43 protein-coding genes and 1 pseudogene (2 of these 44 running past the window's edge) are annotated in these 57,671 nt (G+C 75.6%); 23 read left to right on the forward strand and 21 right to left on the reverse strand.

The features are described 5' to 3' along the window. The 3 genes from ACZ6X9_RS30015 to ACZ6X9_RS30025 all read right to left on the reverse strand — a co-directional run. A protein-coding gene (locus ACZ6X9_RS30015) for a helix-turn-helix transcriptional regulator (protein ID WP_469781161.1) crosses the window boundary here: on the reverse strand, positions 1-834 show its 5' end (the start). Its footprint begins 2,034 nt before the window's first position; only the first 834 of its 2,868 coding nucleotides appear in the window; it begins with the start codon at positions 832-834; its stop codon lies off the left edge, out of view. Positions 835-1,110: 276 nt separating this feature from the next. Further along, a complete protein-coding gene (locus tag ACZ6X9_RS30020; RefSeq protein WP_469781162.1) occupies positions 1,111-2,211 on the reverse strand; it encodes a mechanosensitive ion channel family protein in 1,101 nt (366 codons plus the stop codon). A gap of 364 nt (positions 2,212-2,575) precedes the next feature. Beyond that, positions 2,576-3,010 (reverse strand): DUF5997 family protein, encoded by a 435-nt coding sequence (locus ACZ6X9_RS30025; RefSeq protein ID WP_469781163.1) that lies wholly within the window; start codon positions 3,008-3,010, stop codon positions 2,576-2,578. 53 nt (positions 3,011-3,063) lie between these two features. On the opposite strand from ACZ6X9_RS30025, the gene ACZ6X9_RS30030 reads away from it, so the two are divergent. The 3 genes from ACZ6X9_RS30030 (at position 3,064) to ACZ6X9_RS30040 (ending at position 6,181) form a co-directional block, all read left to right on the forward strand. Next, entirely contained in the window at positions 3,064-3,885 is an 822-nt protein-coding gene (locus ACZ6X9_RS30030; RefSeq protein WP_469781164.1) for a LysR family substrate-binding domain-containing protein, read from the forward strand. Between the two features lie 216 nt (positions 3,886-4,101). Continuing rightward, on the forward strand, positions 4,102-5,148 hold the full coding sequence (argF, locus tag ACZ6X9_RS30035) for an ornithine carbamoyltransferase (protein WP_469781165.1): 1,047 nt from the start codon (positions 4,102-4,104) through the stop codon (positions 5,146-5,148). A gap of 64 nt (positions 5,149-5,212) precedes the next feature. Further along, entirely contained in the window at positions 5,213-6,181 is a 969-nt protein-coding gene (locus ACZ6X9_RS30040; RefSeq protein WP_469781166.1) for a zinc-binding dehydrogenase, read from the forward strand. 397 nt (positions 6,182-6,578) lie between these two features. Here the strand turns inward: ACZ6X9_RS30040 and ACZ6X9_RS30045 are convergent, their stop codons facing one another. From ACZ6X9_RS30045 to ACZ6X9_RS30070, 6 genes and pseudogenes are all read right to left on the reverse strand, one after another. Beyond that, positions 6,579-8,528, reverse strand: coding sequence for an anthranilate synthase family protein (locus tag ACZ6X9_RS30045; protein WP_469781167.1), 1,950 nt, complete (start codon positions 8,526-8,528; stop codon positions 6,579-6,581). 543 nt (positions 8,529-9,071) lie between these two features. Further along, entirely contained in the window at positions 9,072-9,842 is a 771-nt protein-coding gene (locus ACZ6X9_RS30050) for a 2,3-dihydro-2,3-dihydroxybenzoate dehydrogenase (protein ID WP_469781210.1), read from the reverse strand. Continuing rightward, positions 9,839-10,090, reverse strand: a complete 252-nt coding sequence (locus ACZ6X9_RS30055; protein ID WP_469781211.1) for a 3-deoxy-7-phosphoheptulonate synthase — start codon at positions 10,088-10,090, stop codon at positions 9,839-9,841. Before ACZ6X9_RS30055 ends, ACZ6X9_RS30050 begins: the two co-directional genes overlap by 4 nt. A 58-nt stretch (positions 10,091-10,148) precedes the next feature. After that, positions 10,149-10,550 (reverse strand): annotated as a pseudogene (locus ACZ6X9_RS30060) (3-deoxy-7-phosphoheptulonate synthase); the annotation flags it as partial. Positions 10,551-10,765: 215 nt separating this feature from the next. Next, the gene (locus ACZ6X9_RS30065) at positions 10,766-11,539 is read right to left on the reverse strand and encodes a VOC family protein (RefSeq protein ID WP_469781168.1); all 774 of its coding nucleotides are present in this window, start codon (positions 11,537-11,539) and stop codon (positions 10,766-10,768) included. A gap of 102 nt (positions 11,540-11,641) precedes the next feature. After that, a complete protein-coding gene (locus ACZ6X9_RS30070; RefSeq protein ID WP_469781169.1) occupies positions 11,642-12,310 on the reverse strand; it encodes a flavodoxin family protein in 669 nt (222 codons plus the stop codon). A gap of 406 nt (positions 12,311-12,716) precedes the next feature. Between ACZ6X9_RS30070 and ACZ6X9_RS30075 the strand changes: the two genes are divergently transcribed. Next, positions 12,717-13,115 carry a YybH family protein gene (locus tag ACZ6X9_RS30075; protein ID WP_469781170.1) on the forward strand — a complete coding sequence of 133 codons (399 nt, stop codon included), beginning with the start codon at positions 12,717-12,719 and terminating at the stop codon, positions 13,113-13,115. A gap of 40 nt (positions 13,116-13,155) precedes the next feature. On the opposite strand, the gene ACZ6X9_RS30080 is transcribed toward ACZ6X9_RS30075, so the two are convergent. After that, positions 13,156-13,956 (reverse strand): arylamine N-acetyltransferase family protein, encoded by an 801-nt coding sequence (locus ACZ6X9_RS30080; protein ID WP_469781171.1) that lies wholly within the window; start codon positions 13,954-13,956, stop codon positions 13,156-13,158. Next, positions 13,946-15,118, reverse strand: coding sequence for an amidohydrolase family protein (locus ACZ6X9_RS30085; RefSeq protein WP_469781172.1), 1,173 nt, complete (start codon positions 15,116-15,118; stop codon positions 13,946-13,948). The genes ACZ6X9_RS30080 and ACZ6X9_RS30085 overlap by 11 nt, the downstream gene beginning before the upstream one ends. 203 nt (positions 15,119-15,321) lie before the next feature. Between ACZ6X9_RS30085 and ACZ6X9_RS30090 the strand changes: the two genes are divergently transcribed. Genes ACZ6X9_RS30090 through ACZ6X9_RS30100 form a run of 3 tightly spaced genes read left to right on the forward strand, consistent with a single transcriptional unit; the run spans position 15,322 to position 18,855 of the window. After that, entirely contained in the window at positions 15,322-15,897 is a 576-nt protein-coding gene (locus ACZ6X9_RS30090; protein ID WP_469781173.1) for an SRPBCC family protein, read from the forward strand. Positions 15,898-15,937: 40 nt separating this feature from the next. Next, a complete protein-coding gene (locus ACZ6X9_RS30095) occupies positions 15,938-17,542 on the forward strand; it encodes a class I adenylate-forming enzyme family protein (RefSeq protein WP_469781174.1) in 1,605 nt (534 codons plus the stop codon). Further along, complete coding sequence (locus tag ACZ6X9_RS30100) at positions 17,539-18,855, forward strand: FAD-dependent monooxygenase (RefSeq protein WP_469781175.1); 1,317 nt, start codon at positions 17,539-17,541, stop codon at positions 18,853-18,855. The genes ACZ6X9_RS30095 and ACZ6X9_RS30100 overlap by 4 nt, the downstream gene beginning before the upstream one ends. Before the next feature lie 68 nt (positions 18,856-18,923). Here the strand turns inward: ACZ6X9_RS30100 and ACZ6X9_RS30105 are convergent, their stop codons facing one another. From ACZ6X9_RS30105 to ACZ6X9_RS30120, 4 genes are all read right to left on the reverse strand, one after another. After that, entirely contained in the window at positions 18,924-19,652 is a 729-nt protein-coding gene (locus tag ACZ6X9_RS30105) for an NAD(P)-dependent oxidoreductase (RefSeq protein ID WP_469781176.1), read from the reverse strand. Between the two features lie 59 nt (positions 19,653-19,711). Then, entirely contained in the window at positions 19,712-20,473 is a 762-nt protein-coding gene (locus ACZ6X9_RS30110; protein WP_469781177.1) for a class I SAM-dependent methyltransferase, read from the reverse strand. Between the two features lie 186 nt (positions 20,474-20,659). Further along, positions 20,660-21,649, reverse strand: a complete 990-nt coding sequence (locus ACZ6X9_RS30115) for an isopenicillin N synthase family dioxygenase (protein ID WP_469781178.1) — start codon at positions 21,647-21,649, stop codon at positions 20,660-20,662. A gap of 30 nt (positions 21,650-21,679) precedes the next feature. Then, positions 21,680-23,152 carry an MFS transporter gene (locus ACZ6X9_RS30120; protein WP_469781179.1) on the reverse strand — a complete coding sequence of 491 codons (1,473 nt, stop codon included), beginning with the start codon at positions 23,150-23,152 and terminating at the stop codon, positions 21,680-21,682. A 328-nt stretch (positions 23,153-23,480) separates the two neighbouring features. Between ACZ6X9_RS30120 and ACZ6X9_RS30125 the strand changes: the two genes are divergently transcribed. The 3 genes from ACZ6X9_RS30125 (at position 23,481) to ACZ6X9_RS30135 (ending at position 27,305) form a co-directional block, all read left to right on the forward strand. Then, a complete protein-coding gene (locus ACZ6X9_RS30125) occupies positions 23,481-24,212 on the forward strand; it encodes a TetR/AcrR family transcriptional regulator (protein ID WP_469781180.1) in 732 nt (243 codons plus the stop codon). Positions 24,213-24,880: 668 nt separating this feature from the next. Continuing rightward, complete coding sequence (locus ACZ6X9_RS30130; RefSeq protein ID WP_469781181.1) at positions 24,881-25,489, forward strand: hypothetical protein; 609 nt, start codon at positions 24,881-24,883, stop codon at positions 25,487-25,489. 562 nt (positions 25,490-26,051) lie between these two features. Then, positions 26,052-27,305, forward strand: a complete 1,254-nt coding sequence (locus ACZ6X9_RS30135) for an IS701 family transposase (RefSeq protein ID WP_469781182.1) — start codon at positions 26,052-26,054, stop codon at positions 27,303-27,305. 90 nt (positions 27,306-27,395) lie between these two features. Here the strand turns inward: ACZ6X9_RS30135 and ACZ6X9_RS30140 are convergent, their stop codons facing one another. Together ACZ6X9_RS30140 and ACZ6X9_RS30145 are read right to left on the reverse strand one after the other, a co-directional pair. Continuing rightward, positions 27,396-27,638, reverse strand: coding sequence for a hypothetical protein (locus ACZ6X9_RS30140; protein WP_469781183.1), 243 nt, complete (start codon positions 27,636-27,638; stop codon positions 27,396-27,398). 199 nt (positions 27,639-27,837) lie between these two features. Beyond that, positions 27,838-28,599 (reverse strand): hypothetical protein, encoded by a 762-nt coding sequence (locus ACZ6X9_RS30145; RefSeq protein WP_469781184.1) that lies wholly within the window; start codon positions 28,597-28,599, stop codon positions 27,838-27,840. Between the two features lie 593 nt (positions 28,600-29,192). Between ACZ6X9_RS30145 and ACZ6X9_RS30150 the strand changes: the two genes are divergently transcribed. Next, complete coding sequence (locus tag ACZ6X9_RS30150; protein WP_469781185.1) at positions 29,193-30,152, forward strand: aromatase/cyclase; 960 nt, start codon at positions 29,193-29,195, stop codon at positions 30,150-30,152. 42 nt (positions 30,153-30,194) lie between these two features. Here ACZ6X9_RS30150 and ACZ6X9_RS30155 read toward each other — a convergent pair whose 3' ends face one another. Then, positions 30,195-33,569, reverse strand: a complete 3,375-nt coding sequence (locus ACZ6X9_RS30155) for an AfsR/SARP family transcriptional regulator (protein WP_469781186.1) — start codon at positions 33,567-33,569, stop codon at positions 30,195-30,197. 641 nt (positions 33,570-34,210) lie between these two features. Here ACZ6X9_RS30155 and ACZ6X9_RS30160 point away from each other — a divergent pair. From ACZ6X9_RS30160 to ACZ6X9_RS30170, 3 genes are all read left to right on the forward strand, one after another. After that, complete coding sequence (locus ACZ6X9_RS30160; protein ID WP_469781187.1) at positions 34,211-35,284, forward strand: glucose-1-phosphate thymidylyltransferase; 1,074 nt, start codon at positions 34,211-34,213, stop codon at positions 35,282-35,284. 259 nt (positions 35,285-35,543) lie between these two features. Then, positions 35,544-36,947, forward strand: a complete 1,404-nt coding sequence (locus ACZ6X9_RS30165; protein ID WP_469781188.1) for a cytochrome P450 family protein — start codon at positions 35,544-35,546, stop codon at positions 36,945-36,947. Positions 36,948-37,054: 107 nt separating this feature from the next. Then, positions 37,055-38,014, forward strand: coding sequence for an L-tyrosine/L-tryptophan isonitrile synthase family protein (locus ACZ6X9_RS30170; RefSeq protein WP_469781189.1), 960 nt, complete (start codon positions 37,055-37,057; stop codon positions 38,012-38,014). A 105-nt stretch (positions 38,015-38,119) separates the two neighbouring features. On the opposite strand, the gene ACZ6X9_RS30175 is transcribed toward ACZ6X9_RS30170, so the two are convergent. Together ACZ6X9_RS30175 and ACZ6X9_RS30180 are read right to left on the reverse strand one after the other, a co-directional pair. Then, the gene (locus ACZ6X9_RS30175) at positions 38,120-39,004 is read right to left on the reverse strand and encodes an ABC transporter permease (RefSeq protein WP_469781190.1); all 885 of its coding nucleotides are present in this window, start codon (positions 39,002-39,004) and stop codon (positions 38,120-38,122) included. Next, the gene (locus ACZ6X9_RS30180) at positions 39,001-40,008 is read right to left on the reverse strand and encodes an ATP-binding cassette domain-containing protein (RefSeq protein ID WP_469781191.1); all 1,008 of its coding nucleotides are present in this window, start codon (positions 40,006-40,008) and stop codon (positions 39,001-39,003) included. The genes ACZ6X9_RS30175 and ACZ6X9_RS30180 overlap by 4 nt, the downstream gene beginning before the upstream one ends. Before the next feature lie 281 nt (positions 40,009-40,289). Here ACZ6X9_RS30180 and ACZ6X9_RS30185 point away from each other — a divergent pair, with 281 nt between their 5' ends. The 3 genes from ACZ6X9_RS30185 (at position 40,290) to ACZ6X9_RS30195 (ending at position 42,860) form a co-directional block, all read left to right on the forward strand. Beyond that, on the forward strand, positions 40,290-40,631 hold the full coding sequence (locus ACZ6X9_RS30185) for a PadR family transcriptional regulator (protein ID WP_469781192.1): 342 nt from the start codon (positions 40,290-40,292) through the stop codon (positions 40,629-40,631). After that, positions 40,628-41,353 carry a permease prefix domain 1-containing protein gene (locus ACZ6X9_RS30190; protein ID WP_469781193.1) on the forward strand — a complete coding sequence of 242 codons (726 nt, stop codon included), beginning with the start codon at positions 40,628-40,630 and terminating at the stop codon, positions 41,351-41,353. The genes ACZ6X9_RS30185 and ACZ6X9_RS30190 overlap by 4 nt, the downstream gene beginning before the upstream one ends. Positions 41,354-41,471: 118 nt before the next feature. Next, a complete protein-coding gene (locus ACZ6X9_RS30195; protein ID WP_469781194.1) occupies positions 41,472-42,860 on the forward strand; it encodes an NAD(P)/FAD-dependent oxidoreductase in 1,389 nt (462 codons plus the stop codon). Between the two features lie 71 nt (positions 42,861-42,931). Here ACZ6X9_RS30195 and ACZ6X9_RS30200 read toward each other — a convergent pair whose 3' ends face one another. Beyond that, positions 42,932-44,101 (reverse strand): questin oxidase family protein, encoded by a 1,170-nt coding sequence (locus tag ACZ6X9_RS30200; RefSeq protein WP_469781195.1) that lies wholly within the window; start codon positions 44,099-44,101, stop codon positions 42,932-42,934. Positions 44,102-44,490: 389 nt separating this feature from the next. On the opposite strand from ACZ6X9_RS30200, the gene ACZ6X9_RS30205 reads away from it, so the two are divergent. The 6 genes from ACZ6X9_RS30205 to ACZ6X9_RS30230 form a co-directional block, all read left to right on the forward strand. Then, positions 44,491-45,750: an MFS transporter gene (locus ACZ6X9_RS30205; RefSeq protein ID WP_469781196.1), complete on the forward strand. Its 1,260-nt coding sequence runs from the start codon at positions 44,491-44,493 to the stop codon at positions 45,748-45,750. Between the two features lie 78 nt (positions 45,751-45,828). Further along, positions 45,829-47,109, forward strand: a complete 1,281-nt coding sequence (locus ACZ6X9_RS30210; RefSeq protein WP_469781197.1) for a condensation domain-containing protein — start codon at positions 45,829-45,831, stop codon at positions 47,107-47,109. A 141-nt stretch (positions 47,110-47,250) separates the two neighbouring features. Then, positions 47,251-50,358: a non-ribosomal peptide synthetase gene (locus tag ACZ6X9_RS30215; RefSeq protein WP_469781198.1), complete on the forward strand. Its 3,108-nt coding sequence runs from the start codon at positions 47,251-47,253 to the stop codon at positions 50,356-50,358. Continuing rightward, on the forward strand, positions 50,355-51,512 hold the full coding sequence (locus ACZ6X9_RS30220) for an acyl-CoA dehydrogenase family protein (protein WP_469781199.1): 1,158 nt from the start codon (positions 50,355-50,357) through the stop codon (positions 51,510-51,512). Before ACZ6X9_RS30215 ends, ACZ6X9_RS30220 begins: the two co-directional genes overlap by 4 nt. Before the next feature lie 64 nt (positions 51,513-51,576). Continuing rightward, a complete protein-coding gene (locus tag ACZ6X9_RS30225; RefSeq protein WP_469781200.1) occupies positions 51,577-55,575 on the forward strand; it encodes an amino acid adenylation domain-containing protein in 3,999 nt (1,332 codons plus the stop codon). Beyond that, on the forward strand, positions 55,572-57,671 hold the 5' portion of the coding sequence (locus ACZ6X9_RS30230) for a condensation domain-containing protein (RefSeq protein ID WP_469781201.1). 528 nt of this gene lie beyond the right edge of the window; the window shows 2,100 of its 2,628 coding nt (coding positions 1-2,100); the start codon lies at positions 55,572-55,574; its stop codon lies off the right edge, out of view. The genes ACZ6X9_RS30225 and ACZ6X9_RS30230 overlap by 4 nt, the downstream gene beginning before the upstream one ends.

Here is a 57,671-nt window from a genome sequence, read left to right on the forward strand (position 1 = left end):
CACGGCGACGGCCCGGGCCAGGGCGAGGGCCGGGCGGCTGAGACCGCCGAGCCAGCGTTCGGCGCCGGGGAGGGCGGACGCGCCGGCGGCGGGGCGCAGTTCGTCGGCGGTGGGCGCGGTGCCCGACCGGCCGGCCAGCAGGGCCAGCAGTAACGCCGGGTTGCCGCCGGTCAGTTCGTGGCAGGTACGGGCGGTCCCCGCGTCGAGCGAGACGCCGCAGCGGGTCTCGGCGAAGCGGGTGACGGCGGCGGCCGGGAGGCCGGCGAGGTCCAGGCACTCGGCGCCGACGGCGAGTTCGGCCTCGGGCGCCGGGCCGGAGGCCGCGGCGAGCCCCCGGGACACCAGCACGATCGCCAGTCGGGCCGGTGGCATGGTCCGGGACAGGGCGAGCAGCCAGCGCAGCGACCCGGGGTCCAGACAGGAGGCGTCGTCGAGGCAGAGGGCCACGGGCGCGTCGGCGGCCAGCAGGCGGACGCGCTCCACGAGTTCGCCCAGTGGCTCCGGGCCGGTCGGGGACGCGGGAGCCCGTGACGCTCCGGTCGGGGGCGCGGGGGCCGGTAACGCTCCGGGCGGGGCCCCGGGGGCGGGCAGCCGGTCGAGCAGGTAGTCGGCGGCGGCGTACGGCCGACCGCACAGGCCGCGCGCGTCCCCCACGGCCACCCGGAACCCCGCGGCGGCGGCGAGGCCGGCACCCGCCTCCAGCACGGCGGACTTGCCCACCCCCGGCTCGCCCCGGATCAGGACGGTGACCGGCCGGCCCGCGTGGGCCTCGTCGAACAGTCCGGCCAGGCGGGCCAGTTCACTCCCCCGACCGGTCACGCCGACCGACGCCATCCGCACCTCCCTGACGGAAGCCGCCGTGCCTCCGGTTCAGGGCGGGGGCACGGCCGCATGGATGTATGACCCGACAGACCCATTGCACGCCGTTTATCACGACGTACGACGAAACGATCAACCCCGTCCCATGACAGTACAGCGTGCGTCGTACTCGCTTCAATGGCCCTTTTCCGACCGATACCGCGCCTTCTCCCCGCGGGCCGTCCCCGCCCGCCGCACCCCGGCGGCGAAGGGCCCCGGCCGCGCGCCACCGCGGCCGGGGGCGACGGGCCGTCAGGACCGGGACGCCCTCCGGGCGCCCACGCCCTCGGCCGGGGTACGCGGGTGCGGGATCAGCGGGTCGCCCTCGCCGCCCTGCAGGGCGACCGTGCGCGCGGGGGCCGGGATGCGGATGCCCTCGGCGCGGTAGCGCTGGTGCAGGCGCTTGATGAACTCGTGCTTGATGCGGTACTTGTCGCTGTACTCGCCGACGCCGAGGATCACGGTGAAACCGATCCGGGAGTCGCCGAAGGTGTGGAAGCGCACGGCCGGCTCGTGGTCGGGCACGGCCCCCTCGACGTCCCGCATCACGCTCGCGACGACCTCGTTGGTGACCTTCTCCACATGCTCCAGGTCGCTGTCGTACCCGACGCCCACCTGCACGGTGACGGTCAGCGGCTGCTCGGGCCGGCTGAAGTTGGTCATGTTCGTCCCGGCCAGTTGGGCGTTCGGGATGATGACCAGGTTGTTGGAGAGCTGCTCGACGACGGTGTTGCGCCAGTTGATGTCGACGACATAGCCCTCCTCGCCGCTGCTGAGCCGGATGTAGTCGCCGGGCTGCACCGTCTTGGAGACCAGGATGTGCACGCCCGCGAAGAGGTTGGCCAGCGTGTCCCGCATGGCCAGGGCGATGGCCAGACCGCCCACGCCGAGGGCGGTGAGCAGCGGTGCTATGGAGATGCCGACGGTCTCCAGGATGACCAGGAAGCCCATCGCCAGGATCGTGATGCGCGTGATGTTGACGAATATCGTGGCCTGGCCGGCCACTCCGGAGCGGGACTGCGTCACCGTCCGGATCAGGCCGCTGATCACCCGTGCAGCGGTGAAGGTGGCGCTGAGCATCACCACCGCCACGAGGATCTGGTTGACGGTGTGGCCCACCTGGCGGTTGAGCGGCAGGGCCGCCGCTCCCGCCGCCACGCCGGCCGCCACCGCCGCGCAGGGGGCGAGGGTGCGCAGGATGTCGACGATGATGTCGTCCCCGATCCAGCGCGTCCGCAGGGCCCGTTCGGCCAGCCACCGCAGGATCACCCGCAGCAGACCGGCCGCCAGCAGGCCCGCGACCACGGCGATCCCCGCGGTGATCCCGTCGTGCAGCGTCAGGTCCCCGGTCATCGGCGCCCTCCGTTCCCGGACCGCGTGCCGGCGACGTCCCGCGTCCCCGGCCGTCCGATACGACCAACCGTCACTTCGTCCTACCTACCTGTCCCAAGCGATCGTCGAAGTGCCAGGACACCAACACGACCCGGCACAAAACGCCATCCTGCACCACACAAGTGCCGCGTTCTGACCGGGCGTCAGGGCATAGCCGTCGACAAGCCATCAAACCGGACGCGCTGATTCGGGCAGATCCGGCCGGCGGATCCGGGCAGGGGGATTCCGGCGGGAGGTCCGGGCCGTGGCCGGAAAAGCGGCAGGCCCGGCCCGGGACGAGTCCGGAGCCGGGCCTGCGGTAGGCCTGCGGAAAGGGGTGTCGGGGTCAGGACCGCCGCGCGGCGGTCCCCGACGGGGAGGAGGAGGCGTCGGAGGCGGCCTCGGCCCGCTGGGCGTTCCGCTCCTTGACGCGCTGCGCCTCCTTGCGGACCTCGGCCTGCGTGGCGCGCTCGCGCTCCAGCCACTCGGGCCGCTCCTGCTTCAGCGCCTCGATCTGCTCGGTGGTCAGCGCCTCGGTGACGCCGCCCCGGGCGAGGCCCGCGATGGAGACGCCGAGCTTCGCGGCGACCACCGGCCGGGGGTGCGGCCCGTCGCGCCGCAGGTCCCGCAGCCACTCCGGCGGGTCGGTCTGGAGCGCGTTCAGCTCCTGGCGGGAGACCACACCCTCCCGGAACGAGGCGGGGGTGGCTTCCAGGTACACCCCGAGCTTCTTCGCCGCGGTCGCGGGCTTCATCGTCTGGGAGGTTTTGTGCGTGGTCATGCGACCAAGGGTACGGGGCGATCGGCACGCTCCGTGACCGGTAACCTGGGCGGGTGACAGGCTCGCAAGACTCCCCCACGTTCCGGCTCGCCTACGTCCCGGGAGTGACACCCGACAAATGGGTGCGTATCTGGAACGACCGCCTGCCCGAGGTGCCGCTGACCCTGCTGTCGGTGCCCCCGCACGAGGCGCCCGGCGCGCTCCGCGCCGGTGATGCCGACGCCGCGCTGCTCCGGCTCCCGGTGGACGGGACGGACCTCAGCGCCATTCCGCTGTACACCGAGACCACCGTGGTGATCGTCCCGAAGGACCACCTCCTCACGGCGGTCGACGAGGCGGCGGTCGCCGACCTCGCCGACGAGATCGTCCTGCACCCTCTGGACGACTCCCTGGGCTGGGAGCGGCTGCCGGGGCGGCCCGCACTGGAGCGCCCCGCCACCACGGCGGACGCCGTCGAACTGGTCGCGGCCGGCATCGGCGTCCTCGTCGTCCCGCAGTCCCTCGCCCGGCTGCACCACCGCAAGGACCTCACGTACCGGCCGCTGACCGACGCCCCTCAGTCCCGGGTCGCCCTGTCCTGGCCCGAGGAGCGGACGACGGATCTCGTCGAGCACTTCATCGGCGTCGTGCGCGGCCGTACCGTCAACAGCACCCGCGGGCCCAAGCCGCCCGCGGCCCCCGAGCGCCGGTCCGCCGGGGCACCCGCCGCCGGGCGGAAGGGCGGCGCCGGCACGCCCCGGAAGACCGGCGGGCAGGGCGGGAAGAAGGCCGTCGGGCACAGCGGCAAGAAGGGTGCCGGGAAGAACACCGCGAAGGGCGCGGGGAAGGGCGGCACCCAGCGCGGCTCCGGCGGCCGGCGGCGCGGAGGCCGCTGACGCCCCTGCCGCCCCCGCCCGGTGGAACCCGCCGGCCGTCCCCGTGACCGGCCGTCCCACGCCGGGAAGGCCCGCGCCGGGAAGGCCGGCGCCAGGCGCACGCGCACGGTTCACCCGCGCGGCCCGGGCGGGGTGCCGGTCCCCCGCCCCCGGGCCAGACTCGGGGCAGAGCCCGTCGGCGGACCCCGTCGGCGGCCCCTGATCCGGAGGCGCGCGATGACCCGACCGTCACCGGCGCCCGACGCCGCCGCCCCCGCCGCGGACGGCAGGGTCCCGGACCACCTGCTGCGGGTCGGCGACCTGGACCCGGTCGTCCTCCGGGCCCTGCTGGACCGGGCGGAGGCGATGAAGCGGGAGCCGCTGGGGTGGGCCGACGGCCTGCGGGGCGGTGCCGTCGGGTGCGTCTTCGAGAAGCCGTCCACGCGGACGCGGGTGTCGCTGGTCGCCGCCGCCCAGCGGCTCGGCATGGCCGCCGTGGTGCTGAACCGGGACGAGCTCCAGCTCGGCCACGGCGAGACCGTCGCCGACACGGCACGGGTCCTCTCGTCGTACCTCGACGCCGTCGCCGTGCGCACCTTCGAGCACCGCGTGGTGGAGCGGATGGCCGAGGTGTCGGCGGTACCGGTCGTCAACGCGCTGAGCAACAGCCACCACCCGTGTCAATCCCTCGCCGACCTGCTCGCCCTGCGGGAGCACTTCGGGACGCTGAAGGGCCTGCGGGCCGCCTTCGTCGGCGACGGCGGGAGCAACACCTGCAACTCCTTCCTCTCCGCCTGCGCCGCCACCGGCATGCACCTGACCATCGCCCGGCCGGCGGCGTACGGGACGGACCCCCGTCTGCTGGACGAGGCCCGCGCGACGATGCGGCGCACGGGCGGGTCCGTCGCCGTGACCGAGGACCCGGAGGACGCCGTCCGGGGCGCGCACGCCGTCTACGCCGAGGTGTGGGTACCCATGGACCGGCGCGACGAGGCCGACGAGCGCCGGCGGCGCCTGGCCCGCTACCGGGTGGACGACCGGCTCCTGGCCCACGCCCCCGGCGACGCCGTGGTGCTGCACTGCCTGCCCGCCGTCCGCGGCGAGGAGATCACCTCGGACGTCCTCGACGGCCCCCGCTGCCTGGCCTGGCACCAGGCCGCCAACCGCCTCCCCACCGCCCAGGCGGTGCTGCACACCCTCATCACCGCGGCCCGCCGGCGGACGGTCCGAACGGAGGGGACGGTCCGAGCGGAGGGCACGGTCCGAGCCGAGGGGACGGTTTGAGGGGCGGGGGAACGATTTGAACGGCAGGGGGACGCGGCCGGGGCGAGGCGGCCAGAATGACCGCATGGATGCCGCGTACATCGAGGAGTTCGGGCCGGCGGAGGCCATCCGCTTCGGGGAACTCCCCGCACCGCGCCCCGGCCCGGGCGAGGTGCCGGTGGAGGTGGAGGCGACGACCGCCAACCATGTGGACACCTTCGTCCGCTCCGGTGCCGTGCGGACACCGGCGCGGTTCCCCTTCGTGGTCGGCCGCGATCTGGTCGGACGGGTGTCGGGCGAGGGCGCCGCCGGGTTCCCGGCGGGCACCCCGGTGTGGTGCAACAGCATGGGCCACGGCGGCCGGCAGGGCGCGGCGGCGGAGGTGGTGGCGGTGCCCGCGGAGCGGCTCTACCCCTTGCCGCCCGGAGTGGACCCGCGGCTCGCGGTGACGCTGGCGCACCCGGTGGCCACCGCCTACCTGGGCCTGGTCACGCACGGCGGGCTCCGGCCGGGGCGGACGGTGGCCGTGGTGGGCGCGGCGGGCAACGTGGGGTCGGCCATGGTGGCGGTGGCCGCCGCGGCAGGGGCGCGGGTCGTGGCGGTCGCCCGGGCCGCCGACGAGGCCCACTGCCGCGCCCTGGGGGCCGAGACGGTGCTGGACCGCCGGGAGGCGGCGGAGGGGGGACTGGCGCGGATCTGCCCGGACGGCGTCGACCTGTACGCCGACGCGGCCGGGGCCAACGACGTGCCCGGCGCGGTGGAGGCGCTGGCGCCGCGCGGCCGGCTGGTGCTGCTGGCCGGGCTGGCCAGCAGGCCGGTCCTGCCCGTCGGGCCGCTGTACACGGGCGACCGCTCGGTGGTGGGCTTCGCCATCACCAATGCCACGGTGCCGGAGCTGGCGGCGGCGGCCGAGTGCGTCAACGCCGTCCTGTCCGCCGGCCGGCTGCGCCCCCGGGAGATCGTCGAACTGCCGTTGAGCGCGACGGCGGAAGCCCACCGGATGCTGGAGTCGGGCGAGCTGCGCGGCCGCCGGGTGGTACTGGCCGCACGGTGACGCGCGGGGGCGAGGTGGGAGCGGAACGCGGACGACGACGCCGGGCCGTGCGGGTCCGGGCGGGCCCGGGGGCGGATGGCGGGGCACGGATACGGGATTCCCGGCTCGGGAGCGGACGCGCGAGGCACGCGCGGACCGGCCGGTTCATGGCCGGACGGTGAAGCGCGGGCGCGGAAGGGCGCGGTCCGGAACCGGTGAGGGAAAGCCGCGGGCGCGGTGAGACCGGTCCAGGTGCCGGCGGCACGATACGGCCCGTCGGGCCCGGCCCGCGGCCGGACGGCGGGGTACGGCGGCGGGACGCAGGCCCCTGCGAGCGGGGCCCACCACCGCCAGGCGGAACCGGGCGCGAGGCGGCGGACACCCGCGGGCGGCGGGACGGGCGCGGGCACAGGTCCCTTCAAGGGCGGGCCGTGATGTGCCGTGCCGCGCCGAGCAGGCCGCCGAGCAGCGGCCGGAGGATGCCGAGGCCGCCCGGGGTGAGGACGGATTCGGCGTGGAACTGCACGCCGGCGAAGTGCGGGCCGCGCAAGGCGTGGACCTCACCGGTGGCGGGGTCCCGGCAGACCTCCACCCGGCCGGTGCCCGGGAGGTCCAGGTGGTCGGTGGTGCTGTGGAGGGCGTAGCTGTTGTAGAAGCCGACCTGTTCGCGGCGGCCGAAGAGGTCGATCTCCTTCCGCACGCCCTGGTGCGGGGTGGGACGGCGGCGGGGGACGAGACCCAGGTGGTGGCCGAGGATCTGGTGGCTGAGGCAGACGGCCAGGAAGGGAAGGCGGCCGGCGAGGAGGCGGCCGGTCACGCGGTGCAGGCGGGCGATCCTGGGATCGGCGAGGTCGAGCGGGTCGCCGGGGCCGGGACCGGTGACGACGAGGTCGTGTTCCGTCGCGCCGGCGGGAGCCGGGAGGGAGACCGGACGGTCGTGGCGGCGGACGGTCACCCGGGCGCCCTCGGCGCGCAGTTGGTGGGCGATCATCGCGATGAAGCCGTCCTCGGCGTCGATCACGAGGACGCTGCGACCCGTCAGCGGGCCTCCGCCGTCCGGTACGCGGCGGCCGGGGCCGTGCAGCCAGAACCGGGCGAGCCCGGCGTTCCGGGCGTCGAGGGCGGACCGGACGGCGGGGTGCCCGGCCAGGGTTGTCGGGCCGGTACCGGGCCGGGGGGCGGCCAGCAGGCCGCGGGCCTTGGCCCGGGTCTCGGCCGCCTCGGCCGCCGGGTCGGAGTCGCGGACGACGGTGGCGCCCACGCCGATGGCCAGCCGGCCGTGGGGTCCGATGTCGGCGGTACGGATGAGGATGGCGGAGTCCAGGGTCCGTCCGCCGTGCCCGTCGCGGCCGACGAGGGCGATCACCCCGCTGTAGTAGCCGCGGCCCCGGGGTTCGCGGCGGGCGATGACGCGGGCCGCGCTCTCCAGCGGGCTGCCGGTGACGGTCGGCGCGAACAGGGTGGCGCGCAGGATGTCGCGGACGTCGCGGCCGGTGCGGCCCTCGATGAAGTACTCGGTGTGGGCGAGACGGGCCATCTCCTTCAGGAAGGGGCCGCGCACCCGGATTCCGTGGTCGCAGACGGACGCCATCATCTTCAGTTCCTCGTCGAGGACCATGTAGAGCTCGTAGGTCTCCTTGGGGTCGGCGAGGAAGTCCAGCACGCCGGCGAGGGTCGGGCCGGTGGCTGGGTGGCGGTAGGTGCCGCTGATGGGGTTCATCACGGCGGTGCCCGCGCGCAGGGTGACATGGCGTTCGGGGCTGGCGCCGACCAGGGTGCGGCCGGGTGTATGGACGAGGAACGTCCAGTGGACACCCGACTCGCGGACCAGCAGGCGGCGGAAGAAGGCGGTGGCGGCGGCGGGCGACCAGTCCGTGACGTCGGCGAGGAAGCGGCGCTTGAGGACGAAGTTGGCGCCGGCGCCGGTGGCGATCTCGTCGTCCACGAGGGCGCGGACCAGTCGCGCGTAGGCGTCATCGTCGAGGTCGAAGTGCCCGCCGGTCAGGCGGAGGGGCGTGTCCGGGACACGGGCGAGGAGGGCGTCCCGCCCGACGGTGGCCTGCTCCCGCACGGTCAGGGCCAGCAGAGGCGTGCCGTCGTCGGGAGCGGCCAGACCGCGTTCGGCCAACTGCCGGTAGGGCAGGACGGCGAGGACGTCGGCGGCGGCCGGGCCGTGCGCGGTGGCGGGCAGCGGCAGGTCGGCCACGCGCCGGGGGGTGGTGAGGTCCCCGGTCAGGACGTCGACGTGGTCGCCGCCGGTGGTGACGGGCCGGTAGAGGAGAGCGAAAGGCGGCGGGTCGGGCCGCAGGACGCGGGCGAGGAGCGCCTCGCCGGCGGCCGGGGCGGGTGGCCGCGGACCGGCGGTCACGCGGGCCGCCCCGGGGCCGGGTGCGGACGGACGGCGGTGGGGGCGGCGGGGGTGCGCGCAAGGACGGCAGGGGTCCGTGAGCAGGCGGCCCTGGGCCCCGCAGAGCTCCGCGAGGAGGAAGCCGTGGAGGTCACGCGGACGCGCGGGGAGACGGCGGAGGGCCCCGCGAGGAACCGTGAGGAAACGTCTGTGAGCCCGGCGGGGACGCGCGAGGAGACAGCCGTAAGCCCGGCAGGGACACACGAGGGAACCGCCGTGAAACCCACGCCGCTCCACCGGGAAACGACCGCGGAACCCCCACCGATGCACGAGGACACAGCGGAGAACCCCGCGAGGACCCGCGAGGAAGCGGTCCCGGGTCCCGCCGGGGTCCGCGGGGAGGCGGCCGCGGACCCCGCGGGCATGTGCGGAGGTGCGGGCGGGGGGTGGCCGGGCATGGCGGGTCCTCTCAGGCGCCGAGCGCGGCGCCGCCGTCGACGGTCAGCTCGTGCAAGGTGATGTGCCCGGCCTCCTCCGAGGGCCGGCCGAGCATGGCGGGTCCTCTCAGGCGCCGAGCGCGGCGCCGCCGTCGACGGTCAGCTCGTGCAGGGTGATGTGCCGGGCATCCTCCGAGAGGAGGAACAGCACGGCGGCGGCCACGTCGTCCGGGCGGGCGAGCCGGCCCAGCGGAATGCCGACGCGGAAGTCCTCGGGGCTGCCGGCGAGGGTGCGGTCGCGCCCGGTCTCGTCCTGCCACATGGACCACAGCATCGGCGTCTCGGTGGAGCCGGGGGCGACCACGTTGCAGCGGATGCCGTACCGGGCGACCTCCAGGCCGAGCGACTTGGTGAACATGGCGGCGGCGGCCTTGGACGCGGCGTAGCCGGCCATCCTGGCGCGCGGGGTGACGCCGGCGTTGGAGGCCACGGTGACCAGGGCGCCGCGCCGGCGGGGCATCATGCGGCCGACGACGGCGCGCGAGACGTGGAAGACCCCGGCGGTGTTGACGGCGAACACCCGCGCCCAGTCCCCCGGGGTCGTCGTGACCACTTCGCCGTAGTGCATCACCCCGGCCGCGTTGACCAGCCGGTCCACCGGCCCCAGGCGCTCCTCGGCGGCCGTGACCGCGGCCTCCACGGCGTCGGGGTCGGTGACGTCGGCGGTGAACGGGGTCACCGGAAGTCCGGCGGTGCGCCAGGCGTCGGCCCGTTCGCTCAGCTTGGCGGGGTCGTGGTCGAGCGCGGCCACCGGGGTGCCCCGGTGGGCGAGGGCGTCGACGACGGCCGAGCCGATGCCGCCGGCGGCGCCGGTGACCAGGGCGACGCTGTCCGTCATGGGGGCAGTCCTTCCGTCGTGGGGTGCTGCGGCGCCGCTCCGGCCGTCCGTCCCGGCGGGACGAACCCGATCGGTTCGGCCCAGGCGACCTCCAGGGCCTGGTCCGGCGTGAGCCGGGGGTCGCAGAAGCTGGTGGATACCTCGCCGGCGCGGTCGGCCTCCCGGGCGTCGAGCACGCACTCGATGACGCGGTCGGGCGTGGTCTCCAGGTGGACGCCGCCGGGGAAGGCGCCGGCCTCGGCCGGCACGGCCCGGAAGGCGCGGATCTCGCGCTGGAGCGTGCGGACGTACCGGGCCGCCGACGCGTTCGGTGGACCGGGAGCGCGGCTTGGCGAACTGGCCGGCGATGCGGCCCACCCGCAGGACCGGGCGGCCTCCGGCGAGCTTCATCGCCCCGGCGAGCACCTCCAGGACGGCGGTCTTGCGGGCCACGTGGGCGGCGGTGCACTCGTCGGGGTCCTCGGCGCGGTCGCCCGCCTGGACCGCTTCGGCCTCGCCTGCGGCGACGCGTGCCAGGTGGGTGTGGAGGGCCCGCACGCCGGCCTCGGTGACCAGCCCCGGCCGGCCGGCCAGGGTCTCGCGGACGCGCCGGACCTGCTCCGGGTCGTCCCACCGCGGCTGCCGGCGGGCGGTCTCCAGGGGCAGGGACAGTGGGTCACCGGTCACCGACGGCTCCGGCGGTCCGGCCTGCCGGTCCGCGGGCGGCATGGCGGGTGGGGTGAGGGAGGCACCCCTCCAGCCTGGCCCCGCGGACGAGGCGCACCCACGAGCGGTGGGGCCGGTTCGTCAGGTCGGCCGGAATCTGTCACCTGCCGGTCCGCGCGCGACCCCGGCGGCGCGGCCCCGGCGGGAAGGACGGAAGGGCCCGCCCAAGTCGGATTCCCGTGATCCGTGCGGCAGTTGGCGAACGCGGCCGATCCCGGTCAGGGGGCGGCCACGCGGATATGGAAGGGGTTGCCCTCCGGGTCGGCGACCAGTGCGGTGCGCCCTCGCGGAGTGGCGGACGGCGGGGCGAGGACCGTCCCGCCCAGCTCGGTGACGCGGGTGAGCGCGGCGTCCAGGTCGGTGACGCCGAATGTGACCGACCAGTGCGCGGGCACCGGCTCGCGCGGCGCGTGTTCGGGCGGGCCGACGTCAGCCACGGGACGGCCGTCGGGGTCGAGCAGGGTGTGGTGGACGCCGTCGCCACCGGGGGCCGCGGGGCGGCCGAAGACCGCGGTGTGGAAGGCGGTGGCGGCGGCCGGGTCGGGGGTCACGCACTGGTGCCACACCGCCGCCCCGGGCACACCGCTGACCCGGGCCCCGAAGTAGTCGCCCTCCTGCCAGATCCCGAAGGCCGCGCCGGTCGGGTCGGCGGCGACGGCGAACCTGCCGTGGGTGCCGATGTCCCGGACCGGCAGCGGCAGGGTGCCGCCGTGCGCGGTGACGCGCCGGGCCACGGCGTCGGCGTCGCGGGCGGCGAGGCAGACCAGCCAGCCGGCGGGGTTGCCCGGCGCGGCGGAGCGGCGGGGGCCGATGTCGGCGACCGGCCGGCCGTCGAGGGCGGCGGTGAGGTAGTGGTCGAACTCGGCCCCCTGGTCGTGGAGTCGCCAGCCGAACAGCCGCCGGTAGAACGCGGCGATTTCGAGGGGGTCGTCGACGCGGATCTCCACCCAGCACGGCGTTCCGTGCGGCCAGGGCGTGTCGCGCGGTGCCATGCCGGCTCCTCGTTCGTGATCCCGGTGCGGTGGCCCCGGTGGTTCGGATGGTCCCGCCCGTCGAGAGCAGGGGCCGTGAGCGGGGCGGAGCGGGGCGTTCGGTCAGATGTCGAGGCCGAAGGTGCGCAGGCGTTCAGGGTCGACCATGGTGATGCGTGGCTCCGGTTCCAGGCCGCGGCGCAGGGCCCCGGCGATCTGGAGGGTGCGCAGGGTCTGGTATTCGATGGCGCCGAGGTTGTCGTCCGTGACGTTGCGCGGTTCGTGACGCGAGATGGTGCCGGTGCCGTACGGGGCGCCGTTGCCGGGGCGGTGGAGGACGGCGGCGGCCGAGCCGTTGGGCACGATGACGGCGCCCCAGTGGCAGATCGCGTTGTGCAGGGCCAGGATGGCCGCCTGCTGGCCGGCGTGGGGCATGGAGCCGGAGGCGAAGGCGGAGACGGCCTTGTCCATCAGCCGGCCGGGGATGGCGACGGGCCCGGTGTGGTCGATGAAGTTCAGGATCTGCGGGGCGGGCAGGCCGTAGTGGACCGGGGTGCCGATCATGATGGCGTCGGCCCACAGGAGATCGTCGAGCGTGGCCTCGGGGACGTCGGCGGTGGCCTCGGCGAGCTCTTGGTAGGCCTGTTTGTCGAGGATCATCGGATCGGGCAGTTCGGCGACTTTGCGGACGCGCACCTCGGCGCCCGCCGAGGCCGCGGTCTGCGCGGCCTTCTCGACGAGTTGGTAGGTGTTCCCGCTGCGGGAGTGGAAGAGGATGGTGATGGTGGTCAAGAGGTTCGCTCCTCGTGGACCGGTGCCGCGACGGCGGTGTCGGGACCGCCCGGCGGACCCCGGTCGGAGCGGGCCACGGGCGGCGCGGAACCCATCGTGCCGCTCCGGCGGACGGCGTGCCCACCGCCCGGCGGCGCGATCTGTCAGGTCCGGTCGGTCCGTTCGGCTCGGGTCCATTCGGCCCGTCCATTCGGCTCGGTCCGTTGGGTCCGGTCGTTTCGGCCCGCTCGCTTCAACCCACGCGCCTCGGCCCGCTCGCCTCGGCCCGGTCCTTTCGAGTCCGCCGCCCGGGGCCGCGCCCGGCGGCCCGGCCTTCCCGGTCGGCGGCCACGGTCCCGGGCGGAGCTGACAGACATCGCCGCGACCGGCTGTCGGTATGCCGCCGGCCGCTGCTGTACTCGTCGGCATGTCCGATCCCCGAGACGACGCCGCCTGTCCGCCCCTCGCGGCGGCCGACCTTCCGCGGGTCTTCGCGGCGGCCTTCAACGCACGCGACACCGCCCTGGTCGACGCGCTCTTCGAGCCGGAGGCCCTGCACGTGCGCCGGCCCGGCGAGGCGGTGGCGGGAGAGCCGCGCCGCGCCGCGCTGCCGGAGGTGGTACGGCGGCGGATCCCGATCAGCGTCACGCTGCGGCAGGTGTACGAGGTCGGCGACACCGCCCTGCTGATCAACGACTACGTGCACGACGGGGTGGGCCAGGACGGCGTCCGGGTCCGCCTCGAGGGCACGGCCACGGACGTGGCGCGGCGGGGGCCGGACGGGCGCTGGCGGTACCTGATCTCCAACCCGTCGGGTACGGACTGACGGCCGCGGGCTCCCGCTCGCCCCCGCGCGGTCCCCCGCCTCAGTCGAACGCCATGGGGGCCGTGGTGGTGGGGGCGGCCTTGACCGGGAGCCGGTCCAGCTTGATGCCGAACCACTTCTCGTAGGTCTCCAGCAGCTCCCGGGGGTCGGTGATCCGCCGCTTCTCCCGCCGGTCCCCGTCGACCAGGGTGAACTGGTCTTCCTTGAGGGTGACCCGGCCGGTCCCGGTCGGCATCGAGCAGAACAGGTTCTGCAGGAACGGCGAGTCGGGCGCGGTGCGGTACCACCACAGCGTCGGGCCGAAGTCGGCGACGGTGCACGGGGTGTCGTACACGCGGTACAGGGCCGTGCCGTCGAGGAGGACGTCGGTGCCGCCGTCGTCGGCCGCCCGGACGTGGAAGCGGCCGTTCGGGTCGGCCTGTTCGGCGTCGGTCTCCAGGGACAGCGGGTGCCGGCTGTTGCGGCCGAACCCCACGTCCACGAGGACGTCGCGGCCCTCGGCGCGCACCTTGAGGGCCAGGTGGCAAAGGGGCGGGGTGAGTTCGCCCCGGATCCAGACGCGGCCCGGCATGAGGGAGACCTCGTAGCCGAGGCTCCGCAGCAGCAGGGCCAGGGCCGGGTTGACCTCGTAACAGCCGCCGCCGCGGCGCCGGCCGACGACCTTGTCGAGGACCCGTTCGTCCATGTGGATGTCCTCGCCCAGGTGGTAGCCGAGGTTCTCGAACGGCACGGAGAGCAGGTGGCGTTCCTGTAACCGGCGCAGCCCGTCCAGGGTGGCGCCGGGCGGGCGCGGGGCGGAGATGCGGTCCAGGTACGCGGTCACCGCGGTGTCATCGAGCACGCTGACGGTCCCCTTTCTGGTCTGCGGTCCGGTCGTCGGGACGGTCATCGGGGCAGCCGTCGGGACGGTCTTCGGAGCGGCCGTCGATTCGGCCGTCGGGACGGTCGCCGTGGCGTTCGCCGGGGTGGCCGTCCGGGCCTTCGCCGCGTCGGTCCCCGGCCCGGTCCGCACCCGCCGCCCCCGCCAGGCGCGGGAACAGGCGGGCCGCGTTGCCGTGTTGGAGCAGTGCGAGGTCCCCGGCGCCGAGGCCGCCGTGTTCCACGATGTGGCGGCCGTTGCCGTCGCCGTACGACGCGGGCATGAACGGGAAGTCGGTGCCGACCAGCATCCGGTCGGGCCGGGCGAAGGCCCGTACCGCCGGGAAGGCGAACCGGTCGCCGACCATGGCGGTGTCGACGTAGAGACTCCGGAGGAGGCCGATCGGGTCGGCGGGCAGCCGCGGTCCGAGGTCGGCGCTGACCAGCGGGCCCAGGGTGAGCCGGGTGGCGTAGTAGGCGAGGCCGCCCCCGCCGTGGGAGAGGATGATCCGCAGGCCCGGGTGGCGTTCCAGGGTGCGGTGGTAGAGGAGCTGGGCGCACAGGCGGACGGTCTCGAACGGGAACTCGCAGAGGGAGAGCGGCAGTCCGAAGGTGGGCTGTCCGCCGGCCGGGGGCGCGGTCGGGTGGACGAACAGGGGGGTGCCGCGCCGGGCGGCCTCGGCGTGGAAGGCGTCCAGGCGGGGGTCGCCGACGTAGGTGCCCGCGTAGTGGGTGACGAGGGACACGCCGTCGAGGCCCAGCACGTCCAGGGCGTAGGCGAGTTCGGCGAGGGCGGCGTCGACGTCGGGCAGCGGCAGGACGGCGAAGGCGCCGAACCGGTCGGGCCGGCCGGCGACGAGATCGGCGAGGTGTTCGTTGACCCGGCGGGCGAGCCGGGCGCCGGTGGCCGTGTCGACGGCGGGGACGCCCGGCCAGACGTTGAGGAGGGCCGCCCTGATGCCCTGCCGGTCCATCGTCTCCAGGGCGGTGCCGACGGTCCAGGCCGGCGCGTCGACGCCGGGCAGGGTGGGGGCGGACCCGAGGTCCGCCAACGCGCGGGCGTACCAGGCGGGGAGGGTGTGGTGGTGGACGTCGACGGCGCCGGACCACGGCGTTCCGGCGGTGCCTGTCGCGCTCGTCCTCATGGAGGATCCTTCGCTTTTCGACGGCTCGGCACGTCGAGGCGACCCTACGGTCCGCCGTTCCGGGCCGTCGACGGCGGCCGGCGCGAGTCTGTCACCTCCCGGCACCTCCCGGCCGCCCCGGAAGGCGGTGCCCGCCGGACACCTGACGAATCCCCGGGCGGGCGCGTTGCCCCGGGCGGCCGGGTGCCCCGACGCTGTCCGGTATGACGGCAGGGAACCGTACGACGGGGAACCACACGGCCGCGGCCACGGCGGCCGGTCCCCTCTTCGAGATCAGTACCGGCGTCCTCGTCGCGGCGCCGCCGGAGACCGTGTACGCGGCGGTCAGCGACCTCCCCGGCTGCCACCGGTGGAGTGAGGAGTGCGTGGGCGGGGAGTGGGAGGGCGGGCCGGCCGGTGCGGTGGGGACGGTGTTCGTCGGCCGCAACCGGCGCCCGGCGGACGTGGTGGCGTGGGCGCCGGTGGTGCGCGGCGAGTGGACGACGCGGGCCGAGGTCGTCGTCGCCGAGCCGGGCCGCCGGTTCGCGTGGGCGATGCTGGACGGCGCCGGCCGGATCCAGGACAGCGTCTGGGGGTACGCCCTCGCGCCCGCCCCGGGCGGTGCCACGCGGCTCACCCACCACTTCCGCATGGGGGCGCCCACGGAAGGGATCCGCGGGATCACCGCCGGTATGGACGAGGCGGAGCGGAGGCGGTTCTTCGTCGAGTGGAACGCCAAGCTGGAGCGGGACATGGCCGCGACGGCGGCACGGCTGAAGGAGGCCCTCGAACCCCGCTGACCGGCACGTCCGCGCACATCACCGGAAGCGAGGCTGACGCATGCTGCTGCAGCGCATAGGGAACCGGGGCATCCGGCTGGGTTCGCTGTTCGAGCGGGCCGCCGCCCGGTACCCGTCGAACGTCCTGCTCCTCGACCACGACCTGGACATCGCCCCGGAACGGGGGCGGACCATGACCCTGCCGGAGGTCGCCGACCTGGTGGACGACTTCGCGGCCCGGCTGTGGCGGGCGGGGGTGCGGCCGGACGGTCATGTGGTGATCCACAAGAGTGACGCCTTCGACATCACCCTGCTGGCCGTCGCCGTGGCGCGGATCGGCGGGGTTCCCGTCCTGCTCTCCCCGCATCTGGACGGTGCGACGGTGACGGCGTTGCTGCGCCGGGTCGAGCGCCCGGTGCTGGTGACGGACGCCGTCACGTTGGCCGGTTCGCTGCCGGACGCGGTGTTCACCCTGGCCTCGCGGGTGCTGCTGGCCGCGGGGCGGGACGCCCGCGCGGTGCCGCTGGCCGGCCTGGCGGGTGCGCCGCGGGTGCCGGAGGTGCCGGTGCCCCCGGACCGTCCCGCCCTGGTCACCCACACCTCGGGCACCACCGGGCTGCCCAAGCTGGCGGTGCACACCGGGCACAGCCTGGAGGCCCGTTACCGGCCGCAGGCGATGGCCACGGCGCTGATGCGGCGCCGGGAGCCGGTGGCGATCCACGTCTCGTTCGTGCACTCGCGGCTGGTCACCGCCTTGGCCCTGGCGTTGCTGCGCGGCTTCCCGGTGGCCGTTCTGGCGGACGCCGATCCGGAGCGGGTGGCGCGCCTCTTCGCCCGACTGCGGCCGGCCGTCCTGGAGGCGCATCCCAACACGTACCTGAGCTGGGAGCGACTGGCCGCCGACCCCCGGGCGCCGTTGGCCAACGTGAAGCTGTTCAGCAGCACCTTCGACGCCCTGCACCCGCGCACGGTACGGACGTTGATCGCGGCGTCCGGCCGGCGGTTCCCGCGCTTCGGCCAGATCTACGGGCAGAGCGAGGTCGGCCCGACCGTCGCCCGCGCCTACGGCCGGCGCCGCTCTCCGGACGCGGACGGGCGCTGTGTGGGGGTGCCCTTTCCGGGGATGACCGGGGTGCGGGTGGTGAGCCGGGACGGGCGGCGGCCCTCGTCCGCCTCCCCCGGCTGGATCGAGGTGAGCAGTGACGGGCGGATCCGCACCTATCTGGGCGAGCCGGAGCGGTTCACGCGGCAGAGCGACGACGGGTGGTGGCGCATGGGCGACCTGGGTTACCGCACCCGCTGGGGGTGTCTGCACCTGACGGACCGCGAGGTGGACGAGATCCCGGGGTTCGGCAGCACGTTGTCGGTGGAGGACCGGCTGCTGTCCCGGCTGCCGGAGCTGGCGGAGGTGGTGATCCTGCCCACGGCCGGGGGGCCGCCGCTGCCGGTGGTGTGCACGCACGGGGACCGGCCGCTGGACGGGGCGGCCTGGCGCGCGGCGGTGGCCGGGCTGCCGGCGATGGCCGATCCGGTGCGCTGGTCGCAGGCGGACCTGCCCAGGACGGCCACCACGAAGGTCAAACGGCTGGAGCTGGCCGCCCGGTTGGCCGGCGGGGCCGATCGGGACGGAGACGCGGGCGCGGGCCGGGACGGGGGCCGGGCATGACGGCCGTGGTGGTGGTCGCGGGCGGCGGCATCGGTGGTCTGGCCGCGGCGCTCGCCGTGGCCCGCCGGGGTCACCGGGTGGTGGTCTGCGAGCGGGAGGCCGGTTTCACCGAGCTCGGCGCGGGCGTCCAGCTCGCCCCCAACGGGCTGCGCGCCCTGGCCGGGCTGGGGCTGTCCGAGGCCGTCGCCCGACTGGCCGTGCCGGTGCCGGAGCTGCGGTTCATGGACGGCGTCACCGGCGAACACGTGGTGAGCATGCCGCTGGACGAGCGCTATCGGGCCCGGTTCGGCGCCCCCTACGTGGTGGTGCACCGCGGGGAGCTGCACGGGGCCCTGCTGACGGCCTGTCGTGCGGAACCCGGGGTGGAGCTGCGGGCCTCGCACCCGGTCGTCGGTTACGAGCACGACGGTGCCGGGGTGCGGGTGCTGCTCCAGGGGGACCGGAGTCTGGTGGCGGACGCCCTGGTGGGCGCCGACGGGCTGCGCTCCGCCGTGCGGGAGCGGATGCTCGGGGACGGCGGCCCACGGAACGCGGGTATCACGGTGTACCGGACGGCCGTCCCCATGGAGCGGGTGCCGGCCGCGTCGCGGCGGCGGGCGGTGACCTGGTGGGCCGGGCCCGGCCGGCACTTCGTGCACTACCCGATCGCCGGCGGCCGGTACCTCAACCTGGCGCCCAGCGCGGAGAACGGGCCGCCCGAGCCGTTCTCCGGCCGGCCCGTCACCTCGGCGTCGGTGCTGCGGGAGTTCGCCGCGCTGTGCGAGCCCGCCCGGCGCCTGCTGGAGCTGGGCACCGGCTGGAAGGCCTGGGTGCTGGTGGACCGGGAGCCGGTGCGGCGGTGGACCGACGGGCGGGTGGCCCTGCTCGGCGACGCGGCCCACCCGATGCTGCACTACGCGGCGCAGGGCGCCTGCCTGGCCCTGGAGGACGCGGTGGCCCTCGGTGCGGCGCTGGATTGTCCCGCCGGGGCGTTCCCGGCGGGGCTGGCCGGCTACGCCGCGGCCCGCCGCGACCGTACGGCGCGGGTGCACCGGCTGGCCCGGGACAGCATCGCCCTGTGGCACGCGGCGGGGGCGGCGGCCACGGCCCGCAACGCCGCCCTGGCCGGGATGTCGGCGTCCGACCTGTACGACTACGTGTCCTGGCTGCACGGCCCGGAGGGCGCCGCCCCGGACGCGGCGCCGCGGGCCGGCGACGACGAGGGGACGTACACCCTGGGCGGTTTCCTGCCGGCCGCGCCGGACGCCGCCGGCCGGGCCTCCGACGGCCCGTCCGGCACGTACACCCTGGCCGGTTACCTGGAACCGCGCTGACGGCCCGGTACGCCGGACGGGCCGTCACATCCCGGGTGCGGCGGCCCGTGCTCCGGCGCGGCCGGCGGTCACCCGCTCTTCCACGAGCCGATGCGCAGGACCTCCTTCAGCAGCACGTCCCGGAAGGTCGGCACGCCCTCGGTGGTGAAGACGCCGATGACCGTGCGGAGATGGGTGTCCTCGGTGCACAGCCGCAGCAGGGCGTGGGCGAGGTCGATGCGCGAGGTGTAGAGGCCGGGTGCCTCGGGGACGGCGAAGTGGTACGCGGTGCGGGTGTCGGTGTCGTACAGCGCCGACGGCCGTACGAGGGTCCAGTCGAGGTCGGTGGCGCGGACCGTGCGCTCCATGCGCATCATGTCGGTGTAGAGCTGGTTGCCGAGGGTGCGCAGGATCGGGTAGACGACCCGGCGGTGGGTGAAGCGCTCCTTGGGGGGCCGCTCCCCCGAGCCGGCCGGCGCGCGGACGGCGAGCAGCCGGGAGGAGCAGCAGACGAGGCGTTTGACGCCGTGGGCGGCCATGGCGTCGGTGATGTGGGTGATGCCCCGGGAGAGGACGGTGACGGGCTCCCGTCCGTAGGGGACGCCGAGGATGGTGACGACCGCGTCCTGTCCGGCGACCGCCGCGTCGACGGCGTCCCGGTCGAACACGTCCACGCCGCGTACGCTCAGCCCCTGGCCGGCCAGGGGGAAGTCGTCGGGCCGCCGTACGGTGGCGGTGACCGTGTGGCCCTCGGCGAGGGCCTGCCGGGTGAGGTGGCGGCCGGTGGTGCTGTTGGCGCCGAATACAGCGATCTTCATGGCCTCTCCGTCTCCAGGGGCCCCGCGGCCCGGGCCGGGCCGCGGGCGCGGTGTGCCGGTCAGGGCCGTTCGGCGGTGTACAGGGCGAACGGCGGGTTCTCGACGAAGTCGGTCCAGTAGCCCTTGGGGTTCTCGCCGTCCACGTGTCCGGGCGCGAGGTTCGGGCGCCGTCGGATGTCGACGAGGCCGGCCTTGGCCATGGCCGTCTCGGTGATGCCGGCGGGCCAGAAGAACCCGTCGAAGGAGACGGGCGGGTCGACGTCCATCCCGATGGTGATCACCTGGAGGTCGCCGTGCTTCTCCTTGGGGGTGATCGAGAGCCCGTAGCGCGGGTAGGCCGCCATCCGCTCCAGGTCGATGTCGGGGTTGGAGCACAGGGCCACCATGGTGCCGCCGGGGGCCAGGTTGCGCGCGCACCGGGTCACCATCTCCTCGTACTCCCCGGCGTCCTTGGCGTGCACGAACGCCCAGACGGGCGCGACGACGTCGAACTCCCCCAGGACGGGCAGCTCGGCGGCGTCGAAGACGTCGTAGGTGATGCCCAGCGGGTCCTCCTCCTCGATCTCGCGGGCGCAGTCGACCATGCTCCGCTCGATGTCGACCCCGACCACGCGCTCGGCGCCCAGGCGCTTGAAGAGGCGGGAGTAGAAGCCGGTCCCGCAGGCGACGTCGAGGACGGACCTGCCGGTGAGGTCGGGGAGGGCCGCGCACAGCGTCTCCCGTTCGGCGAAGGCGTAGGGGAGGTTCTTCACCCGGTCGTAGCGGGTGCTCACGGACTGGTACTGGGCACTGATCCGGTCGTGGTGCGCCGATTTCCGCATCGTCCCTCGTCCTCCTGCCGGTGCGTTCGGTGGATCGGTCGGTGTGCGGTGCGGTCCTGTCGCGGACCGTGGGGCGTTCCGGGGGCGGCGGTGCCCCCGGTCGACGGTAGTGGCGGCCCGCGCGGGGCGACCACGGCGCGTCGGCGGCATCTGTCAACTTCTCGTCGGCCCTGGGCGGGCCGCTCGTCAGCCGGTGGCGGCGAAGAGTTTGCGGAGCTTGCGGGACATCCACGGTCCGGCCGGCACGCTCGCGGGCGGCCCGCCGTCGGGGTCCGGGGCGAGGTGGGCCGGGGGTGTGACGACGGCGTCGTGGTTGGGGAGGTAGAAGAAGGGGACGGACAGGCGGGACGAGGTGTCGCCGGGCGGCGGGTTGACCACCCGGTGCATGGTGGAGACCCAGCGCCCGCCGGTCCACAGGGCCATCAGGTCGCCGAGGTTGACGACGAAGCTCCCGGGGACCGCGGCCACGTCCCGCCACCGGCCGTCCCCGTCGAGCACCTGTAGTCCCCCGCGGTCGTCCTGCTGGTGGAGGACGGTCAGCGCGCCGAAGTCGGTGTGCGGGCCGCGGCGCAGTTGGCCCGGCAAGGGGGGCCGCCGCTGGGGGTGGTAGTGGTTGGCGGCGAGCGAGGAGCCGTCGTGGTCGAACTTGTCGGTGAAGAACTCCTCGTCCAGGCCCAGGGCGAGGGCGGACAGCCGCATCAGGTCGGCGGCCAGGTCACGGACGGCGGCCAGGTAGGCGAGCCACACGTCCCGGAAGCCGGCGGGGCGTTCCGGCCAGACGTTGGCCAGGGTCCAGGTGGCCCACCGGTCGCCGAGCCGGGCGCGTTCCGCGGCGTCCAGGTCGCCCGTGACGTGGACGGCGAACGCCTCGCACAGGTCGGGCGGCGACGGGCGGTCGATGCTGTGGGCGGTCGTGCCGCCGAGGCGGCGGTGGCCGGAGACGCCGGGGCGGTGGGCCACCAGGTCCTTCTCGGCGTCCGGGAGGGCGAAGAAGGCCCGGGTGACGCGGTGCATGCGCCGGATCAGGTCCCGGGGGACGTCGTGGCCGACGACGACGTAGAACCCGGACTCCTCGCAGGCGCGTGCGATCGCCGCGGCGACGGCGGCGCGGCCGTGCGGGGTGTGCCGGTCCGAGAGGTCGATGACGGGGACGAATCCGCCGGGGTCGTGTTCCATGGCCGTGACTCCCTTTTCGTGGCGGGGTGTTCAGGAGACCGGTTCGGCGGCGCGGGCGCCGCTGCCGGCCGCTCGGCCGCGGGAGAGGCCGCCGGCGGCGAGCGCGCCGCAGACGAGGACGGCGAAGGCGATCCAGAGGGCCACGGTGTAGCCGTGCACGGTGCCGGCGTCGACGGCGTCGGTGCCGCGGCCGTGGCGGTCCAGGTAGCCGGCGGTGACGCTGGTGGCGACCGAGTTGAGCAGGGCGGTGCCGAGGGCGGCGCCCAGTTGCTGGACGGCGTTGTAGGCGGCGGAGGCGACTCCGGCGTCGGCCGGGCCCATGCCGGCGGTCACCAGGTTGGTGGCGGTGGCCAGGAGACAGCCGAGGCCGAGGCCGGTGAGGATCTGGGCGGGCAGCAGATAGCCGAGGAAGACGTGGGCGCTGGTGGCGGTGAGTTGGGTGAGGACGAGCATCCCGGCGGCGGCCACGAGCAGACTGCCGATGATCAGCACGTGGGGTGACGTGCGCCGGTGCAGGTATCCCGCGATGCCCATCGATCCGACGATGCCGCCGACGGCGTTGACCAGCAGGACCATGCCCGCCTTGACGGCCGAGTAGCCGAGGATCGTCTGGGTGTAGTAGCTGACGAACAGGAAGAAGCCGAACATCGCGACGAACATCAGGAAGACCGACGAGAACGCCGTGCCGCGGGCGCGGTGCAGCAGGACGCGCGGCGGCAGCAGGGGGTGCGGCGACCTGGTCTCGACGACGGCGAAGAGGGCGAGGAGCAGGACGCCTCCGGTGAGCAGCACGACGACCACGGGGTCGGTCCAGCCCCGGGGTTCGGCCTGGGCGAAGGCGTAGACGAGGGCGACCAGGCCGACGGCGCTGAGCACCGCGCCGGGCACGTCGGGGCGCGGCAGTCCGCGCTCGGGCCGGTCGCGGAGGAGGAACGGGGTGCCGGCCAGGGCGAGAACGGCCATGGGAACGTTGATGTAGAGGCACCAGCGCCAGTCGGCGTACTGGGTGAGCAGTCCGCCGGCGACCACCCCGAGGGCGGCTCCGCCGGCGCCGACACCGGCGAACACGCCGAAGGCGCGCCCCCGTTCACGGGCGTCGGTGAAGGTCAGGGCGAGCAGGGAGAGCGCCGCGGGGGCGAGGAGGGTGGCGCACAGGCCCTGGAGGGCGCGGGCCGCGAACAGGGTGCCGGCGTTGCCGGCGGCCCCGCCGAGGGCGGAGGCCGCGGCGAACCCCACCAGCCCGGCGAGGAAGGCGCGTCGGCGGCCGAGAGCTCCGCAGACCCGGCCGCCGACGAGCAGCAGACCGCCGAAGGCGAGGGCGTACGCCGTGATCACCCAGTGCCGGTCGGTGTCGGACATGCCCAGGTCGTGCTGGGCGGAGGGCAGGGCGATGTTCACGATCGTCGCGTCGAGCACGACCATCAACTGGGCGAGGCTCACCACGGGCAGGGTCCACCAGCGCCTGGGGTCGGCCAGGGGTGCCGGGGCTTCGGACAGAACCATGCGTCACCGTCACTAGTACGTCGGTCCGGTTACTGGAACACTGGTCTGGACGGCGGGGAGCGTACTACACCCCGACTCGACCGGACAAGGTCGAAATCCCCGCCACGCGACGGCAGTTGGGCGCCCGAAAGGGGGTGGCGCACGGGGCGGGACGAAGGGTGTCCGCCCTGGTCGCACCGGGTGCGGCCGCCCGGGCCCGGCCGGGTTCCGCGTCCGTCGCGGGAAGCGTGCCGGCGTCCCGCGCGGGGAGGCGGCGGCCCCGGCCGGGGCCGCGGCGCCGGGTGATACGTTGTGCGCGTTTTTCCGGGGTGATCACGTACATGGGGAGGTGAAGGTCATCACCGACAGCGAGCAGGCGGCGGGGGGCCGGGCCCACCGCGGCGTGGGAAGTGTCTGGCTGCGTCCCGCGCGGGCCGGCCGGAGCGGGGACGCGCCGCTCACGCGGGAGCGGATCGTCGGGGCGGCCGTGGCGCTGCTGGACGAGGAGGGCCTCGACCGGCTGACCATGCGCCGGCTGGCCGAACGGCTCGGGGCGGGGGCGACCACGCTCTACTGGCATGTGACGACCAAGGACGACGTCGTCGACCTGGCCGTCGACGCCATCTTCGGCGAGACGCCCGTCCCCGACCGGCACACCGACCGGCCCCGGGACGACATCGCGCGGCTGCTGCACGACTGGCGGCGGGCCGTGCTGCGCCACCCGTGGTCGGCCGAGCTGCCGTCGCGCCGACGGCCGCTGCTGGGGCCGAACTTCCTCACCTGGATGGAGTTCCTGCAGTCGGCACTGCTCCGCGCCGGGCTGGGCGAGGACCGGCTGAACGCCGCGACGTGGGCGCTGTACAACCACGTGATGGGCGCCACCGCCGCCCAGTCGAGCCTGCGGCTCTCCCCCGAGGAGGCGCGGGCCGGACAGGAGTACCTCGACGGCCGGCGCGAGCGGTACCCGACCGTCGCGACCCACCGCTACATCGCCGACCACGACTGGGACGGCACCTTCGCGCTGGGCCTGGAGTACCTGCTGGACGGCATGGGCGCGCGGAACGGGACGGCGCCGGTGTGACGGCCGTCCGCCCGGTCCGGCGGAAACGCCCCGGAATCGCGCGACGGCGCTTTTCCGCCGGGGCGCCGCCGGACCGGGAACCCGGCGCGCTCGGAAAATGAGGAAACGAGCCGCCCGCGGGCGCCGGACATATTCGGCGTTCGACGTTCATCCGGCCCGATTCCCCGACAAGGGGCGGGGGTTCGGGCACTTCGGAGTTTCCCGGCGGCGGGGCCCATTGCGCCCGGATTCACCGCACGGGTGCCGCGCTCGCGGCCGTGACGGCCACTTGCCTTCAACTGCCATCCGGTGACAGCATATTGGACCCTTGGCGCCGGCATTCGGCATGCGCCGAACGGAATGCGGTTCCCGGGGTGGACCGGCGCCGCGCTTCCGGGAGCCGGGCGACGGGCGGCCGCCCGTCGTCACCGACGAAGGAACCGGCATGCGCTGCGGATCGGCTCGTCGCACCACTCCCCCGCCGGGACGGCGCCGGGTGGTCCCCGGTCCCGCGGCCGACCGCCCTGCCCGTCAGGGCGTCCTTCCGCCGGGGGTGGCGGCGTCGGCCGCCGGCACGGCACGCGCGCGGTGAGCCGCCCGGGCCGGGCCCGGACTCCGCCCGCCGGACAAGGGACGAATGGTGCTCGATGGTGCACGCGGGGGATCTCATGGGGAATCAAGGTACGGCCGTGGCCGGTGCGGACGCAGCGGTGATCGTCGCCCACCACTCGCTGCGGCGGCTGCTGGAAGGGTACGGCGGGAGGACGACGGACCCGTCGCTCCGCTGGCAGTACGCGGACGACGTCGGCGCGGCCGTCCGGGGCCGTGAGGGGGTGTTCGCGGCGCTGCCCGCCTTCACCCCGCAGCACGCCGCGGTGCTGGCCCGGGTCTCCGCGGCGGACCCGGTCGCGGGGATCGTGGGGGTCGTCGCGGACGCGGTGGGGACGCAGACCCACCTGGCGATCCAGAGCGGCGCCAACTGGGTGCTCAACCTCCTGGTGCGGCCCTCCGAGTCGTTCCGGGTCCTGCGCGGGTTGCTGCTCCAGCACGCCGCGGCCGTGGGCGCTCCGGACGCCGCCGGGCCCGCGCCGGGCGGGGCCGCGCCGGTGGGCGCGCTGTCCGACGAGGACCGGGCGCTGGTGCGCATGCTCCGCGAACGCGTCCCGGTCGGCGAGATGGCGCGGTGCTTCCACTGCTCCGAGCGGTCGATGTACCGCCGGATACGGCGGGTGTACGAGGCGCTGGGCGTCGCCAACCGGCGGGAACTGCGCACGCGGCTGCAGTACGGGCTCTCCTGAGCCGGTACGGGCGGGGCCGCCGTGCCGGGCGCGCGCCGCGGCCGGGCGGCGGGTGCCGTGGGCGCGCGTTCCCGCGGGTCCCGCCGTCCTCCCCGGCGTCCCCGCCCGCTCCGGGCGGCCTTCTCCCGCCCTGTGCGCAGGATGCCCGGGCGGGCGGCGGGCGGTTTCCCGCAGGCGCGGAATCGGCAGGCGCTTTCCCGGTCCGCGCCCGGTGGCAGCCGTTTCCGCCACCTTTCCGCCGGTCCGGCCGGTGGCGCGGGACATTCCCTTGTCAGGACCGGCCCCGCCGCCCACCATGAATTCCGTCCGCGGGTGCCGGACCGTCGCGACCGGCCCATTTCCCGGCGGCGCGGCGGGCGTCGGGCGCCGGCCGGCCCGCCGGTTCCCCACCGCGGCCGGTTCTTCCCGCCTCCGCCGCGCGAGGCCGGCCGGCCCGGAACACGCGGCGGGAATCCGGGAAAAAACGCGGAGATCTTTTCTCAGGACGGCACGGCACAGGCACCGCCGCCGGTCGCCGGTTCCCCGAGAGGCGGACCGCGCGGCCCGACAGGGAGGATCGTCGATGACTCTCGTGACCGGTGAGCCGCACTGGACGGATGTACGGAACGCCGTCCGGAACGACCCTTTTCCGGACGCCGCCAGGAAAGTTGCCCTGGACCGCCTCCTGGCCGAACTGTCCTCCGTGGTCTTCGCCTCGCTGCCCCGGGCGGACCAGCGCCGCAAAGGGGTGATGTACCTGCGGGGGCTGCTGGGCGCGCCGGGGAGGAAGTCGGTGCGGAACATCGCGGCGTTCCTCGGGGAACAGGTCAACGACCAGGGGCTGCACCATTTCGTCAACGACTCGACGTGGGCGTGGGAGCCGATGCGCGAGGCCCTGGGCCGGTATCTGGCGCGGCACCTGGCGCCGCAGGCGTGCGTGGTGCAGCCGATGACGATACCGAAGTCCGGCACACACTCCGTCGGGGTGGGCCGGACGTACTCGTGGGAGAGCGGCAAGGCCGTCACCGCGCAGCAGGCGGTGGGAGTGTGGGCGGCGGCGCCGGCCGCGGCCGTGCCGGTGCACTGGCGGCTGCACCTGCCGCCCCGCCGGCCCGGGGAAGGCGGGGCGGGCGGGGCGAGTGAGGCGAGTGCGGAACGGACGGGAGCGGTGGGGCGCGGGGAGGAGCCCGCGCGGGAGACGCCCGAGCACTCGGTGGTCCGGGCGTACCTGGACACCGTGGCGCGCCACCAACTGCCGCGGGGGCCGGTGGTGCTCAACGGAGAGCGGCTCGACGGCGTCGCGGTGGCGGCGAAGCTGCGTGCGGCGGGGGCGGCGCAGATGTCACGGATCCGCCAGGACACCTGGCTGCTGCCGGCCGATCCCGCGCTGCCCGGCTGGGCGGACACTCCGTTACCGGCCCGCCGGATCGCCCGGCTGACGCGCATCGGGCGGCACGGCGTGACCCTGATGACCACCGGCACGGCGGACGTGGCCGAGCTCGTGGCCACCGTGCGGGTGCGGCTGCCCGCGCTGCCCGACGCGTCCGGACGGGCGCGCGGTATCGGGGAGTTCGTCCTGTTCTGCTCCGGCCCCGCCGGCGCGCAGTGGCCGGCCGAACTGTGGCTCACCGACCTGACCGCCGCGGACCAGGCCGTGCTGCTGCGGCTGGCGTGCCTGGGACGCCGGGTGGGGAGCGCGGGCATGCGCCGTGCCGAGCAGGTGGGCATCCGTGACTTCGTCGGCCGGTCGTTCGCCGGCTGGCACCGCCACGCCACCCTCGCGTCGGTCGCGCACGCCGTCACCGAGCTGGCCGAGCGCGCCGTGCCGGGCGCCTGAGGCCGCGCGGCCCGCACCGGCCCGTACCGCCCCGCGCCCTCCCGTCCGGGTGGGCGGGAGGGCGCGGGGCGACGCGGTGACAGCGCGGTGTCAGCGCTTCGGGGGCTTGACCCAGCCCTTCTTGACGAGCTGGTCGCAGTGCCACTTGGCGTACGACTCGCTCTCCCCGTGCTTCTTCGCCGCGCTGAGGCAGTCGGCGTAGGGGAAGGGGGGCTGGTCGGCGGGTACGGCGTGGACGGCCGGTCCGGCCGGCGCGACCGCCGTCCGGGCCTGGGCCACGCCCGGCAGGGACAGGGCTCCGATCACGACGACCGCGGCCGACACGACACTCATCCGGTACACAGACATTGCTCCGCTCTCCGTCTTCCTGAATAGGGGATCCCTGGACAAGGCGCCCCGAAGGGGGGCGACCTGTCACCGCTCAACGAGTCCGGCCGGGCGGGGAAACGCCTCACCCGGCCGTTCCGTTCGAAGAGGGACGGCCATTCGGCGGGTCGCCCGGAGGCGGAAGGCGGACGGGGGCGGCGGGCCGCTACCCGGCCAGGGCCTGCCCGGCCACCCGGTCCCGCATGGTGGCGATGACGTCGTCGCGGTCGTACAGGACGCGCCGCCCTTCCTTGCGGCGGCCCCAGTCGTGGGTGCTGGCCAGCCAGTAGACGGTGCCGGAGGCGAGGCGCCAGCGGACCGATATCTCCTGCGCGGTGAAGCCCGCGCTCGGACCGGGGCGGGCACCGCCGCGCGGTCCGAGGGTGTGCCACGCCTCCGGCGACCAGGTGTGGCCGGAGTCGGCGGAGCAGACGATGGCGGCCTCGCCGGCGGCCGTCCGGTTCCCCAGGCGGGCGGCCAGCCGGCCGGAGCACCCCGGCCGGACGCAGGTGCCGACGACGACGTGCCGGTCGCGGTGGCCGGACAGCGCGGACCAGGCGGCCCGGATCAGCTCGCCGGTCTCGGCCGTGAGGTCGGCGGCGGCCGGATGCGCCGTCAGCCAGTCGGCGTGCCGGGCGAGGAAGGCGGCCAGCGCGGCGGTGTCACGGGCCGGGGCCGTGACACCGCGCTGTTCGCGGACCAGGGCCGCCCAGTGGGTCAGGACCGTCCTGATGTCCGCCCTGGCGTCCAGGACCCGGGTGTCGAGCGGGATGCCGGGCGAGCCGCGCTCGCTGACCTTTTCCACGACTCTGCGGGGGCGGGTGAGGGCGTCGGCCAGCTCGTCGTAGAGCCACCGCAGGACGGCCAGGTCCTTGACCAGACGGCGGCGGGCCGGGGTGGTGCCGGCGGGGGCGGGGGCGTGCGGCATCGGTGCTCCAGGGCTGCGGAGTGAAGGGGTGAGGGAGCGGTCGGCGACCGGGCTCCGAGCCTGCCCGAGCCGGTTCCCGGGCGGGTACCGGTCCGTTCCCGTTCCGTTCCCGCCGTTCCCGGGACGGTTCCCCGGGCCGTTTCCGGCCCTGTCCGCGGGCCGCCCGGTTCCCGACCGTTCCGGCCGGCGGTGTGTTCCCCGGACTCGTCGCCTCCGCGAGGAGGCGGTCTTGACACCGGGCGCGCGGAGCCAAGACGATGCCCACCACACTGGTGCCCCTGCACCCTGCGCCCCGGCACGGGGCCGGAAACGGTGCCTCCCGGCCGCCGCGGCGGGTCACCGCCGGGCGGCATGTCACGCCGCCCGTTCACCGGCCCGGAGACCGGGCCGCGTCCCGTCGGCACACCGGCACGCCCGGCACCGGCTGTTCACCGCTCACGTACCCGCCCGTCCTCCGCGGCGGCCCCCGCGCGCCGACCGTGCCCTCAGCCGTGTCCCGGGCCGCCGGCCGTCGTGCCCGCGCGCCCGCCGGCCGTGTGGGCGGGCTCCCCGGCGGCCGGCGCCCGCCCACAGACTCGAAGGAGACGACAACGATGGCAGGAGAGGACCGGCGCGGAGCCGAGCACACCATGACCGTGCGGGCTCCCGTCGACCGGGTCTACGGGCTGGTGGCCGCGGCGGAGGACTGGCCGCGGGTCTTCCCGCCGCTGGTGCACGTCGACTGCCTCGAACGCACCGGCCGCCGGGACGTGATCCGGGTGTGGGCGGTCGCCGACGGCGAGGCCCAGGGCTCCGTCTCGCGCCGCGTGCTGGCGCCGGAGCGGCGGTGCATCCGGTTCCGGCAGGAGCTGCCGGCACCGCCGGTGGCCTTCCTCGGCGGCCGGTGGGAGTTCGAGCCGGTCTCGGCCCGGGAGTGCCGGGTGCGACTGCGGCACGAGTTCCGGGCCGTCGACGACGACCCGCGGCAGCTCGCCCGGATCGGCCGGACGGTGGTCCGCCGGGCGAGGGACGGGCTGGAGGCGCTGCGCCGCAGCGCCGAACTGGGCGGCCGGGGGCACGATTTGCTGCTGTCCTTCGAGGACAGCGTCCGCATCGCCGGGTCGGCCGACGACGTCTACTCCTTCGTCCGTGAGGCACAGTCGTGGTCGGAGCGGCTGCCGTCGGCGGGCGGGGCGGGCGCGGTGCTGGCCGCGGGGGCGCGGGGGCGGGCGCCGGGCACCTGGGGGCGGGCGGCCGGCGACGGCCCGGAGGCGGATCGGAACGGGACGGTCCGGGTGTGTTTCCCACCGCGTCGGATCGTCTACAAGCGGACGCGGCTGCCCGAACTGCTCAGCCTCCAGATGGGCAGTTGGGTGTTCACGCCGTGCGGGGGGACGGTGACGGCCACCGCCCGGCACACCGTCGCGGTCGATCCGGCGGCCGTCGACGCGGTGCTCGGCGCGGGCGCCGGCCTGGCGCAGGCCAAGGACGTCGTCCGGAACGCACTGGGGGCGGACAGCCGGCTGACGCTGCGGTACGCCAAGGAGTACGCGGAGGCACGCTGTCTCCGCTGACACCCGGCGGTCCCGGACCGCCACCGGGCGGACCGCCGGGGGTCAGTTGGGGTGCACGACGGAGGACGGGGTGAAGGGATCGGTGGCGTGGTCCGGGCGGGGGTCGCGGCAGGCCGGGGCGGACCGGTCCCCGTCCCGGGGCGGGCGGGACTTGGCGATGCCGTCCAGCGCCAGGACCAGCTCGCTGCGCAGCCCGGTGTACCGCGCGAGGCGGCGGGCCTGCTGGTGGTGGCGCCGGGCCAGGTCGAGGTCGCCGCGGGCGCGGTGCACCGCGCCCAGGACGTTGTGCACGGTGGCGGCGAGGGCCGGGCGGCGCACGGTGCGCAGCAGTCCCAGGGCCGCGTGGCCGGCCCGCAGGGCTTCGGTGTGGCGGCCCTGGCGGTGGTAGACGTCGGCGTAGCGGGCGAGGACGACCGCCTGGCCGTGCGGGGTGACGACGCGGCGGGCCAGCGCGGACGCCTCGGCCAGCCGGCGCAGGGCCGTGTCGAAGGCGCCGGCGGCCGCGTGCGAGGCGGCTTCGCCGGTCAGGCCCGTGATCTCGCCGTGCGCGTCGCCTGCCGTCCTGCTGCCGAGCGTGATCAGACGGCTGGTCTGCAGTGCTTCGGCGTGCCGGCCCAGGGCGCTCTGCGCGGTGCCGAGGCAGGCGAGGGCGGTGCCCTCCTCGCCGCCGGCTCCCGTGCCGCTGAGCAGTGCCAGGGAGCGGTGCAGGAAGTCGATGGCCTCCTCGTACCGGCCGAGGGTCGTGTAGAACATGCTGATCCTGCTGAGGCACAGGGCGGTGCCCGGCCCGTCGTCCGACTCCTCGGCCAGGGCCAGGGCCTGGCGGGCGCTCTCCAGCCCCTCCGTGACGCGGCCGAGGTGCCAGCACGAGGTGGCCAGGGCGGTCAGGGCCGTCAGCCGCCGCTCGTCGTCGCCCAGGCGGCGGGCGGCGGCCACGGCGAGGCCGAGCACCCGGCGTTCGTCCTCGGTGTGGCCGCGCAGCCGGAGGCAGGGCGCCAGCGCGAGGGACAGTCGCAGGGTGTGGTGGTCGAAGCCGTGCTCGTCGGCGTGGGCCAGGGCGGCCAGCAGGCCGGGCCGCTCGGCCTGGAACCAGGCCAGGGCGGCGGGTTCGTCGGCGGGCGCGTCGTCGGCCGGAGCGGTGACGGACGCGGCGCCGTCCTCCGCCCGTACGCCGGTGTCGCGGCCGGTCCCGTACGGGGCCGGGGGCACGGTCTCGGGGTACGGGGGGACGCAGGCGTGCGGGCCGGTCCAGGGTTCGCGGGGCACGGGCGGCGGCGTGGGGGCCGGCTGGGCGGGGGCGTCGATCAGCTCGGCGGCCCGGGTCGCGGTGCGCAGGTAGTGGTCGAGGAGCCGGCGCACCGCGCGGTGGGCGGTGGCGGGCGGGGGCGCGGCGGGGTGGTGGCGGGCGAGGAGGCGCACCAGTTCGTGGAAGGCGTAGCGGCCGGGGGTGTGCTGGGTCAGCAGGTGGGCGTCGAGGAGGTCCTCGAGCAGCGCCTCGGCGGCGGGCAGCGGGGAGCCGGTGAGGACGGCGGCGGTCCCGGCGTCGAAGTCGGGGCCGGGGTGGAGGCCGAGCAGGTGGAAGAAGCGCTGGTGGGGAAGGGGCAGGGCGGTGCGGGAGAGGTCGAGGGCGGTGGCGACGGCGCGGTGTTCGGCCACCAGTCCGGCGAGCCGGGTGGGCTCGGCGCGGAGCCGGTCGTTGAGGGCGGCGATCGTCCACTGGGGTCGGTTGCGCAGCCGTCCGGCGGCGACGCGGAGGGCCAGCGGGAGGCGTCCGCACAGGGCCACCAGGTCGGCCGCCGCCTCGGGTTCGGCGCGCAGCCGGTCGCGGCCGAGGACGGCGCCCAGCAGACCCAGGGCGTCGCCGGGCGGGGGCAGCGGCAGGCTGAGGTGGACCGCGCCGTCCAGCGCGGACAGCCGGGGGCGGCTGGTGACCAGCACCAGGCTGCCGGGGGTGCCCGGGATGAGGGGTCGTACCTGTTCGGAGGCGGCGGCGTTGTCGATCAGCAGCAGCAGGCGGCGGCCGGCGCTGAGCGCCCGCCACAGGTGTTCCCGGTCGGTGCGGCCCGGGGGCAGGTGCCGGTCGGGCACGCCGACCGCCCGCAGCAGGACGCCCAGGGCGGTGTGGGCGGTCAGCGGGGTGCGGTCGGCGGTGAAGCCGTGCAGGTCGAGGTGGATCTGTCCGTCGGGGTAGTGGGGGGCGAGGCGGTGGGCGGCGTGGACGGCCAGGGCGGTCTTGCCGATGCCGGGCATGCCGTCGACCGCGAGGACCGGAGTCGGCCGGTCCGGCTCCCGGGTGGCGTGGGAGAGCAGCCAGCGCGTCTCCCCCTCCCGGCCGGTGAAGTCGGGCAGGTCGTGCGGGAGGGAGCGCGGCGGGACCGACGCGGGGTGCGGTGCCGGGGGCGGTACGGGGGCCGTGTTCCCTGCGTACGGGGCGGGGCCGGCCGCGTCGTCGGCGGCCGCGAAGGGCCCCTGGGAACCGAGGGGTTGGCGGGGCACCCCGGGGAGGGCGGAAGCGGAGCTTCCTTGTCCGGCAGTGGGGCGGAGGCCGGCGGACCGCGCGCCGTCCGCCGGCCGCTCGTGAGGTGCGACGGTACCGCGCACGTCGGTCCCCCGTGCGCCGGGATCGGACGCGTCGGCCCGCCGGGGCCGTGCCGTACCGTCGTGCAGGGCGGGCTCGTTGCGGAGGATCTGCTCGTAGCGCAGGGTGGCCTCGGGCCCGGGGTCGATGCCCAACTGCTCGGCGAGCAGCCGGCGCAGGTGGTGGTAGACGCGCAGGGCGTCGGCCTGCCGGCCGGTCCGGCACAGGGCCACCATCAGCAGGGCGGCCAGCGACTCGCGCAGCGGGTGCTCGGCGACCAGGGAACGCAGACCGGCGACCGCCTCCTCGGCGCGGCCCTGCTCCAGGCGCAGCTCCAGCAGCCGTTCGCGCGCGCCGAGCTGACGGTCCTCCAGCATCGTCGCCGCGGCGGCCAGGAGCGGGCTGCGGCCCTCGGGCAGCGCCCGGCCCCGGTAGAGGGCGAGGGCGTCCTCCAGGGCGGCCGCCTCCTCGTCGGTGTCCGTCGCGGCGCGGGCCCGGGCGAGGGCCTGCTCGAAGCGCAGCAGGTCCAGCCGGTCCCGCTCGACGACCAGCCGGTAGCCCGGCCCGTCGGTGAGCAGCAGCCGCCGGCCGCCCGGGATCCGGGCCCGGAGCTCCGCCACGATCTTCCGTACCTGGTGTCCGGCCGTCGCGGGAGGGGCGTCCTCCCACACGGCGTCCACGAGCCGGGATAAGGACACGACCCGGTTGGCCTCCAGCAGCAGCGCCGCCAGCACGGCACGCGCGCGCGGACCACCCACCCGCAGGCGGTCGTCACCGTTCCATACCTCAAGCGTGCCCAGTACAGCGAACCGGACAGCACTCCCCCGTGAGGCCATCATGGCTGATCACTGTACGGGATGAACGTCGCGGTCAGGAGAGAATTTCGGACAGACAATCGACCGCGCCGCGCCACCGCCGAATGACTCCACCCGGGGGGCGGGGCACCGCGAGCGGCGGCCGGGGGGAGGTCCCGCGCGAAGGCGGGGGGGCGGCGACCGCTCCATGGCGACCCGTCAACCACAGGATGCCCGCGGCAAGTTCCTTGACAGCCTCACCACTCGCCAAGAATACTTTCTCATCATCGGTTCTTTGCGCCCTGCGGCAGGTACGCCATGGCGAGGGCGCGACGCGGACGGCCCTCGGGCCCGCGAACCGATCCCCCACGACCTTGCCCGGACCGGTCCCGCCCGGCGCGCACGGCGCCCGGCGCGTCCGGGCGGCCGCCCCTGACGTTCCGCCGGCTGTTCTTGCCCGGCCGCCACCCGTGCCCCACCCGGCGATGTCAACGTCCGGGCGCGGCCGGGCACTCGTGGCCTTCCGGCCGGGGGGGAGGAAGGCGGCGTGCGGCGGAGGCCCGGCGGAGAAAGGGCCGCGCGCCGTCCTCCGTCGGCGTTCCGCCGTCCCGTTCCACCGACGTCCTTTCGGCGATCCACTGGCGGTTCCCGTCCGCGTGGCGGGAACGGTTGCGAGGAGAGGCTCTATGAAGGCACTGGTGCTCTCGGGCGGGTCGGGAACCCGTCTGAGGCCGTTCAGTCACTCGATGCCCAAGCAGCTCATGCCCATCGCGAACAAGCCCGTGCTCGAATACGTCCTGGAGAACATCCGCGCGACCGGCGTGCACGAGGTCGGGATCGTCACCGGCGACCGGGGGGACCAGATCGCCACCGCCCTCCAGGACGGCTCCCGGCTCGGAATGCGGATCACCTACCTGCCCCAGGACGCCCCCAGGGGGCTGGCGCACGCGGTGGTCACCGCGCGCGCGTTCCTCGCCGAGGACGACTTCGTCATGTACCTCGGCGACAACATGCTGCCGGCCGGGATCACCGATGCCGCCGCCGGATTCCGGGCGGGCCGCCCGGACGCCCAGGTCCTCGTGCACAAGGTGTCCGACCCACGGGCCTTCGGCGTCGCGGAGACCGCGTCCGACGGACGGGTGCTGCGGCTGGTGGAGAAGCCCCGGGAGCCGCGCAGCGACCTGGCGCTGATCGGCGTCTACTTCTTCACCCCGGCCGTCCACGACGCCATCGCCGCCATCGGGCCCAGCGCGCGGGGGGAGTTGGAGATCACCGATGCCATCCAGGAACTGGTCACCCGCGGCGCGCCGGTCCGGGCCGTCGAGTACGACGGCTACTGGAAGGACACCGGAGAGGTGGCGGACGTCCTGGACTGCAACCGTGCCGTCCTCGACCGACTGCCGCCCGCGCGGCATCCGGGGGCGTTCGTGGACGCGGCGAGCGAGGTGGCCGGTCCGGTCGGCCTCGGTCCCGGGGTGCGGCTGATCCGCTCCCGCGTGCAGGGTCCGGCGGTCATCGGTGCCGGCACGGTCCTGGAGGACAGCCACGTCACGCCGTACACCTCCATCGGCGGTGGGTGCGCCCTGCGCCGCACCCACCTGGGGAACAGCATCGTGCTGGACGGCGCGACGGTCACCGGGATGCGCGGCATCGAGGGTTCGGTGATCGGCCGGGGGGCGACCGTCCGCGCCGCGGGCCGCGGCGACCGGCACCACCGGCTGGTCATCGGCGACCACGCGGGGGTGGAGGTCGCGGCGTGACGGCCGGGCCACCGCGGCGCCCGGTCTCCGGGCGTGCGGGGGACGCGCCGGCCGGTCCCCGGCCCGCGTCCACCGGCACCACCGGGCGGAGGGTCCCGGTCCGCCCGGCGGCGGTGAACCGCCGGTGCCCGGCCCCTCGTCCCGGAAGCCGAACGCCCGTCCACCGGGCGCCGGCACGGCGGCGTCCCCGCCCGCTCCCCGGACCGCCACCGGTCCATCGCCACCCCGGCCTCCGGTTCCACCCCGAAAGGAAAGTTCCATGGCACAGCCCGACGCACCCCGCAGCACGTCGCTCCCGGCCGGCCTCACCAGCCCCTCCGGGGATCACCCGAAGCCGGGGCGGAGCCCGCTGCCCGACCCCGTGCCGCTCTACGGCGAGGAGTACAAGACCGACCCCTATCCGCTGTACACGCGCCTCCGCGAAGAGGGCCCCCTGCACCGGGTGCACTTCCCCAGCGGCGTCCACGCCTGGCTGGTCACCGGCTACGACGCGGCCCAACAGGCGCTCACGGACGACCGGTTCGGGAAGAACCACGACCTGGGGAACGACGCCTGGCGGGCCAAGGCCGCCATCATGCCGGAGCCGCAGCACTCCCAGCTCCAGGTGCACCTCCTGCACCAGGACCCGCCGAAGCACACCCATATGCGCCGGATGGTCACCGACGCGTTCGCGCCCCGCGCCGTCGAGCGCCTCCGCCCCCGCATCCAGGAGATGGCCGACGAGCTTCTCGACGCCGGTCTCGCCGCCGGGGCCGGCGAGGGCTCCGGGGCGGCCGGCGGACGGGCCTTCTTCGACGCCGTCGAGGGCTTCGCCGCGCACTTCCCCTTCCGTGTCCTGGCCGAGGTCATCGGCCTGCCCGCCGAGCTGGCCCGGGACTTCGACCGCGACTGGGGCAAGGTCGTCCAGCCCGTCGGTCCGAGCGACCCGCAGCGCCCGCGGTACGAGGGCCGGCTGCGCGCCCTGCAGACGTACATCGCCCGGGTGACGGACGCCAAGCGCCGCGAGCCGGGCGACGACCTCCTCAGCACACTCGTCGCCGCGCACGACGAGGGGTCGCTGACCACCGAGGAGACCGACTCGATCATCTTCCAGTTGCTGGTCGCCGGGCAGGAACCCGTCACCAACCAGATCACCACCGCCCTGGTGGCCCTGCTCCGCCACCCGGAGCAACTGGACCGGCTCCGCGGGTCCCTCGCCGAGGAGGGCGGCGACCCGGCCCTGCTCGCCCGCGCGGTCGAGGAACTGCTGCGCTACGACAGCTCCTTCGAGCTGACCACCTGGCGCTTCTTCGCCGAGGACACCGAGTTCCACGGCCGCACGGTGCCCGCCGGGGACTCCGTCATCGTCTCCCTCAGCGCGGCCAACCGGGACCCGCGGCGGTTCCCGGACCCGGACACCCTCGACCTCGACCGCAAGCCCAACCCGCACCTCGCGTTCGGCCACGGCATCCACTTCTGCCCCGGCGCGGCCCTGGCCCGCATCGAACTCCAGACCGCGCTGCGGACGCTGCTCACCCGGCTCCCCGATCTCCGACTGGAGGCGGCGCCCGGCGAACTGCCCTGGGTGCACGCCGTTCTCGCCCGCGGGGTGAACCGGCTGCCGCTCAGCTACACCCCGGACGCCGGTCCCGACGCGGCGCCGCGCTGCCCCGTCCGGCACTGACCGCCACCCGGACCACCGCACCGACCACCCGTACCGCCCGACCCACCCACGGCCCGTGCCGGCGATCCCGCCCCGGGCCGCTTTGTCACCAGGAAGCGAGACCACCCATGCCCGCCACCACACCGTCGGCCACCGAGACCCTCACCGACACCGCCCACGCCGTCCTCTCCCTGCTCCTGCCCCACCGCCGGACCACCGAGCCGGACCCGGAGAACGACAGCACGCACGACTTCCCCCATCAGATCCGCCAGATATCCCACCACCTGGAACGTCGCGAGCCCATCCTCTTCTCGCTGCCCGGCTTCCCCTGCAAGTCGCCGAACACGGCCAAGGTGATCAGCCACCTGCCGGACGAGGGCGAGCGGCTCGCCCTGCACTTCCTGCAGGACCTCTGCACCCGTATCGAGAAGGTCTACTCGCCCGGCGCCCGGGTCCTCATCTGCTCGGACGGCCACATCTTCGGTGACGTCATCGGCGTTCCGGACGAGCACATCGACGCCTACGGCGACGCCCTGCGCGGGATGATCGAGGAGGAGGGGCTGCACCACCTGAGCACCTTCGACCTCCGTGACGTCTACGGTCCCGACCTCGACTACGACGAGAAGCGCCTGCGGACCGCCGAGCGGTACGCGCCCACCGTCGAGCAGCTCCGCGCGGAGGTGAAGACCGACGAGTCGACCCTGCGCATGTACCGGGGCATCACCCGGTTCCTCGTGGAGGACACGCCCGACTGGACGGGCAGCAAGGCGGCCCTGCAGCGTCAGTCCCGCCAGCGCGCCTACCACGTCATCGCCCGCAGCCGGGCCTGGGCCAGCCTGATCGCGGACTACCACCAGGACACCGTCCGGCTGTCCATCCACCCGCAGAACCGTCACGAGGCCAAGTACGGCATCAAGTTCCTCGACACCAACAACCCCTGGACCACCCCCTGGCACGCCACCCTGCTGGAGCACCCCGACGGGTTCCAGCTCCTCCCCCACACCCAGGCCGCCGAACTGGGCGAGCCCGTGCGGGCCAAGGGGCGGATCACCCACTACCGGACCGCCGCGCCCATGCCGCGGGGGTAGCCCGGGTCGGGTCCGGTGGCGCCCCGGCGGGGGCGGGGCGCCACCGGGCGCGTCCCGCCCCGGCGGCCGGGGCGGGCATGGAGGGCGTGGAGGGCGTGGAGGCCGTCACTTGCGGGCGTAGAGCCGCATCGTGACCGGGCCGAAGACCAGGACGAACAGGGCCGACCAGCCCAGCGTCCAGGCGATGTGCGCCGACGGGGTGGCACCCTCCGTCAGTCCGCGCACCGCGCTGCACAGGTGCGTCAACGGACTGTTGTTGACGAACGCCTGGAGCCAGCCCGGCATGGTGCGGGGTTCGACGAAGACGTTGCTCAGGAACGTGAGCGGGAAGATGACCGCCATCGACACGGCGATCACCGCCTTCTCGGTGCGGAGCAGCAGACCGAACATCGTCCACAGCCAGGAGAAGCAGAAGCTGAACAGGAGCAGCAGCGCCACGCCGGCGACCACCCCGCCCGCACCGCCGTGCGGGCGGTAGCCCATCACCAGGCCGATGGCCAGCATCATCACCGAGGCGAGTACGTACCGGAGCATGTCGCCGAGCAGGTAGCCCACCATGACCGAGGGGCGCCACACCGGCAGACTGCGGAAGCGGTCCAGGACGCCCTTGGCGATGTCGGTGTTGACGGCCATCCCCGTGTACATGGTGATCATCACGACGGACGTCACCATGATGCCGGGCAGCAGGTACTGGAGGTACGCGCTGGTGGAGCCGGCCAGCGCGCCGCCGAAGAGGTACGTGTACATCAGCACCAGCATCACGGGGAACGCCGTGACGTCGAAGAGCTGCTCGGGCACGTGTTTGATCCGCAGCACAGCCCGCCAGCCGAACGCCAGCGACGCCGACAACGCGCTGGGCGGCGGCGGGCGTTCGCCCGCGACCAGCGCGCCGATCAGGGCGTTCGCTCCCGGGCCGGGTGCGGCGGCCTCGCCCGGTCCGGCGCCCGCGCCGGATTCCGACCCCGTCCCGGGGCCCGTCATCGTGGTCATACCCCCACCTTCCCCGCCGTCCGGCCGGCGCCGGAGCCGTCGTCCGTCAACGCCAGGAACACCTCGTCCAGGCTGGGCCGGCCGAGGGAGAAGGACTCCACGCCGATGCCCGCCCGGGCCAGTTCGGCGAGGGCCCGGGCGGCCTGTCCGGCCGTGGCCGCGCCGGCGCCGCCGAGCCGTACGGTGAGGGCCTCGGGGTCGTCCTCCCGCTGCGTCGTACCGGCGAGGCAGGCGTCCAGCACGCCGGCGGCCCGTTCCCGGCTTCCGGCGTCCTCCAGGCGGACGTGGACCGATCCCGCGCCCACGGACGCCTTCAGCTCCGCCTTCGTCCCCTCGGCGATCACCCGGCCGCGGTCGAAGACCGCGATGCGGGAGGCCAGCCGGTCGGCCTCGTCCAGGTACTGGGTGGTCAGCAGGACGGTCGTGCCGTGCGTCACGACGGCGCGCACCATCTCCCACACCTGGTTGCGGCTCCGGGGGTCGAGGCCGGTGGTGGGTTCGTCGAGGAAGAGCAGGTCCGGCCGGCTCACCAGGGAGGCGGCGATGTCGAGCCGGCGCCGCATCCCGCCCGAGTAGCCCTTGACCTGCCGGCCGCCGGCCTCGGCCAGGCCGAAGCCCTCCAGCAGTGCCGCGGCCCGCTGCCGTGCGCCCCGGGCCCCGTAGCCCAGCAGCTTCCCCAGCAGCACCAGGTTCTCGGTGCCGGTCAGGTCGTCGTCGAGGGACGCGAACTGGCCGGTCAGCGACACCCGGGCGCGCACCCCCTCGGCGCCCCGCACCACGTCGCGGCCGAACACCCGGACCCGGCCGCCGTCCGGCCGGAGCAGAGTCGCCAGGATGCGCACGAAGGTGGTCTTGCCGGCCCCGTTGGGCCCCAGCACCCCGTAGACCCCACCGGTGGGCACCACGAGGTCGACGCCGTCCACGGCCCGCACCCCGCCCCCGAACTCCTTGACGAGCCCCGCCACTTCGACCGCCGCACCACTGTTCGGCGCCACCGCGGCCACCCCCTTCCGTATGGTGAAACCTTCCGGATCCCGCGCTCGCCGCGCCGCCGCCCCTCGTCACCCCCTCCTTCCGGCCGGGCCGGCCGGCCGAGGACCGGTCCGGCCCAACCTGCCCCGCCCCGGCCGCCAAATCAAGTGTTCGAGCCGACGCCCAACATCCCTTTTTCCATGGGCGGTTCACCGGGCGACGGCGCCGCCCGCACCCTACACCCCCACTCTGTCAATATGTTGGCTGGAAATACATAGCACACCGACAATTGCCCTGAGTAGCCTGTCTACTTATGAGGCAGAACGCTGTTCGGGGACATCTCGACGGGCTGCTGCTCGCCGTGCTGGAGACCGGCCCGCTCCACGGGTACGCGATCATCACGGCGGTCCAGCAGCGCAGCAACGGCATGCTGGAGCTCCGCACCGGCACCATCTATCCGGCGCTCAACCGCCTGGAGCGGCTGGGGTTCCTGCGGAGCACCTGGGAAGCGGAGGGCGAGCGGCGACGGCGGCGCTACGCGCTCACGGACGCCGGCCGGCAGACGCTGGCCGCCGAGCGGACCGCCTGGCGCGAGTTCACCACGGCGATCGGCTCCGTCCTCAACCCGGCCGCGCGCCCCGGTCTCGCCTCGTGATCCCCGGCGACGCGCGGGCCTCCGCCGGCGGCCGGGCGCCGGCCGCCGTCAGTGCGCCCCGCGACCCCGTCGAGGACCATCTCGCCGCCCTCGGCGCGGCGCTGCACGGTCCGCACGCCGCCAAGGCGCGCCTGCTGGAGGAGTTGCGCGGTGGTCTGCAGGACGCCGTGGCCGCGCACGTCCACGCGGGCGTGGACCGGGGCCGGGCGGCGGAGCTCGCCGTCCGCGAGTGCGGTGCGGTGGAGGAGCTGCTCCCCGCCTGCCAGCACGAGCTCACCATCGCGCAGGTGCGGCAGACGGCCCGTGCCACCGCCGCCGCCACCCCGCTCCTCCTCGCCGCCTGGTATCTCCTCCACACCACCGCCCCTTCCGGCGGGTGGCACCTCACCCAGACCGCGCATCTGCTGGCCACCCGGCTCACCACGTTCACCGCGCTCGCCGCGCTCCTCGCCTTCGCCGTGATCGCCCTGACCGGCACGCTGGCCCGCTGGATACCGACCCCGTCGCGGCTCCCCCGCACGGTGGCCTGGACGAGCACGGCGGTCACCGCGTCGATGGCGCTGTGCACGCTGGTCCTCGCCTCCACCACGCCCCTCACCGGCCACTGGCCGCTGACCACCCTGGCGACGCTGCTCACCGCCGCGTCCCACGCCGTCACCGCGGGCCCCGCCCGGGCCAGCCGGCTCTGCGCGCGGCTGCCGGTCCCGGCCCTCCGCCCCTGACGGTGGCGGGCTTCGCCCGGATCCCCCGCGGCGCGAAACAGTCCCCTGTACTCCCGAATCAGCCCATGGCGAGCCTGAATCAGCACTGAATCGCCGCCGAGCGAGCAGACGTCAGTCCATGACGACGCATACGACCACCACGGAGGCGGCCCGCGCGGCGGGCCGCCCGCGGATCCTGATCGTCGGCGGCGGGTTCGCCGGAGTGGAGTGCGCCCGGCGGCTCGAACGGCGGCTCAAACCCCATGAAGCGCTGATCACTCTGGTCACGCCCTTCGACTACCAGCTCTACCTGCCCCTCCTGCCCCAAGTGGCCTCGGGCGTCCTCACCCCGCAGTCGGTGGCGGTCTCCCTCCGCCGCGGGCTGCGCCGGACGCGGGTGCTGCCGGGCGGTGCCATCGGGGTGGACGCGGCGGCCAAGGTCTGCGTCGTACGGAAGATCACCGACGAGGTGGTGAACGAGCCGTACGACATCATCGTGCTGGCCCCGGGCAGCATCACCCGGACGTTCGACATCCCCGGCCTGACCGAACACGCCCGCGGTATGAAGACCCTGGCCGAGGCCGCCTATCTGCGCGACCACGTCATCGCCCAACTGGACCTGGCCGACGCCGCCACCGACGCCGCCGAACGCGAGGCGCGGCTGCGCTTCGTCGTGGTCGGCGGCGGCTACGCCGGGACGGAGACGGCGGCGTGCCTGCAACGGATCACCACGGCGGCCTGCCGGCGATATCCGCGGCTGGACCCGCGCGACGTCCACTGGCACATCGTGGACAAGGCGCCCAAGCTGATGCCGGAGCTCGGCGACAAGCTGGGCGCCGAGGCGGCGCGCACCCTGGAGCGGCGGGGCATCGAGGTCGCGCTGGGCGTCTCGGTGGCCAAGGCCGAGGAGGACCGGGTGACGCTGACGGACGGCCGTGAGCTGCCGTGCCGGACGCTGATCTGGACGGCGGGGGTGGCGGCCAGCCCGCTGGTCGGCACGCTGGGCGCCGAGACCGTGAAGGGCCGGCTGGCGGTCACCGACCGGATGACGCTGCCGGGCTTCGACGGTGTCTTCGCCCTCGGCGACGCGGCGGCCGTTCCGGACCGGGCCAAGGGCGACGGGGCGGTCTGCCCGCCCACGGCCCAGCACGCCCAGCGCCAGGGCCGGGTGGTGGCCGACAACGTGGCGGCGCACCTGCGCGGCGAGCCGCTGCGCCCGTACGTGCACAAGGATCTGGGCCTGGTCGTGGACCTCGGCGGGAAGGACGCCGTGTCCAAGCCGCTCGGGGTGCGGTTGACGGGGCTCCCGGCGCAGGCGGTGGCGCGTGGGTACCATCTGCTCGCCCTGCGCACCAATGTCGCCAAGGTCCGGACGGTGACCAACTGGCTGCTGAACGCGGCGGCCGGCGACGACTACGTCCGTACCGGCTTCCAGAGCCGGCGCCCGGCCACGCTGCGGGACTTCGAGTACACGGACGTCTATCTGACGCCCGAGGAGGTCCGCGCCTACACGGCGTCCGCCGTGTAGGGCCGGCGCCGCCGGGGGCCGCGCGGCCGGGGCTCGTCACCCGGCTCCGCGGCCCCCGGCGGCGGGGCAGGTCAGGTGCCGGGCCGCACCGTGCTCGCGCCGCCGCCCGCGTCCAGGCGGGGGATGCGCCGCTGGGCCGCCGCGGCGGCGGCGAGGTACCGGAGGTCGGGCCGCAGGGCGTACTCGCGCAGGCAGGCCTCGGTCAGCTTGATGACGTGTTCGTCGCCGTGTTCGGCGGCCCGGGCGGCCAGTTCGCCGGTGTGCGGCAGGTCCGGCACCTCCTCCCGCCACGCGGTCGTGCCCTCGCCGCGCCGGTCGGTGGTCAGCCCCAGCAGGAAGGCGGAGTGCACCTGCCAGAGCCGGGCCAGTGTCGGCCCGTGCAGCGCGTGCGGGAGGTGCGGCAGCACGAGGCGGGCGGCGGCGGGGGCGGTGACGCCGTGCACGAGCGGCACCGGGTACACCTCGGGGTGACCGAGGTAGACGTCCGCGAACTGCACGGTCATCTCGGTGAGCAGGTGGGACGCCTCCTCCGGGGCCAGCCACTCCAGTGCCTCGCCGTAGGCGGGGAGGTCGCCGAGGGCCGCGAACCGGCCTCCGACGCTCTTGGCGTCGAGCGGGCGGTCGGCGGGCGTACGCGGCAGTGCGGCGACGGCGGCGGGGACGGTGTACGTCCCGCCGAGGCGCGGTGCGCCGGGGAGTTCGGTGTAGCGGGCCGCCCAGTAGGCGAGACCGCGGGCGAGTTCGCGGTGCTGGTAGGCCGTGGGCCGGTCGCCCGCGGCGTACAGGCCGCGCACGGCGTGCGCGGTGCGGATCAGGCCGTGGGTCAGGCCGGCGAACAGCCCGGGGAGCAGCCGGGGCCACCAGCGGGCGAGGACGTCCCGCCAGTGCGCCTCGGCCAGTTCGCGGGTGAACAGGCCCTCCCAGTCGCCGGCCCGGTGGAAGGCGCCGAGCGCGGGGCGCCAGGAGCTCTCGTCGGTGTCCAGGGGGAAGCGTTCGGCCGGTGGTTCGTGATGCTCCATCACCCGCCGGTAGCGGACGACCCAGCGGGCCACCTCGTCCTCGTGGCCGAGCAGGGCGAGCGCCTCTGCGCCCATCGGCCCGTGGTTGGCGAGGTCCATGCCCTGCCCTCGTTCGTAGCCGAGGTCGTCGAGCCGTTCGAGAGCGTCGTTGAGGGCGTCGTGATAAGTGACCGGCGACACGTGGGACACCAACCCTTCGGGTTTTCCGCGCGGTTTGTGCATCCGGGACTCTCCGTTCCGCAGTATGCCGCACGCGGGATCACGCTCCGCACCCGCCCCCTCACCTGACGAAGCGTCAACCGCCCGGGCCATGACCCCCGGGGCCCCCGGGCCGCCGTCACGGCTCCTTCCCGACGGAGTCCGAGCCGCCGTCCGTCACCCCCGAACACTGAAATCCGGCCATCCGTACGACCCGTCCCCTTTTGGGCCGCGCACCCCCTCCGTCACGCAGCGCACCGGCCGTCACGTCACGTGTCGTTCACCTGACGGACCGGAGTCCTTCACCGAACAGGCCCTCATCACTGTCCGCAATCCGAACACAACTGACCGGAAATAGTCGCAGTTTTTGACTGAAGCAGTCGACGTAGCCAAATCTCTGTCAAATGTTGTCAATGACGTCCGAGAGCCGTGACGGCCTCTTACGCGGCAGGGATTTCCGGGACTTCCGGATGCTGCTGGCCGGCGCGACGGCGGGCCAGTTGGGCGCGCAGGTGACGCTGGTCGCCCTGCCGCTGGTCGCCGTGGTGGAACTCGACGCCTCGCCGCTGCAGACGGGGATCCTCACCGCCGCCGAGACCGCCGCGTTCCTGCTGGTGGGACTGCCGGCGGGAGCGTGGGTGGACCGGATGCGCCGGCTCCCGGTGCTGATCCGCGCCGACGTCGTCCGCGCCCTGGCGATGGCGGCCCTGCCGCTCGCCGCCTGGTTCGACGTCCTGACGATGGTCCAGCTCTACGTGGTCGCCCTGATCACCGGCGTCGCCACGGTCTTCTTCGACATCGCGCACCAGAGCTACCTGCCGTCCCTCCTCCCCCGCGAGAAGCTGGTCGCGGGCAACGGCGCCCTGGAGACGGTCCGTTCCTCCGCCCAGATGGCGGGGCCCGGGGTGGGCGGCGTGCTGGTGCAGGCCGTCGGCGCGCCCCTCACCCTGCTGGCCGACGCCGTCGGCTACCTCCTCTCCGCCCTCTTCCTGCGCGGCATCCGCGCCACCGAGCCCCCGCCCGCCCCCGCCGGCGGCGAACCCCTGCGGGCGCAGATCCTCGAAGGGCTCGCCTTCGTCTTCCGCGATCCCGCCCTGCGCATGATCGCCTGCTCGACGGCGGTCGCGAACTTCTTCGCCGCCATGCTCACGGCCGTGCAGACGGTCTTCCTGGTCAGGACGCTGGACCTGTCGCCGGGCCTCGTCGGGCTGATGCTGTCGGCGGCCGCCGTCGGCGGGCTGGCCGGGGCGCTGAGCGCGGACGTCCTGGGGCGGGCCGTCGGCAGAGCCCGCGTCATCTGGCTCGCCCCGCTCGTCACCGGGCCCTTCGCCCTGCTCTGGCCGCTGGCCGGGCGCGGCGCGGCGGCGGCCTGGTTCGCCGTCGGCGAGGCCGTGGTCTTCTTCGGCGCGGTCGTCTACAACGTCGCCCAGGTCAGCTTCCGCCAACTGCTGTGCCCCGACGCCCTCCTGGGCCGCATGAACGCCACCCTGCGCTTCGTCGTGTGGGGCACGATGCCCTTCGGCGCCCTCGTCGGCGGAGCCGTCGCCGGGGCGTACGGCGCCCGTACCGCCGTCTGGCTGTGTGCTGCGGGCTTCCTGCTGGTGCCGCTGCCCCTCCTGCTCTCGCCCCTGCGGCGGCTGCGCGACCTGCCGGCCGTCCCCGCCACGGGCTGAGTCCTTCTCTCCGGTCCCCCGCTCCTCCTTCTGGTCCTTCGAAGCCGCCGCGCCGATCCGGGCGCGCGGGAGGTCACCGTGCAGTCCCCCAGCATCACGTCCGCCTATCTGGACCGCTACCGCCGGCTCACCGGCTCCGAGGGCGCCGGCGCCGCGCTGCCCGTCACCGGGGCCCAGCGGAGGTTCCTCCTCGCCCGCCGGCTGGACCCGGCCGGGCGGCCCGCGCTCGTCCCCCTGTTCTTCGCCTTCCCCTCCGGGGCGGTCGACCTCGCACGGCTGCGGGCCGCCGCCGGCCACCTGGCCGCGCTGCACCCGGCGCTGCGGGTACGCCCGGAGGTCCGCCGGGGTGTGCCCGTCCAGCGGGTCGGCGAGCCCGAGGGGTGGGCCCGGGAGGTCCCGGTCCCGTCCGGGGCGACGGCGGCGGAGGTGCTGCCGCGGGCCCTGGCCGACTGGCCGTCCGACGGGCCGCCGCTGCGGTTCTTCCTCACCAGGGGCGCCGGGTCCGCGGAAAACGCCGAGGACGTCCTGGCCCTCGTCCTCGACCACGCCGTCTGCGACGAACAGTCGCTGGGCGGCATCACCGACGGCCTCACCCGCGCCTACGCCGAGGGGCTCGGCCCCGACGACGTCCCGGCGGACCGGATGACGGAGGCGGCGGCCGCCTACCGGGAGGCCGTGGAGCTCCAACTCGCCGCGGAGGAACGGGCGTCCGCGCCCGCCGCCCGCGCCTACTGGGCCCGCCGGCTGGCCGGCCTGCGCCCGCCGCCCCCGCTCCCGGACCGCCCGGAAGCGGCCGGCACCGGGAGCGCCCGACTGCGTCTGCCGCTGCCGGCCGGCGACGGGCGGGCGGCGGCCTTCCCCGCCGCGCTCGACGCCTGCGCCCGCGCCGCCCACGTGCTGTACGGCCCGGAGCACGTCCCGGCCCTCGGCTACCCGTGGGGCGGCAGGCCCGCCGCCGCCGAGCCGGTGCTGGGCTGCTTCCTCAACACCGTCGCCCACCCGGCCGGCGCCGAGGACCCGGAGGCGCGCACCGCCGCCTGGTGGGACGACCTGGACCACGCCGACGCGCCCTTCGACGAGGTGGTGCACGCGGCGCGGGGCGCCGGCGTCCCCTGGTCCGGGCGGTTCGACGGGCTGCTGACCTTCGAGGACCTCGGCCGCCGGCCCCCGCTGCGGCTCGGCGGCGCGACCGGCCGCGAGACGCACCTCGACGACCGGCCGCTCCAGGCACCGTTCGCGGTGTCCGTCTCCTACGGCGACGACCTGCTCGTCCGCATGGCGTGGCGGCGTTCGGACCTCCCGGACGACCGGGCGGAGGACGCCTTCGCGGCGCTCGTCTCCGCCCTCGCCACCGCCTGACCTCACCCCCGCTTCCCCCACCGGCGCGCGCCCCGGCCCACCGGCCGGCCGCCGCCCCGGCGCTTCCCCGTCCCACCCGACGGACCGCGCCGACACCCTTCCCGTCCCGCCTCATCCCCCACCCCTACGGAAAGGCAGACCGTGTTCCCGCTCTCCACCTCGCAGGAGATCGTGTGGCTGCACGAGCAGATGCTCCCCGGCAGCCGCGCCTACAACTTCACCGCCTCCCTCGACCTCCGCGGCGACCTCGACGAAGACGCCCTGCGGGCCGGCCTCGCCGCCGTCCTGGACCGGCACCCGGGGCTGCGCCTGGAACTCGTGGAGACGTCCGCGGGCCTGCCCGGGCAGCGGATCAGGGAGAGTTGTCCGCCACGCCTGCGGACCGTCGATCTGAGCGGCGAGGAGGATCCCGAGGCCGCGTTCGCCCGGCTGCTGCGCACCGAGGCGGAGACGCCGCTGGACGTGCACGAGGCGCCGCTGCTGCGCTGGACCCTGGCCCGGCTCGGCGACGGCCGCCACCGGCTCGTCCACGTCGAGCACCATCTCGTGCACGACGGGCACTCGTTCGCGATCCTGCTGCGCGACCTGTTCACCGTCTACCGGGCGCGGGTGCTCGGTGAGCCCGTCGTCCTGCCCGAGGCCCCGTCGTACGCCGAGCACGTGGCGGCGACCACCGGGCCGGGCCGCGACGAGCGGCGGGCGGCCGGGCTGGCGCACTGGCGGCGGGAGCTGGACGGCGCCACCTTCGACCTGCCGCTGCCCGGTCTCGCCCGGCCGGGCGTCCGGCGCCGGCACGCGGGGGCGCAGTTGCGGCAGACGGTCGAGCCGGAGCTGGCCGAGCGGCTGCGGCAGCACAGCCGGGCCCAGGGCCACACCCCGTTCTCGACGCTGCTGGGCCTCTTCGCGGAGCTGCTGCGGCGGTACAGCGGGCGGACGGACCTGGTGGTCGGCACGGCGGTCGGCAACCGTCCGGCGGGCTTCGAGCAGACCGTCGGCATGTTCGTGAACACCATCCCGCTGCGCCTCCGACTGGACCCGGAAGCGAGCGCCGGCGAGCTGGTGGACGAGGTCACCGACGGGCTGATCCGGGCGCTGCCGCACCAGGACATGCCGGTGCAGGTGCTGACGCGCGAGCTGGGGCTGCACACGTCGGGCGCGGACAACCCGCTGTTCGACGTGATGTTCAGCGCGCACGACGCGGTGCTGCCGGAGACCGAGGTACCGGGTCTGGACGTGTCGCTGTTCGAGGGCTTCAACACCGGGACGACCCGCTTCGACCTGGACCTGGTGCTGATCCCGGACGACCGGCGCGTGGTCGGCCCGCAGTCGGGGGCCGGCGGGATGACGCTGGTGTGGGACTACGACCGGGACCTGTTCGACGAGGAGACCGCCCGGCTCCTCGCCGACCGCTTCCTGAGCCTGGTCCGCGCCTACCTGGACGCGCCGACGGCACCGGCCGCCGCGCTCGACCCGGAGCCGGCGCCCGGGACCGCGGCCGTCCCGGCGGGCGACGCCGGGGACGTGCTGGACCCGCTCGCCCGGCACGGCGCCGGCCGCGTCGCCCTGCTCAGCGGCGCCCGCAAGCTCACCTACGGTGAACTGCACAGCATGACCGACGAGTTGGCGGGGCGGCTGACGGCCGCCGGGGTGCGCCGCGGGCAGCCGGTGGCGGCGGTCCTGCCGCGCGGCGTGCACAGCGTGGTGACGCTGCTGGCCTGCCTCCGGACGGGCGCGGTGTACTGCCCGCTCTCCCCCAACGACCCGGCGGACCGGCTGGAGACGCTGCTGCGCCGGCTGCGTCCGGCACTCGTGCTGACCGACCGGGAGAGCGCCCTGTCGCTCCCCGCCGAGGGGCTGCCGCTGGCCCTGCTGGACGGCCCGGACTTCCCGGCGGCCGAGCCCGCCGAGCCGCTGGCGGACGCGGCGTACGTCATCCACACCTCGGGCTCCACGGGCCTGCCGAAGGCCGTGGTGGTCGGCCGGGCCGCGCTGGCCCACCACGCGCGGGTGACGGCGGAGCGGTACGCCTTGTCGCCGGAGGACCGGGTGCTGGTCTTCGCCCAGCCGTCGTTCGACGTGGCGCTGGAGGAGGTGCTGCCGTCGCTGCTGGCCGGCTGCTGCCTGGTGCTGCCGCAGCGCGAGGTGCCGACGGCGGCGGAGCTGGTCGCCGTCCTCGCCTCGCGGCGGGTGACGGTGGCGAACCTGCCGACGAGCTATCTCCTGGCCACCCGCGCCGAGTTGACGGAGGCGCTGCGGGACGGCATGTGGGAGCCGCGGCTGCTGGTGGCGGGCGGCGAGCGGCTGCCCGCCGCGGCGCTGAGCGAGCTGCTGGCCGCGACGGACGCGCCGCTGCTCAACGCGTACGGGGTGACCGAGGCGACGATCACGTCCACCGTGCACGAGGTGTCCCGCGACGGCCTGGCGGAGACCGTGGAGGTGCCGCTGGGCACCGCCCTGCCGGGCGTCGGCGTGCACGTGCTGGGCGCGGGCCTGCGCCCGCTGCCCGCCGGGGCGGTCGGCCAACTGGCGGTGTCCGGGGCGGCGCTGGCCGAGGGCTACCTGGGGAACAAGGAGGCGACCGAGGCCCGGTTCGTCCACGTGCCCGCGCTCGGCGGCGAGCGCGTCTACCTCACCGGCGACCTGGGCTTCACCGGCCGGGACGGGCTGGTGCGGTTCCTCGGCCGGCACGACAACCAGATCAAGCTGCGCGGCTACCGCATCGAGCTGGAGGAGATCGAGGCCGCCGCGTCGGCCGAGCTCGGCGGCCGGTCCTGCGCGGTGGTGCTGGGCCGCTCGGCGGCCGGTCCCTGCCTGGTCGGGTTCCTCGACGGCGGCGCGGAGCCGGACCAGGTGGCACTGCACCGGGCGCTGTCCGGGCGGCTGCCGGCCGCGCTGGTCCCGTCCCGCTGGATCCGACTGGAGTCGATGCCGCTGCTGTCCGGGGGCAAGCCGGACCGGGCGGCACTGGCCCGGCTCGCCGAGACCGCCGAGGAGACCGCCCCGGAGGAGCCGGAGAGCCCGGCCGACCCGGCCGTCGCGCTGCTGGCCGAGGGCTGGCGGGAGGTGCTGGGGCACGACCGGTTCACCCCGTCGTCCCACTTCTTCCAGGTCGGCGGCCATTCCCTGCTCGCGGCACAGCTCGCGGCGTGGCTGGAGCCCCGGCTGGGCGGCCGTCCGCCGCTGCGGGTCCTGTTCCAGAACCCGGTCCTGTCCGAGCAGGCGCACGCGGTGACGGAGGCCGTCCGATGAGCACCTCCCCGTCGTCGGTCCTGGAGGCCGGCCACCGCGAGATCGTCGATTCGTTCGCCTCGTTCGTCCGCCGGGAACTGGTGCCGCTGGCGGCCGAGCTGCCGGAGAGCGGTGACCTGCCCCCGGCCGAGATGCGGGCGTACGTCCGGCGGCGGTCGGCGAAGCTGGGCTTCTACGCCGCCGACCACCCGGAGGAACTGGGCGGTGCCGACATGCCGTTCACCGCCGTGGTGCAGTTGCACCACGCGGCGGGGAGCAGCGGCTGCCCGCTGGCGCCGTACGCGCTGGCCGGCTCCGACGGGCCCAGTCCGCTGCTGCGGCAGGGCACGCCCGAGCAGATCGAGCGGTATCTGAAGCCGCTGGTGCGCGGGGAGGCGACGCGCTGCCTGGCGCTGACCGAGCCCAACGCCGGGTCCGACGCCTTCCGGCTGACGAGCACGGCCACCCGGCGGGACGACGGCGGCTGGGCGCTGTCCGGCCGCAAGACGTTCGTCAGCAACGCCGGGCACGCGGACTTCGCGATCGTGGTGGCCCAGGCCGAGGCCGGGCCGACGGCGTTCATCGTCCCGATGGACCACCCGCGGCTCCGGATCGGCCAGCGCTACGCCGGCATGTCGGGCGAGGAACTGTACGAACTGATTCTCGACGACGCGGAGTTGCCGGCCGACGCGGTCGTCGGCGGCGAGCCGGGGATCGGCGCGGCGCTGGGCCACGGCATCGACAGCCTGTCCCGGGGCCGGCTGGTGGTGGCCGCGATGTGCAACGGCATCGCCGAGTACGCGCTGCGGCTCGGCGTCGAGTACGCCCGCGAGCGGCGGGCGTTCGGCGAGCGCATCGGCGCCTACCAGCACGTCCAGGAGCACCTGGTGACCAGCCGTGCCGAGGTCGAGGCGGCCAAGCTGCTGACGCTGGCCTGCGCCCGGCTGGTGGACGACGGCGTGGAGGCGCCGGAGAACGCCGCGCTGGCGAAACTCACCGCCTCCGAGACGGCCGTCCGCGTGGTGGACCGCGCGCTGCGCGTGCACGGCGCCACGGGCTGGGTGCGCGGGCATCCGCTGGAGTTCCTGTACCGGTACGTCCGGATGATGACGATCATCGAGGGCACCTCGGAGATCCAGAAGGTGATCGTCGCCCGGGCCATGGGGCTGGGCTGACCCTGCGGTCCGGCCTCCCCATCGAACACTTCGTGCCGAACTCTTCGTGCCAACCGAGGACATCATGACCACTGCATCTGTCGCGTACGGCGCCGAGCGCGCCGAGCGCGGGCCGGACGACGTCCTGGCCCGCTTCGCGGACCGGGTCCTGCGCGACCCGTCCGCCCCCGCCGTCGAGGACGGCGACCTGACCTGGACCTACGCCGAACTGGACGCCCTGGCCGACCGGACCGCCGACGCGCTGCGCGACCGGGTGCGGCCGGGGGACCTGGTCGGCGTCTGCCTGGACCGCTCCGCCGCTCTGGTCGCGACGGCCGTCGCGCTGGCCAGGCTGGGCGCCGTCTACCTGCCGCTGGGGCCGCGCCCCGGCGAGCGGCGGCTGGCGGCCGTCTGGGACGTGCTCCGGGTGACCTGCCTGGTCGGCACCGCCGACGCGCTGCCGGAGGCCGCCCGCGCGGCCGGCACGCTCCCGCTGCCGCTCCCCGCCGGCGGCGCCAACGTCTCCGGGGAGCCCGTAGCGGCGTTCCCCGCCTCCCCCGCCGGAACCCGGCGCGGCGCACCCGAGGGCACCCTGTACGCGGTCCTCACCTCGGGCACCACCGGCGTGCCGAAGGCCGTGGCGGTGAGCTCCGCGGCGCTGGCCGCGCGGCTGGACTGGTACACCGGGCGCACCGGCTGCGGGCCGGGCGACCGGCACAGCCTGCTGATCGGCGTGGCCTTCGACCCGCACCTGATGGACCTGTGGGCGGGCCTGACGTCCGGGGCCACGCTGAGCGTCGCGCCGGACGACGTGCGCTGGGACCCGCAGGCGCTCACCGACTGGTGGCGCCGGGCCGGGGTGACGGTGACGATCCTGCCCACCCCGCTGGCGGAGCTCGTCCTGGAGCGCCCCTGGCCGCGCGACCTGCCGCTGCGGCACCTGAGCACCGGCGGCGACCGGCTGCGCCGCGTCCCCGGCCCGGACGTCACCGCGCGCGTGGACAACAACTACGGCCCGGCCGAGGCGACCGTCCTGGTGACGGCCCACGCCCTGAACGGCGCCGACGCGTCCGCCCCGCCGCCCATCGGCACGCCGCTGCCGGGCGTCGTCGCGTGTGTGACCGACGCCGACGGGCAGGTGGTGCCGCACGGCGAACCGGGCGAGCTGCGGGTCGGGGGCGACGGGCTGGCGATCGGCTACCTGGACCCGGAGCTGACCGCGCGGCGCTTCGTACCGCCGCCGGCCGGGGTGACGGGCACCGACCGGGTGTACCGCACCGGGGACCGGGTGCGGATGCGGCCGGACGGGGTGCTGGAGTTCCTGGGCCGGCTGGACGCCCAGCTCAAGGTGCGCGGAGTGCGCGTCGAACCGGCCGAGGTGGAGGCGGCGTTCGAACGGGACGCGCGCGTGCTGCGCACGGTCGTCGCGGCGGACACCTCCGCCGGGGGCGGCGTCAGGCTCGTCGCCTTCGTCCGGCCGGCGCCCGGAACGGCCGCTCCCGCGGCGGACGAGCTGCTGGCCGCGGTGCGCGGCTGGCTGCCGGAGCAGGCGGTGCCGTCGGCGGTCCGGTTCGTGGACGCCTTCCCGGTGGACGCGAACGGCAAGGTGGACCGCGAGGCGCTGGCGGCCGGGCGGCGTGACGGCGAGCCGGAGGCGCCGGCGCCCGCCGTGCCGTCCTCCACCGAGGACCTGGTCGTCGGCCTGTGCCGCGAGTTGCTGGGCCGCCCCGACCTCACACCGGACGCCAACTTCCTCGCCTCGGGCGGCGATTCGCTGACCGCCGCACGCCTGCTGACCACCCTGGAAGAACGCTGCGGCATCCGCCTCCGAGCACCGGAGGTCCTGCGCCAACCGGACCTGCGGGCATTGGCGGCGCTGCTGGACGCGCGGCGGGGCACGCCGCCCGCGCCGTCGGCGGCACCGGCCGCGGAACCGGCGGGAGAGCACCCGGGTGAGGCGACGGACCGCACGACCGAGGACCTGGTCGTCGGCCTCTGCCGCGAGCTGCTGGGCCGCCCCGACCTCACACCGGACGCCAACTTCCTCGCCTCGGGCGGCGATTCACTGACCGCCGCACGCCTGCTGACCACCCTGGAAGAACACTGCGGCATCCGCCTCCGAGCACCGGAGGTCCTGCGCCAACCGGACCTGCGGGCACTGGCGGCACTGCTGGACGCGCGGCGGGGGACGGCGTCGGCGGCGGGAGCAGCGGCGGCCGAGGGCACGGCCGAGGCGGCGAACCGTCCGGCGGAGGCCGTGTCCCGCCCCGGCGGCGTCCTCGGCCGCGTCCTGGCGCACGCCGGCGGCACGCCGTCCGCTCTCGCCGTGCGGGACGGTGACGACACCCTCACCTACGCCGAACTGACCGACGCCGCCCGGCGGCTGGCCGGGGTGCTGCGCGCCCGGGGCGTCGGCCGGGGCGACGCGGTCGGCGTCCTGCTGCCGCACTCGACCGGCGTCGCGGTGGCCCAGCTCGCCGTCTGGTGGGCCGGCGGCCACTACGTGCCGCTGGACGCGGCGTACCCGCGTGCCCGGGTCGCGGCCATGCTGGCGGACGCCGGGGTGGTCCTCACGGTGGGCCGCAAGGACCTCCTGGAGGCGGCCGGGGTGCCGGCCGGCCGGGCGCTGGCCGTCTCGGCGGGCGGAGCCGCGGACGAGGCCGCGCCGGGCGCGGGGCGGGAGCTGCCGGAGCCCGCCGGGTACGAGGCGGACGCCGTCGCGTACACCATGTTCACCTCCGGCTCGACCGGTCGGCCCAAGGCCGTGGCGATCCCGCACCGGGCCGTGGCGGAACTGGTGACCGGGCCGGAGTTCCTCACGGTCACCCCGCGCGACCGGGTCCTTTTCCACTCCCCGCTCGCCTTCGACGCCTCGCCGTTCGAGCTGTGGACGGCGCTGGCCAACGGCGCCGCCGCCGTGGTGTCCACCGCGGACCGCGAGTCGCTGGAGAACCTGGCCCGGGACGTGGAGCGGCTCGGCGCCACGGTGGCCCTGTTCACCACGGCCCTCTTCCACCACCTCGCGGCGCGCGGCTCCTCGGTCTTCGGCGTGCTCCGGAGCGTGATCGTCGGTGGCGAGGCGCTGTCCGGCCGGCTCGCCCAGGCCGTGCTGCGCCGCCACCCGTGGCTGGAGCTGGTCAACGGCTACGGGCCCACCGAGGCCACCAGCTTCGCGACCGCCCACCGGGTGCTCCCGGCGGACGGCGAGGAGCCACCGCCCATCGGCCGGCCGGTCGCCGGGGCGACGGCGCACGTCCGGGACGAGCACGGCGCGCCGGTGCCCGCCGGCGTCCGGGGCGAGCTGTGGCTCGGCGGTTCCCGGCTGGCCCTGGGCTACCTGGGGCAGCCGGAGCGCACCGCCGAGGTGTTCGTCGACGATCCCGCGCACGGCCGGCTCTACCGGACCGGTGACCTGGTGTCGGCCCGCCCCGACGGGACGCTGGAGTTCCACGGCCGGCTGGACGACCAGGTGAAGGTGCGCGGCTACCGGATCGAGCCGGGCGAGATCGAGCACGCGCTGCGCTCGCACGCCGGGGTCGCGGACGCGGCGGTGACGGTCCTGCGGCCGGACGCGTCCGGCAGCTCCCCCTCGGTGGACGCGCGGCTCGCCGCCTTCGTCGTCCCCGCCGACGGCGGCCGGCCGTCGCCCGCGGCGCTCCGCGAGCACCTGGCCGGGCTGCTGCCCGCCCACATGGTGCCCTCGGCCTGGTCGCTGGTGGACCGGCTGCCGGTGACGGCCAACGGGAAGGTCGACCGGGCCGCGCTCGCCGGACTGCCCCTGGCCGGACCCGCCGCGACGGCGGACCGGCCGGCCCGCGCGCTGACGCCTCTTCAGGAGGCGGTGGCGGCGGCCTGGAGCCGTGCCCTGGACCACGAGGTCACCGACCCGGACGCCGACTTCCTCGCGCTGGGCGGCCACTCGCTGCTCGCGCTGGGCGTCGTGGACGACCTCCGCGAGGACCTGGGGGTGGAGCTGTCGCTCGCCGCGTTCTTCGCCGCCCCCACGGTGGCGGGCCAGGCCGAGCTGGTGGAACGGGAACTGGCCGCCGCCTTCGGCCCGGACGAGACGGAGACCGGCCGGTGACCGCCGCCCGAAACGCCGCCCAGGCCATCGCCCGCCAGGAGGAGCTCCTGCGCAGGGCCCGCCGCCGCGCCGCCGGTGCCCGCCCGTCCCCCGGCCCCGCGCCGGCGGACACCGGCCCGGCTCCCCTCTCGCACGCTCAGCACCGCATGTGGCTGATGGAACGGCTGGGGCACACGGGCGCGCTGTACAACGTGCCGTTCGCCACCCGCGTGCGGGGCCCCTTCGACCGTGAGGCGTTCACCCGGGCACTCGCCTGGCTGGTGGACCGGCACGAGGTGCTGCGCACTTGCTACCGGCGGACCGACGGCGAGCCGTACCAGGAGGTGCTGCCGCCCGCGCCGGTGCCCGTGCCGGTGGTGGAGGCCGCCGCGGGCGCGGCCGGTCCGCTGCTGCGCGAGGAGGCGGAGCGCCCCTTCGACCTCGCCGAGGGCCCGGTCCTGCGCGCGCTGCTGCTCCGGCACGCGCCGGAGGACCACACGATTCTGCTCACGATGCATCACATCGCGGTCGACGGAGGCGCGTTGGAGATCATCGCGCGCGAACTCGGCGACCGGTACCGGGCGGTCGTGGAGGGCCGCCCGGACGCCCCGGTGGACGCGGCGCCGCGCTACACCGACTTCGCCCGGCGCGAGCGGTCCACGCCGCCGGACGAGGAGGGGACCGCGTACTGGACCCGGCGGCTCGCGGGGGCCCGGCCGCCCGCGCTGCCCGGGCCCGCCGGCGGCACCCCCGGCGCCCGGGGCGAGGGACGCCTCCTCACCACCCTGCTGCCGACGGGCACCGTCGAGGGGTTGCGGGAGACCGGCCGCGCGCACCGGGCCACCCTGTTCACGGTCGTGCTCGCCGCCGCCTTCGGTTCCCTGCTGGAGGCGACCGGACAGGACGACCTGGTCGTCGGCTGCGCCAGCGGCCACCGCGACCGGGCCGCCGACCGGAACCTGGTCGGCCTGTGCGTCAACACCCTCCCCGTCCGGCCCGGCCTCTCCGGCGCGACGGACTTCGCCGGGCTGCTGGACCGGGTACGGGACGAGCTGCTGCGGGCCCAGCGCCACCGCCACGTGCCGTTCGACACGATCGTGCGGCGGCTCGACCCGTCCGCCCGGGACGCGGACGGCGGCGCCCTGGTCGGCGTCACGGCGGACGTCGTGTCCGGCCCCCTGGGCCTGCGGCTGCCCGGGGCCGACTGCACCCCGGTCGACGTCCCGCTGGGAACGGCCAAGTTCGGCCTCGGCTTCTATCTGGAGGAGGCCACGGACGAGCGGCCCGCCCGGTGTGTGGTGCAGTACGACACCGGGCGGCTGGACGGCGGGGCCGCGCGCCGGCTCCTCGACGGCTTCACGGGGTTGCTCACCCGCGTGGCCGCGTCCGGGAACGCCGCGCTGCGCCGCGAGGCGGTCCTGCCGGTCCCGCCGGCGGAGGCCCCCGGGGGCGCGCCGGCCGGGTCACCGGAGTCCGCTCCCGTTCCCGGGCCGACGCCCGAGGTGGAGGCGGTGTTCACGGAGCTGCTCGGCGAACGCCCCGGCCCCGACGGGGACTTCTTCCTCCTCGGCGGCCACTCGCTGCTCGCCGTCCGGGTCGCGGAACGGCTGCGCGAGCGCTTCCGCGCCCCGCTCACCGGCCTCGACGTGCTGGAGCACCGCACACCCCGGGCGCTGGCCGCGCTGCTGGAGGAACGGACGGCCCTGCGCGCGGCGGCCCGACCGGCCGCCGGGCGGCGGACGGCCACCCGGACGGGCACCGTCCTGGTCACCGGCGGCACCGGCGGCGTGGGCGCGTTCGTCCTGCGCGAACTCGCCGCCCGGGGCCGACCGGTGCGGGCGCTCGTCCGACCGGAGTCGGCGCACCTCGTGCCGGAGGGACCGGACGTCGAGATCGCCGAGGGCGACCTCACCGACACCGACAGCCTGCGGGCCGCCGTGCGCGGCGTGGACGCCGTCATCCACTCCGCCTGCACCTTCACCTCCCCCGACGTGGACGTGGCGGCGATGCGGGCGCTCCTGGCGGAGCGGCGCCCCGGACCGTTCGTCTTCGTCAGCAGCGTCGACGCCTACGGCTCCCCCTCCGTGGCCGACGTCGCCGAGGGCGCGCCCTCGGCG

Source organism: Streptomyces sp. NPDC052910 (assembly GCF_055585605.1).

Coding starts and splice junctions, on each gene's coding strand:
- ACZ6X9_RS30120 (WP_469781179.1), bottom strand. CDS start 23,152: ATGGTTCTGTCCGAAGCCCCGGCACCCCTGGCCGACCCCAGGCGCTGG.
- ACZ6X9_RS30020 (WP_469781162.1), bottom strand. CDS start 2,211: ATGACCGGGGACCTGACGCTGCACGACGGGATCACCGCGGGGATCGCC.
- ACZ6X9_RS30075 (WP_469781170.1), top strand. CDS start 12,717: ATGTCCGATCCCCGAGACGACGCCGCCTGTCCGCCCCTCGCGGCGGCC.
- ACZ6X9_RS30165 (WP_469781188.1), top strand. CDS start 35,544: ATGGCACAGCCCGACGCACCCCGCAGCACGTCGCTCCCGGCCGGCCTC.
- ACZ6X9_RS30025 (WP_469781163.1), bottom strand. CDS start 3,010: ATGACCACGCACAAAACCTCCCAGACGATGAAGCCCGCGACCGCGGCG.
- ACZ6X9_RS30150 (WP_469781185.1), top strand. CDS start 29,193: ATGGCAGGAGAGGACCGGCGCGGAGCCGAGCACACCATGACCGTGCGG.
- argF (WP_469781165.1), top strand. CDS start 4,102: ATGACCCGACCGTCACCGGCGCCCGACGCCGCCGCCCCCGCCGCGGAC.
- ACZ6X9_RS30160 (WP_469781187.1), top strand. CDS start 34,211: ATGAAGGCACTGGTGCTCTCGGGCGGGTCGGGAACCCGTCTGAGGCCG.
- ACZ6X9_RS30135 (WP_469781182.1), top strand. CDS start 26,052: ATGACTCTCGTGACCGGTGAGCCGCACTGGACGGATGTACGGAACGCC.
- ACZ6X9_RS30205 (WP_469781196.1), top strand. CDS start 44,491: ATGACGTCCGAGAGCCGTGACGGCCTCTTACGCGGCAGGGATTTCCGG.
- ACZ6X9_RS30095 (WP_469781174.1), top strand. CDS start 15,938: ATGCTGCTGCAGCGCATAGGGAACCGGGGCATCCGGCTGGGTTCGCTG.
- ACZ6X9_RS30090 (WP_469781173.1), top strand. CDS start 15,322: ATGACGGCAGGGAACCGTACGACGGGGAACCACACGGCCGCGGCCACG.
- ACZ6X9_RS30100 (WP_469781175.1), top strand. CDS start 17,539: ATGACGGCCGTGGTGGTGGTCGCGGGCGGCGGCATCGGTGGTCTGGCC.
- ACZ6X9_RS30085 (WP_469781172.1), bottom strand. CDS start 15,118: ATGAGGACGAGCGCGACAGGCACCGCCGGAACGCCGTGGTCCGGCGCC.
- ACZ6X9_RS30105 (WP_469781176.1), bottom strand. CDS start 19,652: ATGAAGATCGCTGTATTCGGCGCCAACAGCACCACCGGCCGCCACCTC.
- ACZ6X9_RS30200 (WP_469781195.1), bottom strand. CDS start 44,101: ATGCACAAACCGCGCGGAAAACCCGAAGGGTTGGTGTCCCACGTGTCG.
- ACZ6X9_RS30110 (WP_469781177.1), bottom strand. CDS start 20,473: ATGCGGAAATCGGCGCACCACGACCGGATCAGTGCCCAGTACCAGTCC.
- ACZ6X9_RS30225 (WP_469781200.1), top strand. CDS start 51,577: ATGACCACTGCATCTGTCGCGTACGGCGCCGAGCGCGCCGAGCGCGGG.
- ACZ6X9_RS30145 (WP_469781184.1), bottom strand. CDS start 28,599: ATGCCGCACGCCCCCGCCCCCGCCGGCACCACCCCGGCCCGCCGCCGT.
- ACZ6X9_RS30040 (WP_469781166.1), top strand. CDS start 5,213: ATGGATGCCGCGTACATCGAGGAGTTCGGGCCGGCGGAGGCCATCCGC.
- ACZ6X9_RS30220 (WP_469781199.1), top strand. CDS start 50,355: ATGAGCACCTCCCCGTCGTCGGTCCTGGAGGCCGGCCACCGCGAGATC.
- ACZ6X9_RS30140 (WP_469781183.1), bottom strand. CDS start 27,638: ATGAGTGTCGTGTCGGCCGCGGTCGTCGTGATCGGAGCCCTGTCCCTG.
- ACZ6X9_RS30115 (WP_469781178.1), bottom strand. CDS start 21,649: ATGGAACACGACCCCGGCGGATTCGTCCCCGTCATCGACCTCTCGGAC.
- ACZ6X9_RS30065 (WP_469781168.1), bottom strand. CDS start 11,539: ATGGCACCGCGCGACACGCCCTGGCCGCACGGAACGCCGTGCTGGGTG.
- ACZ6X9_RS30155 (WP_469781186.1), bottom strand. CDS start 33,569: ATGATGGCCTCACGGGGGAGTGCTGTCCGGTTCGCTGTACTGGGCACG.
- ACZ6X9_RS30195 (WP_469781194.1), top strand. CDS start 41,472: ATGACGACGCATACGACCACCACGGAGGCGGCCCGCGCGGCGGGCCGC.
- ACZ6X9_RS30185 (WP_469781192.1), top strand. CDS start 40,290: ATGAGGCAGAACGCTGTTCGGGGACATCTCGACGGGCTGCTGCTCGCC.
- ACZ6X9_RS30050 (WP_469781210.1), bottom strand. CDS start 9,842: ATGACGGACAGCGTCGCCCTGGTCACCGGCGCCGCCGGCGGCATCGGC.
- ACZ6X9_RS30175 (WP_469781190.1), bottom strand. CDS start 39,004: ATGACCACGATGACGGGCCCCGGGACGGGGTCGGAATCCGGCGCGGGC.
- ACZ6X9_RS30170 (WP_469781189.1), top strand. CDS start 37,055: ATGCCCGCCACCACACCGTCGGCCACCGAGACCCTCACCGACACCGCC.